41 protein-coding genes (2 of these 41 running past the window's edge) are annotated in these 57,671 nt (G+C 42.9%); 18 read left to right on the forward strand and 23 right to left on the reverse strand.

All coding sequences use genetic code 11. The features are described 5' to 3' along the window. Nucleotides 1–457, reverse strand: partial view of a hypothetical protein gene (locus PGRAT_RS22565; RefSeq protein WP_025705903.1) — the 5' portion only. Its footprint begins 167 nt before the window's first position; the window shows 457 of its 624 coding nt (coding positions 1–457); it begins with the start codon at nucleotides 455–457; its stop codon lies beyond the left edge, outside the window. Nucleotides 458–699: 242 nt separating this feature from the next. On the opposite strand from PGRAT_RS22565, the gene PGRAT_RS22570 reads away from it, so the two are divergent. The 4 genes from PGRAT_RS22570 (at nucleotide 700) to gtfA (ending at nucleotide 5,565) form a co-directional block, all read left to right on the forward strand. Beyond that, a complete protein-coding gene (locus PGRAT_RS22570) occupies nucleotides 700–1,410 on the forward strand; it encodes a LytR/AlgR family response regulator transcription factor (RefSeq protein ID WP_025705904.1) in 711 nt (236 codons plus the stop codon). After that, nucleotides 1,407–2,738, forward strand: coding sequence for an ATP-binding protein (locus PGRAT_RS31805; protein ID WP_025705905.1), 1,332 nt, complete (start codon nucleotides 1,407–1,409; stop codon nucleotides 2,736–2,738). The genes PGRAT_RS22570 and PGRAT_RS31805 overlap by 4 nt, the downstream gene beginning before the upstream one ends. 387 nt (nucleotides 2,739–3,125) lie before the next feature. Continuing rightward, complete coding sequence (locus tag PGRAT_RS22580; RefSeq protein ID WP_025705906.1) at nucleotides 3,126–4,082, forward strand: carbohydrate kinase family protein; 957 nt, start codon at nucleotides 3,126–3,128, stop codon at nucleotides 4,080–4,082. 13 nt (nucleotides 4,083–4,095) lie between these two features. Then, on the forward strand, nucleotides 4,096–5,565 hold the full coding sequence (gene gtfA / locus PGRAT_RS22585; protein WP_025705907.1) for a sucrose phosphorylase: 1,470 nt from the start codon (nucleotides 4,096–4,098) through the stop codon (nucleotides 5,563–5,565). A 113-nt stretch (nucleotides 5,566–5,678) separates the two neighbouring features. Here the strand turns inward: gtfA and PGRAT_RS22590 are convergent, their stop codons facing one another. From PGRAT_RS22590 to PGRAT_RS22605, 4 genes are all read right to left on the reverse strand, one after another. Then, complete coding sequence (locus PGRAT_RS22590) at nucleotides 5,679–7,814, reverse strand: Sip1-related alpha-galactosidase (RefSeq protein WP_025705908.1); 2,136 nt, start codon at nucleotides 7,812–7,814, stop codon at nucleotides 5,679–5,681. A gap of 52 nt (nucleotides 7,815–7,866) precedes the next feature. Continuing rightward, a complete protein-coding gene (locus tag PGRAT_RS22595; protein ID WP_025705909.1) occupies nucleotides 7,867–8,757 on the reverse strand; it encodes a carbohydrate ABC transporter permease in 891 nt (296 codons plus the stop codon). A 10-nt stretch (nucleotides 8,758–8,767) separates the two neighbouring features. Then, entirely contained in the window at nucleotides 8,768–9,652 is an 885-nt protein-coding gene (locus PGRAT_RS22600; protein ID WP_025705910.1) for an ABC transporter permease, read from the reverse strand. A 78-nt stretch (nucleotides 9,653–9,730) separates the two neighbouring features. Then, complete coding sequence (locus PGRAT_RS22605; RefSeq protein WP_155990404.1) at nucleotides 9,731–11,086, reverse strand: extracellular solute-binding protein; 1,356 nt, start codon at nucleotides 11,084–11,086, stop codon at nucleotides 9,731–9,733. On the opposite strand from PGRAT_RS22605, the gene PGRAT_RS22610 reads away from it, so the two are divergent. The 4 genes from PGRAT_RS22610 to PGRAT_RS22625 all read left to right on the forward strand — a co-directional run bounded on the left by PGRAT_RS22610 (nucleotide 11,019) and on the right by PGRAT_RS22625 (nucleotide 16,244). Beyond that, nucleotides 11,019–12,323, forward strand: coding sequence for an ABC transporter substrate-binding protein (locus tag PGRAT_RS22610; RefSeq protein ID WP_036705106.1), 1,305 nt, complete (start codon nucleotides 11,019–11,021; stop codon nucleotides 12,321–12,323). The two genes, PGRAT_RS22605 and PGRAT_RS22610, sit on opposite strands and share 68 nt — an antisense overlap. 77 nt (nucleotides 12,324–12,400) lie before the next feature. Continuing rightward, a complete protein-coding gene (locus PGRAT_RS22615; protein ID WP_025705912.1) occupies nucleotides 12,401–13,285 on the forward strand; it encodes a carbohydrate ABC transporter permease in 885 nt (294 codons plus the stop codon). Beyond that, nucleotides 13,285–14,112: a carbohydrate ABC transporter permease gene (locus PGRAT_RS22620; RefSeq protein ID WP_155990405.1), complete on the forward strand. Its 828-nt coding sequence runs from the start codon at nucleotides 13,285–13,287 to the stop codon at nucleotides 14,110–14,112. Before PGRAT_RS22615 ends, PGRAT_RS22620 begins: the two co-directional genes overlap by 1 nt. Nucleotides 14,113–14,114: 2 nt before the next feature. Next, nucleotides 14,115–16,244: a Sip1-related alpha-galactosidase gene (locus PGRAT_RS22625; protein WP_025705914.1), complete on the forward strand. Its 2,130-nt coding sequence runs from the start codon at nucleotides 14,115–14,117 to the stop codon at nucleotides 16,242–16,244. Nucleotides 16,245–16,321: 77 nt separating this feature from the next. Here the strand turns inward: PGRAT_RS22625 and PGRAT_RS22630 are convergent, their stop codons facing one another. After that, on the reverse strand, nucleotides 16,322–17,185 hold the full coding sequence (locus PGRAT_RS22630) for an AraC family transcriptional regulator (protein WP_025705915.1): 864 nt from the start codon (nucleotides 17,183–17,185) through the stop codon (nucleotides 16,322–16,324). A 174-nt stretch (nucleotides 17,186–17,359) separates the two neighbouring features. Here PGRAT_RS22630 and PGRAT_RS22635 point away from each other — a divergent pair, with 174 nt between their 5' ends. Then, the gene (locus tag PGRAT_RS22635) at nucleotides 17,360–19,555 is read left to right on the forward strand and encodes an alpha-galactosidase (RefSeq protein WP_025705916.1); all 2,196 of its coding nucleotides are present in this window, start codon (nucleotides 17,360–17,362) and stop codon (nucleotides 19,553–19,555) included. Between the two features lie 238 nt (nucleotides 19,556–19,793). Here the strand turns inward: PGRAT_RS22635 and PGRAT_RS31810 are convergent, their stop codons facing one another. After that, complete coding sequence (locus PGRAT_RS31810; RefSeq protein ID WP_025705917.1) at nucleotides 19,794–20,645, reverse strand: SDR family NAD(P)-dependent oxidoreductase; 852 nt, start codon at nucleotides 20,643–20,645, stop codon at nucleotides 19,794–19,796. A gap of 131 nt (nucleotides 20,646–20,776) precedes the next feature. Between PGRAT_RS31810 and PGRAT_RS22645 the strand changes: the two genes are divergently transcribed. Continuing rightward, complete coding sequence (locus PGRAT_RS22645; protein WP_025705918.1) at nucleotides 20,777–22,039, forward strand: helix-turn-helix domain-containing protein; 1,263 nt, start codon at nucleotides 20,777–20,779, stop codon at nucleotides 22,037–22,039. A gap of 778 nt (nucleotides 22,040–22,817) precedes the next feature. Here the strand turns inward: PGRAT_RS22645 and PGRAT_RS22650 are convergent. The 10 genes from PGRAT_RS22650 to PGRAT_RS22690 all read right to left on the reverse strand — a co-directional run bounded on the left by PGRAT_RS22650 (nucleotide 22,818) and on the right by PGRAT_RS22690 (nucleotide 36,929). After that, on the reverse strand, nucleotides 22,818–24,128 hold the full coding sequence (locus PGRAT_RS22650) for a family 43 glycosylhydrolase (protein ID WP_025705919.1): 1,311 nt from the start codon (nucleotides 24,126–24,128) through the stop codon (nucleotides 22,818–22,820). Between the two features lie 297 nt (nucleotides 24,129–24,425). Further along, entirely contained in the window at nucleotides 24,426–24,533 is a 108-nt protein-coding gene (locus tag PGRAT_RS34970; RefSeq protein ID WP_081954763.1) for a hypothetical protein, read from the reverse strand. 268 nt (nucleotides 24,534–24,801) lie between these two features. After that, on the reverse strand, nucleotides 24,802–27,210 hold the full coding sequence (locus tag PGRAT_RS22655) for an alpha-L-rhamnosidase-related protein (RefSeq protein ID WP_162165082.1): 2,409 nt from the start codon (nucleotides 27,208–27,210) through the stop codon (nucleotides 24,802–24,804). Between the two features lie 47 nt (nucleotides 27,211–27,257). Further along, nucleotides 27,258–28,841, reverse strand: coding sequence for a glycoside hydrolase family 43 protein (locus tag PGRAT_RS22660; RefSeq protein WP_025705921.1), 1,584 nt, complete (start codon nucleotides 28,839–28,841; stop codon nucleotides 27,258–27,260). Beyond that, nucleotides 28,834–29,910 (reverse strand): family 43 glycosylhydrolase, encoded by a 1,077-nt coding sequence (locus PGRAT_RS22665; RefSeq protein ID WP_025705922.1) that lies wholly within the window; start codon nucleotides 29,908–29,910, stop codon nucleotides 28,834–28,836. The genes PGRAT_RS22660 and PGRAT_RS22665 overlap by 8 nt, the downstream gene beginning before the upstream one ends. A gap of 54 nt (nucleotides 29,911–29,964) precedes the next feature. Continuing rightward, entirely contained in the window at nucleotides 29,965–30,867 is a 903-nt protein-coding gene (locus tag PGRAT_RS22670; RefSeq protein ID WP_025705923.1) for a carbohydrate ABC transporter permease, read from the reverse strand. 11 nt (nucleotides 30,868–30,878) lie between these two features. Next, a complete protein-coding gene (locus PGRAT_RS22675) occupies nucleotides 30,879–31,829 on the reverse strand; it encodes an ABC transporter permease (RefSeq protein ID WP_025705924.1) in 951 nt (316 codons plus the stop codon). A gap of 54 nt (nucleotides 31,830–31,883) precedes the next feature. Further along, nucleotides 31,884–33,416: an ABC transporter substrate-binding protein gene (locus tag PGRAT_RS22680; RefSeq protein ID WP_025705925.1), complete on the reverse strand. Its 1,533-nt coding sequence runs from the start codon at nucleotides 33,414–33,416 to the stop codon at nucleotides 31,884–31,886. A gap of 204 nt (nucleotides 33,417–33,620) precedes the next feature. Continuing rightward, nucleotides 33,621–35,189 (reverse strand): response regulator transcription factor, encoded by a 1,569-nt coding sequence (locus PGRAT_RS22685; RefSeq protein WP_025705926.1) that lies wholly within the window; start codon nucleotides 35,187–35,189, stop codon nucleotides 33,621–33,623. Nucleotides 35,190–35,210: 21 nt separating this feature from the next. Continuing rightward, nucleotides 35,211–36,929, reverse strand: a complete 1,719-nt coding sequence (locus PGRAT_RS22690; protein ID WP_162165083.1) for a cache domain-containing sensor histidine kinase — start codon at nucleotides 36,927–36,929, stop codon at nucleotides 35,211–35,213. A 566-nt stretch (nucleotides 36,930–37,495) separates the two neighbouring features. Here PGRAT_RS22690 and PGRAT_RS32600 point away from each other — a divergent pair. Beyond that, nucleotides 37,496–40,774, forward strand: a complete 3,279-nt coding sequence (locus tag PGRAT_RS32600) for an S-layer homology domain-containing protein (RefSeq protein WP_025705928.1) — start codon at nucleotides 37,496–37,498, stop codon at nucleotides 40,772–40,774. Nucleotides 40,775–40,935: 161 nt separating this feature from the next. Here the strand turns inward: PGRAT_RS32600 and PGRAT_RS22700 are convergent, their stop codons facing one another. The 5 genes from PGRAT_RS22700 to PGRAT_RS22725 form a co-directional block, all read right to left on the reverse strand. Then, nucleotides 40,936–43,344 carry a glycoside hydrolase family 3 N-terminal domain-containing protein gene (locus tag PGRAT_RS22700; protein WP_025705929.1) on the reverse strand — a complete coding sequence of 803 codons (2,409 nt, stop codon included), beginning with the start codon at nucleotides 43,342–43,344 and terminating at the stop codon, nucleotides 40,936–40,938. A gap of 632 nt (nucleotides 43,345–43,976) precedes the next feature. Beyond that, entirely contained in the window at nucleotides 43,977–45,470 is a 1,494-nt protein-coding gene (gene araA, locus PGRAT_RS22710) for an L-arabinose isomerase (RefSeq protein ID WP_025705931.1), read from the reverse strand. A 304-nt stretch (nucleotides 45,471–45,774) separates the two neighbouring features. Continuing rightward, nucleotides 45,775–46,635 (reverse strand): class II fructose-bisphosphate aldolase, encoded by an 861-nt coding sequence (locus PGRAT_RS22715; protein ID WP_025705932.1) that lies wholly within the window; start codon nucleotides 46,633–46,635, stop codon nucleotides 45,775–45,777. Beyond that, complete coding sequence (locus tag PGRAT_RS22720) at nucleotides 46,629–47,639, reverse strand: aldose 1-epimerase family protein (RefSeq protein WP_025705934.1); 1,011 nt, start codon at nucleotides 47,637–47,639, stop codon at nucleotides 46,629–46,631. The genes PGRAT_RS22715 and PGRAT_RS22720 overlap by 7 nt, the downstream gene beginning before the upstream one ends. 42 nt (nucleotides 47,640–47,681) lie before the next feature. Then, nucleotides 47,682–49,175 carry an FGGY-family carbohydrate kinase gene (locus PGRAT_RS22725; protein ID WP_025705935.1) on the reverse strand — a complete coding sequence of 498 codons (1,494 nt, stop codon included), beginning with the start codon at nucleotides 49,173–49,175 and terminating at the stop codon, nucleotides 47,682–47,684. Between the two features lie 124 nt (nucleotides 49,176–49,299). Here PGRAT_RS22725 and PGRAT_RS22730 point away from each other — a divergent pair, with 124 nt between their 5' ends. Beyond that, entirely contained in the window at nucleotides 49,300–50,142 is an 843-nt protein-coding gene (locus PGRAT_RS22730; protein ID WP_025705937.1) for a PocR ligand-binding domain-containing protein, read from the forward strand. A 133-nt stretch (nucleotides 50,143–50,275) separates the two neighbouring features. Here the strand turns inward: PGRAT_RS22730 and PGRAT_RS22735 are convergent, their stop codons facing one another. After that, nucleotides 50,276–52,942, reverse strand: a complete 2,667-nt coding sequence (locus PGRAT_RS22735; RefSeq protein ID WP_025705938.1) for a family 78 glycoside hydrolase catalytic domain — start codon at nucleotides 52,940–52,942, stop codon at nucleotides 50,276–50,278. Between the two features lie 971 nt (nucleotides 52,943–53,913). Here PGRAT_RS22735 and PGRAT_RS34975 point away from each other — a divergent pair. The 6 genes from PGRAT_RS34975 to PGRAT_RS22760 form a co-directional block, all read left to right on the forward strand. Further along, nucleotides 53,914–54,186 (forward strand): hypothetical protein, encoded by a 273-nt coding sequence (locus PGRAT_RS34975; RefSeq protein WP_081758844.1) that lies wholly within the window; start codon nucleotides 53,914–53,916, stop codon nucleotides 54,184–54,186. 15 nt (nucleotides 54,187–54,201) lie between these two features. Then, nucleotides 54,202–55,077 carry an AraC family transcriptional regulator gene (locus PGRAT_RS22740; protein WP_025705939.1) on the forward strand — a complete coding sequence of 292 codons (876 nt, stop codon included), beginning with the start codon at nucleotides 54,202–54,204 and terminating at the stop codon, nucleotides 55,075–55,077. 745 nt (nucleotides 55,078–55,822) lie between these two features. Next, nucleotides 55,823–56,212: a sigma-70 RNA polymerase sigma factor region 4 domain-containing protein gene (locus PGRAT_RS22745; protein ID WP_025705940.1), complete on the forward strand. Its 390-nt coding sequence runs from the start codon at nucleotides 55,823–55,825 to the stop codon at nucleotides 56,210–56,212. Between the two features lie 86 nt (nucleotides 56,213–56,298). Continuing rightward, nucleotides 56,299–56,508 (forward strand): helix-turn-helix domain-containing protein, encoded by a 210-nt coding sequence (locus PGRAT_RS22750; RefSeq protein ID WP_025705941.1) that lies wholly within the window; start codon nucleotides 56,299–56,301, stop codon nucleotides 56,506–56,508. Between the two features lie 513 nt (nucleotides 56,509–57,021). Next, entirely contained in the window at nucleotides 57,022–57,291 is a 270-nt protein-coding gene (locus tag PGRAT_RS22755) for a helix-turn-helix domain-containing protein (protein WP_042267267.1), read from the forward strand. Between the two features lie 77 nt (nucleotides 57,292–57,368). Beyond that, nucleotides 57,369–57,671 carry the 5' portion of a tyrosine-type recombinase/integrase gene (locus PGRAT_RS22760; RefSeq protein WP_025705943.1) on the forward strand. It continues 909 nt past the right edge of the window, so the window shows 303 of its 1,212 coding nt (coding positions 1–303); its start codon is at nucleotides 57,369–57,371; its stop codon lies off the right edge, out of view.

Raw genomic sequence — 57,671 nt, forward strand, 5'->3', positions numbered from 1 at the left:
CTTTCGTGTTTACGTAACCAATCGGATTCGCACCTGCCGAGTATGAACTATTCATAATGACTGCTGTGGGTTTTGATAATTTAAGTGTAATCAGGCCCTCTTCATCAACTTCAGTCAGGGTTCCGTAGTACTTAGTAATGTTCGCCCCTCTGGGAACAACATCATACTTACCGTTGTCATTAAACTCCAAGGCTCCAGAAAAAAAGGTATCGGTCTTTGTTAAAATATAAGTATTGTCTGCAAATGTCTCAATATTTTGTACGCCGAAAGTAGCCTGTTTAAATGTATGCTCTGGATAAGCACTCATAAATGCAACATTTGATGTGGAAGCATAGTACCCTGTCATCTTACTCGACCCCGCTGCCTTCTCTCCTCCCGACCCACATGCTGTTAAACCAATCAGCAACACCATGGCACAAATTACTACAAATGATTTCTTTACTGTTTTTCTTTTCATGATTATTCCCCTTTGATTGAGTATTTTGAATGCGCTTTCTAATAAGCAGATTCATTGTACGATATGGTCTTTATTCTGTGTGCTTCTCGGCATAATCTCAAAAAAATTCAGGATAATCCAAAAGGGGTTTTTAGTTTAAGCGGTTATTTTTTAGTCTATGATGAGTTGGAGGTACCTTATTGACAAACGGGAAAGCGCTTCATATAGTGAACATTGACCTAACATAAACGGAGAGGTGAACAATGATAACAATTGCCATTGTGGAAGATGATATGAATCAAGCCCGTTTATTAGAGAGTCATCTGACAAGCTATGGTGCAGAGATAGGACTTTCTTTCAACATTGTGCATTTTCCGCAAGCTGTCGCCCTACTGGAGAATTACACAGCAAATTTTGATATTATCTTTATGGATATTCAATTGCCTTATATGAATGGTATGGATGCTGCCCGCAGTATTAGAGCCCTCGATAAAAGTGTTATCCTGATCTTCATAACAAATCTTACCCAGTACGCTATTCATGGTTATGAAGTAGAAGCGCTCGATTATATATTAAAGCCTGTTGAATACTTTGATTTTGCTCTGAAAATGTCCCGTGCCATTCGAAGAATTAGCGAAGAAACACGAAATAACATCCTCATTGCTGCTGACAATGGCATCCGTAAAGTATCGCCTAAAAGTATCCGTTATGTGGAGACTGAAGGGCATCACGTCATTTATCACACGGCAGATGGTGAATTCCGGCAGTATGCCACGATCTCATCCATCGAAAAAAAACTGCAGTCCTATGATTTTTTTAGATGTAATAATTGTTATCTAGTCAATCTTGCGTATGTACAAAGAATTCAGGGATATACAGTTATATTGGATGGTGTCGATTTGAAAATCAGTCAACCCCGGAAAAAGGCTTTTGTGGAAAAATTAATGGAGTATGTAAAAAGGAAAAACCTATGAGCGGAATAATGCATGAACTTTTAGGAGGCTACTACAAGCAGTTTATCATTCGCTCCGCCAGTATGATTGAATTTGTATTTTGTGTGTTTCTTCTGATACGGCCCTTCCATAAAAGAAGTGGCTTTGGCAGGAAATTAGGCATGCTTACTCCGTTAGCACTTCCGCTTGTTCTTATAATGTCGGTAATTAATACGCGGTATCCCCAGCTGTATTCCGGAATGACAAATATTCTGATGTATTTATTTATTTTGGCAGCCTTATACTTGCTATTCCAGGAAACCTTCTCTGAGCTGTTGCTGTGTCTTTGTGGCGCCGTAGCCATTCAGGTGGTTGTAGGGCGACTATACGAAATTTTAATTATAGCTTTAGATAAAAATCCATATGAAACTCTTTCACTATTTAAGGAAATGGTTCCATTGCGGGATTGGGCACTTTACTATTTAATTCATTTTATGCTTTGTTTCTTACTTGCCCTTCTTTTCCGCCGAACTAGAGTGTATGAACATGACAGAGCTAGCAAGAGATTAATCTTTATATTCTCATTCTTATTTATTTTTGTAACTGTGATCCTTACCTCTGTCAGCCGCTCCTTTGAGGGCGAGAACAACATCCTGGATTTCATCATCCGAACTTTTGCAATTCTGTATGCATTACTTACTTTATTGCTGCGTACAAGAATACTCGAGACAAGCAAGCTAAAACAGGATTTGTTAATCATGGATGAATTGCTGTATGCAGAGAAAAAGCAGTTTGACAACATGCGGAGTGAAATTGACATTATCAACATGAAAGCTCATGACCTTCGTCAGCAACTGGCAAATATCAGCTACAAGCTAACCCATCAAGAAGTTGATTCTTTGAAGGCTGCTATTGAGGTTTACGATACGACAATAAAAACGGGAAGCGATATTCTGGATGTGATCCTTTATAAGAAACAGCTTTACTGTGAGAAAAATCAGATTCGTATGAGCTGCATGGCCGATGGTCAGTGTTTATCCTTCATCTCAACTACTCATTTATATTCTCTGTTAAGCAACGCGATAGAAAACTCTTTGGAGGCTGTACAAATGGTCAGTAACGATAGAAAACGAATCATTTCAATTTCTATCGGTAGAGAGAACGGCGTTATTGGAATTCATGTCACAAACTATTTTGAGAGCGATTTCACTATTAGTGACCATGTGCCGCAAACCGTTAAGAAGGATAAGAATCGCCATGGGTTTGGCATAAAAAGCATGCGACATATTGCAGAACAGTATAACGGGACATTATCATTTCACGCAGAGGAAGATATCTTTTATCTGCATATCTATTTTCCGATTTCTTGATCTTGACTAGCAGAAAGATCAAGGTACTTGTCCGTGACAGTACCTTGATCTTATTTTGGCAGTGGCAGATGACTCCCTGAAATACATCACACAGTTTGATAAAATTTCCAGTAACCCGTAAGAATTCTCCAGGTACATCCGATAGATGCTAATATTGATCCTTGAGCCCCTATAAAATGAACCGTCTGCTACATATCTCAGAAAGAGTGGATTGGTACACCAAGAAATCACTCTTATTCATTCTCTCAGTTGTTAATTTCCGTGGTCAATTTCTATGAACAAAATCCGTTGTATATAAAGGAACTTTTGTATGTCAACCGGTTGACATGTCAAACGGTTAGCATATAAAATAGGGAATAATCTTTCAATCAGTTTGGGAGGCAAGCTATGTTTAAATTAGATGAAACAATCAACTTTCATAACAAAAAAAATGATCTGCTGTCAATCGGAGAGATTCTAATCGATCTGATCTCAAACGAGTATGATATGGATTCCTCAAGCAATTGTTATCAGAAGCATTTTGGGGGATCACCCTCTAATATCGCAATGAATGCAAAAAAACTTGGGATTCGTTCGGTAGTAGCTTCAGCAGTCGGACAAGATGGATCAGGGAATTTTCTATTGAAGCAACTCCAAGACGCCGGAATGAATACAGAATGTATTCAAACCGCAGACGAGGCGACAAGCATGGTAATGCTGACGAAAAGCCAGTCGACTCCAATTCCGATTTTCTATAGAGAAGCTGATTACCAGCTGGTATACACCCCAAAACTTGAACATTACCTGAATGAGTCTAAGATATTGCATTTTTCTTGCTGGCCAATTTCCAGGTCCCCTGCCCGTCAGACTATTGAGAAATCAATTGAAGTTGCTAAGGAAAACGGTCTGCTCGTTTGCTTTGATCCAAATTATCACGAACGATTATGGGAAAAAGACATGGATGGAATACGCTACATTCAATCTATTATCGCAAAGTGCGATATTGTAAAACCATCTGAAGATGATGCCGAGCGACTATTTGGCAGAGACTTACCTGAACGTTACATCGAAAAGTTTCTTAAACTAGGAGCTAAACTAGTTATATTAACTATGGGAAAAAAGGGAGCGATGGTATCTAACGGCAGCACAATCGAAACGTTTTCGACATTAGCCACAAATGTAGTAGATACTACAGGAGCAGGTGATGCTTTTTGGTCGGGATTCTATGCAGGGATTGTAAAAGGTTATACCATCCGTAAATCCATTCAGATTGGGTTTGCTACAAGTGCATATAAACTACAATATACGGGAGCCGTCGTAGATTTACCTAAGCTCGAAGTCCTTTGCTCCATATATCAAATTTAGGAGGAATTACAATATGACTATAAAAAACCAGGTACAATTGATTACATACCCGGATTCACTTGGCGGAGATTTAAAAACACTAAAGGAAGTGCTGTACTCACATTTTACCGGGGTATTCAAAGGCGGAGTGCATATTCTCCCTCCATTCCCTTCTTCTGGCGACAGAGGCTTTGCCCCGCTTACCTATCTTGAAATTGACCCCTCATTTGGAACATGGGACGATATTCGTGAAATTGGGGAAGAATTTGATATCCTGGTTGACTTGATGGTCAATCATATTTCACAGAAGTCGGAATATTTCCAAGACTTCCTAAAGTCTGGCCGTAACTCAAAATATTCGGATCTGTTCCTCACCCTGGATAAACTATGGAAAGATGGAACCCCTGTACAAGAAGATATCAACAAAATGTTTTTGCGCAGGCCTCTGCCCTACTCTGCCTTTCAGATTCAAGAAACCGGTACAGAGGAAAGGGTATGGACTACGTTTGGAAAGACGGATCCATCCGAACAAATTGATTTGGATGTAAGTTCAGAGCTGACAAAACAGATCCTAACGTCGTTCTTCCAAAATTTCAAAAAACACAAGGTCAAGATCGTACGCTTGGATGCAGTCGGTTACGTAATTAAGAAGCTGGGAACCAGTTGCTTTTTTGTGGAGCCAGAAATTTATGACTTCCTTGATTGGGTCAAAGAACTTGCCAGATCACTAGAGATTGAATTGCTGCCGGAGGTGCACTCCCATTACTCCATTCAGTATAAATTGGCAGAGCACGGTTGCTGGATTTATGACTTTATTTTGCCCTATCGGATTCTGGATACCATGATTAATCAGTCTAGCGATGCTCTATGCGACTACTTGAAGAACCGCCCCGCCAAGCAGTTCACGATGCTTGACTGCCATGACGGTATACCAGTAAAACCTGATTTGGATGATCTGATTGATACTACAGAGGCCAAAAAACTAGTAGACACCTGCCTAGATAGAGGATCTAATCTCAGTTTAATTCTTTCGGATGAGCATAAGGGAACAGATGGCTTCGATGTGCATCAGATCCGCGGTACCTATTACTCTGTTCTTAACTCCGATGATGATTCTTATCTGGCTGCCAGAGCCATTCAATTTTTTGCCCCCGGAATTCCACAGGTGTATTATGTAGGGCTGCTTGCCGGCGAGAATGACTACGAACGGGTTCAGGAAACCGGTGACGGCCGTGAAATAAATCGTCACAACTACACACTTGAAGAAATCGAGCAATCGCTTCAAAAACAGGTCGTACAACGGCTTTTGAAGCTCATTCAATTCAGAAACGATTATGAGGCATTTAATGGCGTGTTTGAAGTTATGAAATCTTCAAATGAAGAGGTTAGATTGCGCTGGGACAATAATGGAAAATACTGCGAACTATTTATCGACCTTATGACCAAGCGAACCACTATCCAATACATTGATGAGAATAACGACTTGATTGAATATATTGTCTGATTAGCAGCTTGTTCTGTTAAAAAAGCACGCCAATGGCGTGCTTTTTTTGCCGAAACAGGAAGCAGCCAAGACGCAATGAAATTGCGCTTGGCTGCGTTAATGAAATAAAATATCTATGATTTCTCCTTCATCACAATTTGAACACAAAGCGGTCCATGAAGGTCAAGGCAATCGACGGTATAAAGCTGCGAATTATCGGAATGAGATCTCAGCTCTCTCGTTACTCCGTTTACTTCAACGAAATCAGGTCTTTTATCCGCAAAGAAAGTAAATGCTCCCCCTTCGTCAAGAAAAAGCGTGGTCCTGGATTCATTTCGAATGATATGCTTGATCGTTTTGGGGGAAATCATCTTGTTTGTCAATCCAATCGGGGCAATCCCCAAGTCGCAGCTGACCAGAATGAACAGTTTGGCTTCCTTCTCATTCAGGACGATCGGATATTCTTCATCACGCCCAATCACCGAACATGCTTCCGAGAAATATTCGTAGACTGCAAACCGGCTTCCATGCAGCCCCGGAATATCTGCAGGACGAATCCGGCTTTGGATCGGCTGTCCATCCTTGTTGATATGAAATGCAGCAACAATTCCAGCATCCCCGGCACGGCTCCATATCTTTAATGCAGCATTTTCATGTACCGGATCTACAGTCAAGCAATCCAATGTCGGCATTCCGGGCAAATCGCAGCGCAACAGCTTCCCGTCACGTTCAATCAGCGCTCGGATCAAATTGGGGTCGGTTGCTTGAAGAGGATCGCTAAAATATACTGGTCCACCGCTTACCGCTCGAAGAAGGGCATGACGTTCCGCATCGGCATGAACCGTCCAGAACATATCCCAATCTCCCCAGTAGAGATTCCCATGATAGAACGAGTTGTATACATTTTGCATGGCGTGTTCTGCGAAGCAATCCGGGTTCTGGGGAACAAAATCATCACTGTTACGGCTAATGGCGGACATGGGCCTGCTCCATAAGTTTTCCGAGGCCATTCCCATGCAGTTGATCATTTGATAATGGAAATACATGGCGGCAGAAGCCTCTAGTGCCACATGTCCCCCTTTAGCGGCCTTACCTGCAGAAAGATGATGTTTTGTTAAATTGCCTATCGCACTTTGTCCATCTACCTTGATGAGTCGAATTCCCTGAAGGCGTAACTGCTGATGAAACTCTTTCCAAAAGCCAAATCCGTGGTCATCACATGCAGGAATAAGAGCACCCCCGTTGGTGGGCATCAGATGTTCTTTCATCTTCGTAGCCATTTCACTTTCAGGATGAATACCGCCCCAATAGCCTGCGAATGTATGCCATACTCCTACTGAATTGATATCCAGCTCCTTCAACTTGTCTACAACACTTGCAAGTCCGCCCGGAAATTTGCCTGCATCAGCCTTAAAAGATACAAGCTTCCCCTCCTTAATGTCCTGCCATCCGTCGTCAATGATCACCCAGCGTACCGGAAGATTCATGTTCTTAAATTCATTGCACTTCTGTACGATCCCCTCTTCGGACACCTGTTGGTAAAAGGCATCCCAAGTACACCATCCAATGTACTCAAAAATATCCGGATATTGCCGTTCATCCTTATTTGCAACACCAAGTTTGCGTCTCGCCGAGGTTAACGTATGTTCCGCCAGTTCGAACGGATTCTCATGGATCCCCAACATCGCAACAGAGGTATTCATCCGGCTGTACCCGCCTGTGTTGTTAAACACAACCAATTGCAAATTCCCTGTGGTTGTTCCCTGCAAATCTGCCTTACCGTTTTCTTCGCAAAGCGGTATGATTTGAAAGAAGGAGCCTGTTTCACGTTCTATCAGCAGCTGCTGCGTTCGGCTGGGCAACCCATCGAGTGTCCCGGTATATGGTCTTGTCCACCAATCGTTAAACCGGTAATGCCCCAACAGGCCCGTCATTCCAGGGAAGCTTTCCATCGTTAGCACAATCCCTTTGTTACTGTCAAAAAAACGCAAATGATCAAACAGCGGATTATCAATCGAAGCAGAAAGAGATATCGCTGCACAACTTTCCTCTATACTCAAATGAAGATTTACAAAAAGTCCTTCATCTTCATTCCGAAATTCGCAATCGGTTACCGGCAACCCGCTTTCTTCTCCTCCTCTCACCTGTGACAAATATAAAGTGTGGCTGGAACCATCATCCAAGTTCACAACAGCCGAAATTCCTTTTATAACCGTCTCCACGCCGTTAACCAAATCAAGCCTATCTCCTGTTTGCAAGAAATTCAGCATATATTTTGCCCTCCCCAAACCAAAAGTTCAACCTGTTGAAATTACTCCCAAATCAACCTTTCACACTGCCGAGCACGAGACCTTTCGTGAAATATTTCTGCAGGAACGGATATACGATCAGGATCGGGAGCGTTCCAAGGAACAACTGCGCAGCGCGGCCGGTTCGCACGTTCATTTGCGCGAGCAACTCCGAATAGTCGGTGCCGGCTCTCAACATAATTTGGTCGAAGTTGAGCAGCAATGTCTGCAAATAGCTTTGCAGCGGATAATTATCGGGATTGTTCATATAGATGATGCCATCAAACCATGAGTTCCAATGCCCAACGATGCTAAACAGACCGACGGTGGCAAGCGCCGGTTTAAGAAGCGGCAAGAGGATCCGGATCAAGATTTGCATCGGCCCAGCTCCGTCGATCGTTGCTGATTCCTCGATCTCTTCCGGCAGACTCCGAATGAAGTTCATGAGAATGATCATGCTGTAGACGGGCAACGCGCCCGGCAGAATGAGCGACCAAATGGAGTCGATGAGTCCGGCTTTGACGACGATAAGATAGCTCGGGATCAACCCTCCGTTAAATAGCATCGTCAATACAAAAAAACCCATATAGATTCCGCGTCCCATCACTTTGTCTTTCGTCTTGGAAAGCGGATAGGCGGTGAGTACCATCAAGATGAGGTTGACTATGGTCCCCAGCACGACTCGCTGGGTCGCAACCCACAACGATTGTAAAAATTGGCTTCCTTCCAACGCAAACTCATAAGCCTTCGTCGTAAAATCGACTGGCCAAAATACAACATCTCCTGCAGCTACCGCCGCGCTCCCGCTAAAGGAAACAGCAAGTAGATTAACAAACGGCAGAATGCAAATTAGCGAAGCCACGAACAGAATTAAATAATTGGCGAAAATAAATAGCCTGCGCCCTAGGCTTTTGTCTTGAACCATAGTTTCCTCCTTAATAAATCCTATATCCTGCTACTTTCTTCGCTAGTACGAGAGACAAGACAACCAGGATGCTAGTGATGACCGATTTGAAGAGACCGATCGCCGTGCCTATTGAATATTGAGCTTGCACAATGCCAAGCCGATACACATAGGTATCGATGATGTCGCCAGATTCGTAAACAGCGGGGGAGTAGAGGTTGTAGATTTGGTCGAAGCCCGCGTTTAAGACGTTACCGAGTGCCAGGACCGCCATTAGGATGATCGTTGGCGTGAGTAGAGGCAGCGTAATATAGATCGTCTGCTTCCAACGTTTCGCCCCGTCGATCAGTGCCGCCTCATACAGCCCAGGGTCGATGCCGGTCAAAGCGGCCAAGTAAACGATTGTGCCGAATCCGAAGCCTTTCCAGATATCGGTGACGATCATCGTCCACGGAAAAATCGAGGGGTTTCCCAGGAAAGAAACGGGCTTCAAGCCGAAGAGACTGAGAAACGTGTTGATGATTCCATCCGAAGCTAGAATATCGATCATAATGCCGGCCATAATAACCCAGGATAGAAAGTTCGGAAAATAGACAAGCGTTTGGAACGTGCGTTTTAAGTGCTTTATCTCGTTTAGTAATAAGGCGAAGATAACCGGCACGACTAGGCCGCCGACCAATTTGAAAATCGACATGTACAGCGTATTCCAAATCGTGCGCAAGAATTTCTCCTGCTTGAAAACGTGTTCAAAGTTTTCCATTCCGACCCATGGCGAATGGAAGCCAAGTCCCGGATTATAGTCTTGAAACGCGATGACCAATCCGTAGAAGGGGAGATAGCTGAAGATAAAAACGAGTATGATACTCGGAACCAGCATGAGATGGAAAGCCCTTTGTTGTCTTAACTTTCTTAGCATGTCCCGATCCTCCGTTCCTAGAATAATATGCAGGAGGCGAGCGTAACCTCGCCTCTTCGCATGGTTCTCAATCGTTAGTTATTTGTTGCCGTACATTTTGTTTACAGCTTCGGTCGCTTCGTCTCCACCGGCTTCCCGCCAGTCCTGGATGAGCTTATCGAAATAATCGATGCTCTCCTTACCCATGATGATCTTCGTAAAGCCTTCGGTCAGAATATCATCCAGCGTTGAGCCGTATTTGGCAAGTTCCTTGGGTTGTGCTCCCCAAAGCGAGGTCTTGATATACTGAGTGTTGTCGATAAAGGGCTTGGCGAGGCCATATGCGCTCCTCGGCGCGCCTTGCTGCAAGTAGTCGCCAACCGCGGTTGGTGTGCCTTTCGTCTCAAACTCGACACTGTTATTATACTTCTGCCACTGACCGGTCGCTGTGAAATGGCTCGTGTCTTTCGTCTTCATCGCCTCGCTGACCTTCACGAACTGCTCGTAGTCCGTGTTCGGGTTTGTGACCTTAAACGGTTGAGAAGCGTGCTCCAAGCCATCGTTCACGAAAGCGGCCATAGTCTCTGGCGATTCCTTGCTGAATCCTTCGTCCATCATATAGGCGTAGAAGTTAATCAGCTTGATCGCCGCTTCCGGATTCTTAGCTTTCTTGTTTACGACAACGTAGTTCCCGTTTAAGAAGGAAACTGAATGAATCACTTCTTCGCCATTGGCGGACGGTATGTTGTAAGGATAAAATATCGCATTCTTACCCAAGTTCGTGACAACATCCGCGCCCAGACTAAAGCCCCACCACTGGTAGTGAGGTTGTACGCCGACTTTTCCGGCTATGACATTGGTGTTCATTGCTGCCATATCTTTAATCGGAAAGTCCGGATCGATAATACCGAGCTTATACCACTCTGCAAATGTTGCAAGTGCGTCCTTCATCGCGGGCTGAGTCGAACCATGGACGATCTTGCCGTCTTTGCCTGGAACCCATATGTCCGGATGAGCCCCCCATGCGACTGCGAGAGTGTTTAATGTATCGAGCGTCTGATCAACTGCCATTCCATAACCGCCGTGTTTTTCCATAAACTTGAGGGCGATGTTCTTAATGTCGTCTATCGTTTGCGGATCCGGGAGTCCGAGTTCCTCCTTCCAATCGTTGCGGATCCAGACAAAATCCGGCTGATCAATTAAGCCGTAGTGCAATTGCGGGATACCGTATAATTTGCCATCTTTCATGCCAGATTCAAAGCTGGCACGGTCCATTTCCATGTATTTTTTCACCCGATCGGATGCGTACTTGTCAAACACCTCGGTCAGATCCATGACCATGCCAGCTTCCATCAACTTCGGCAGCTGCGAAGCGCTTACACGATAAATGTCAGCTCTTCTTGCTTCCGGCTTAGCTGCTTGCAGCGGATCAGAAAACTCCTCTTCTTCAGCCAATCCAAACGCTGAACCTGCCAAAGCAGGTAGTCCTACAGAGATATCTGTACTTATCGGAAAATCCGAGATCATTAGCCAGTTTGAAGAAATGGTAGAACACTACAACACGTCACAGGATCAAGTCAATGTTTCTATCATTTCACTCGGTAATCAAAATGCTTTCGACAAAATGACAACCCTTTATGCTTCAAACAATGCGCCCACCATCACTATGATGGGTTCAGAATATGAATCTATGCATGACAAACTGTTGGACCTGTCCGATCAGCCCTGGGTTCCGCATGTAATGAAAGGCAGTTTGGATTATGTAACGGATGGCAGCCAAATCAAAGGCATGCCAGTTTCGGTTGAGGCCTTCGGTTTGATGTATAACAAAAAGGTGCTGGACCAAGCAAGTGGCGGGGATTTTGATCCCGCGTCAATAAAAACCCAGGATCAGCTCAAATCGCTGATGGATAATATCACTTCATCCGGTGCAGCTGAAGGAGCGATCCATATTTCTCCCATGGACTGGTCATTGGGTGCCCATTATACCAATATTTTCTTTACAGACCAATCTTCAGACAGAGATCAACGTCATAAATTTCTCGACGACCTTAAAAAAGGTACCGTCAACCTCTCCGAGAATAAAGTCTTCTCCGGTTGGATGAATACTCTTGATCTTATGAAAGCGTACAACATTAACAAAAGCTCTCCTCTTTCCCCTGTCTATGACGATGGTCCCACAGCTTTGGCTACCGGACAAGTCGGGCTATGGTTTATGGGAAACTGGGCATATCCTCAGATTCAAGAACTCGATCCCGAAGGCCAATATGGATTTCTCCCTGTACCAATAAGCAATAACGCCGAAGACTATGGAAATTCCGAGATCTCTGTTGGCGTTCCGTCTTATTGGGTTGTAGATGCAGAGCAATCCACCACCGACCAGCAAAAAGCGGCCAAAGAATTTTTAAATTGGATGATCTCTTCTGAAGATGGCCAGGATTATTATGTGAACAAACTCAATTTCCTTTCTGTCTTCGATAATTTTACTGCGGAACCCGCAGATTCCCTTTCCCAATCCGTTCTTAGTTATATGAAATCAGGAAATACGCTTGAATGGATGAATACTTATTATCCAGCAGACGCTTTCCCTGCGATGGGAACTTCCATGCAAAAATATTTGGCCGATAAAATTAACAAATCTGAATTAGTTAAAGAATTCGAAGCATATTGGATCAAGAAAGGATCTAACTAAGACTTTAAGATGGTGGGATATGCGGACTCGCTTATCCCACTCACATTCTCCAGCACGGAGGGAACGGGGGAGTAACCTTGTATAAAGAAACGACTTTGAAAAAAAAGATAACGGTATTCTCCATCTTTGCTTTGATTCCGCTATTTGTTTTTACAGCAGTGGTGATCGTTCCATTTATCATCGGTTTTATAATGACCTTAACTAATTGGAATGGAACCTCTTCTGTCTTTCAATTTATTGGTTTTAATAATTATAAAGCTGCATTTTCAGACAATCAATTTTGGGTGTCCCTATGGCTCACCATCCGTTACGTATTTTTCACGCTTATTTTAACCAATATTGTTGCTTTCTTCCTTGCTTTACTGGTAACAGCAGGCCGAAAGGGGCAGCATTTTTTTCGCGCGGGCTTTTTCACTCCTAACCTAGTAGGCGGAATCATTCTTGGTTTTGTATGGCAATTCATATTTGCTCGTGTACTCGTTTATTTTGGAAAGACATGGGGCCTAGATATTTTCACTTACTCTTGGTTAGGAGATACAACAAAGGCGTTTTGGGCTCTTGTAATTGTCGGAGTTTGGCAAAATGCAGGATATATGATGCTAATTTATATTGCCGGTTTGATGAGTATTCCTTCGTCTCTTTCCGAGGCCGCCAATTTAGATGGAGCAGGTTCATTCCAACAGCTCTTCCGGATCAAAATCCCGATGATGATTTCCTCCTTTACCATTTGTTTATTTTTGACCCTGCAACGAAGTTTCATGGTGTATGATACAAATCTTTCGTTAACAAAAGGCGGGCCTTATCGATCCACCGAGATCATCGCCATGCATGTATATGACGATGCATTTATTTACCGGAATTTTGGATCGGGCCAGGCGAAAGCCATCATGTTATTTATAATCGTATCGTTAATCGTCACTCTGCAAGTTAGGGTCATGAAGAGATTGGAGGTAGACGCCTGATGCGAAATAAACGCTTAAATATTGCTGCAGGCTGGTATGCAGGTATGTCTATCCTTTTCATTATCTTTATTTTTCCTTTTTTATTGATTCTTCTTAACTCTTTCAAGTCTAGAGTAGAGATTATCCGAAATCCTCTAACTCTTCCTAAAACGCTTGATTTTTCAAACTATACGGAAGCATACAACCGAATGAATTTTTCGTACGGATTATCTAACTCTTTGTTTATTACTTGCGTCTCCGTTCTGGCTATTTTGGTGTTTTCTTCTATGTTAGCTTATTATCTGGTTCGTTGGTCGAATAAAATATCTTCCATTATACTGCTTACGTTAGTTTCGTCGATGCTTATTCCATTTCAGTCCATAATGATTCCATTTGTCACGCTGTATGGAAATCTTCACATGCTTAACAGCAGATGGGCACTTATCTTCTTTTACCTTGGATTCGGTATCAGTCTGGCCACCTTCATGTACCACGGTTTTATAAAAACTGTTCCAAAAGACCTGGAGGAAGCCTCATTAATGGATGGAGCCGGGCGGGTTCAAGTGTTCTGGAAAATTATCTTCCCCATTTTAAAACCGATCTCAACGACGATTGCCATTGTAGACGTTTTGTGGATATGGAATGATTTCTTGTTGCCCTCTTTGGTTTTACTTTCGAAAGAACAACAAACGTTGCCGTTATCGACCTATTATTTCTTTGGCAAATATACATCGAACTATGGAGTTGCCATGGCAGCACTGGTTATGGCAATCATTCCTGTTATTATCTTCTACCTCATTATGCAAAAGCAAATTATTAAAGGTGTCGTCGAAGGAGCTGTTAAATAGGTATGGAAACAATAATTAATTTAGAAGACACTACATTTTTAACGAATTTAAAAGTGTCCGTTTCGACTGATGAAGGCTCCTCTTTACAAAGTTTAGATTTAAAAGAAATGAACCAAACTTCAGAGGTGGACGGACACGGCGCTTTCATTAAAAAGACAAGTATGTATACAGACAAAGACAATTCTATCCTAGTCTACCTTCATCTCATAGATTATGGCTCAACGGTTGTCTGCTTTGTGGAAGCAAGTCTGGCTGCCAAGGAGGTATTCTGGCGTCAGTTATCTTTCAATTCAAGACATTCCATCGTTATTTCGGTTCCACAACCACAAAAAACGGACAAGATTTTGGGTTTTTACCACTTTAACGACTGGTGGACACGTCCCTCATTCACTTCCCGTGTGAGAGATCTGCCAGAGCGTACCCAATCGATTCTCTGGCAGTCTGGCTCCCGCTATGCTTACTGTTTACCTGTTGTAACTTTGACTGAAAAAACAGAGATACGAGGCAGTAATGACGGCTTTGATCTTTGTCTTTCGACAAACGTAGGTGGTCGGGACGACATTTCCGCGCCACTGTTCGTTCTTTCATACGGAGAGAACCCTTATCACTTAATCCAGGAAACGATGAAGTTTACACTTGATTTAATTGGTAACCCTACTTCACTTAGAGAACACAAACGTTATCCCAATACTTTGGAATACTTGGGCTGGTGCTCCTGGGACGCGTTCCGTGACGAGGTTAACGCGACGGGTATAATTGAAAAAATCAAAGAATTAAACGAGAAACAAATTCCTGTGCGTTGGATCATGATTGATGATGGCTGGTTAGATGTGAAAGAAAAGGGCCTGATGTCATTTGATGCGGATCAAACGAAATTCCCCGATGGCCTCACTCCATTAATTGAAGAGTTAAAATCGAACTTTGGGGTCCGCTGGGTCGGTGTATGGCATACCTTCTTTGGTTATTGGGCAGGGATTCATCCAGACAGCCCGATTATTCAGGATCATGGTGAGTTTGTGTATAAAACCGCAAAAGGCCGTTTCATACCTTATCCCCGTGCGGATAAAGGCTTCGGTTTCTGGAATGCTTTCCATCGCAGTCTGCGCCATTCAGGTGTGGATTTTGTGAAGGTCGACAGCCAGGGGTCGATAAACAGTTTTTTGCTCCACCATATTCCCGATGGCCATTCAGCGTATGAGATGCATACCGCTTTAGAAGCATCTACCGGATTGCATTTTGATCAGCAATTGATCAATTGCATGGGAATGGAGTCGGAAAATATATGGTTTCGGCCATCCTCAGCGTTATCCCGGAACAGTGATGATTTTGTCCCTGGCAAAGAAATTAGTTTTAAAGAACATGCGCTCCAAAATGCCTATAACTCATTGTATCATCATGTACTGTACTGGGGAGATTGGGATATGTTCTGGACCAATCATGAAGAGGCAACACAAAACGGGGTACTTCGGGCCGTAAGCGGTGGTCCGGTTTATTTTAGCGACAAGCCTGGAACTACGGAACCGAAAGATCTTCTTCCACTTGTATTTCATGATGGTAAAGTGCTGAGAGCCGATCAACCCGGACTCCCGACCTCCGATATTTTGATGGTTAACCCTCAACAGGATGGGGTACCACTTAAGGTCTGGACTCCTGTCGGAGACTCTATAGCAGTTGGGGTATTCAACATTGACCAGGAAGACCGGATTTTAAGTGGATCTATCAGCCCTTCCCAGATTCCGGTGCTGTGTAATGAAGATCAAGAATTCTATCTCTATGAGCATTTCAGCCGAAAGCTGTTGAAGTGTTCATACCGTCAGAGCATCCCATTTATACTTAAGGAAGACGAAGTGGCATTATACTTGATAATTCCAATTCTGAACCACCGGTTTACACCGATCGGCCTTCTTAATAAGTATCTGTCCTCCGCAGCGGTTACAATTTTATTTACTGATGAAAACTCTGCCTTGCTGCAACTAAGAGAAGGCGGAACATTAGGCTTTGGCGCCAGCCAGGAGCCTGCGTTAATTACGGTCAATGGAGCACCAACTCCATTCCGGCGGGATGGGGATCTTTTTGTCACTGATACTATCCAGTCCAGTGAACCCGTAATTATTAACGTCGTGTTTGCATGACCTTTCTTTCTTTGAACCTGCTACAAAACAGGCTGCCGAAATCTCGGCAGCCTGTTACTCTTTGTAAGACCCCGTTTTTATTGACCACTCCGGATCACCCGCCGAATTAGGTACAAATCGCCCTCCTTACGAAATTCACCTGGAGCCATTCCTGTATACTTCCGGAACACTTTGCCGAAATAATTCGCATTAGCGAAACCAGATTGCTCAGCCACCTGCTCAAGCGTCAGATTTGCGGGCTCCAGCAGCAGAGCAGCCGCTCTTTCCAACCTCATTCGAGTTAAATAGCGACCGGGAGAGAGGCCAAGCTTGTGCTCAAACTCTCGGGTGAGATGGTACTTCGAACAGCCAGAGACCTCGGCCATGTCTTTTAGGCCAATATTCCGATGCAGATTGCTGTCAATAAAGGTTTTACACCGTTCTACAAACGGAGGCAATGGGATACTGCTAGCAAGCGTGACAAGATGACTGGCAAGAGACATTGCTAATGAGTACGCAGCCCTAGAACACTGATACATATCGAGATAACTATCCTCAATTGCCTCCCGATAAGTCATCCACAGGAGGCGCTCCAATTCTGACCCCTGTTCAATCCGGAAAATGTAGCCGTTAATATCAATCCATTCCTGCAGAAGATGCAACGCTAAGTGTGACAGTTCGAAGTATAGCACTTCCCATCTGGGAGAATCAGACGGGAGACGGTAGATATGGTTGCCAGGAACATCAGCAAGAAAGGCATCCCCCGGCCCAAGAGAATGTTTTCTCCCCCCCGTTTCGATCTCACCGCGACCATCCAATGTATACTGAAGTACACAATGGTCTCCGGTACGGTTCCGCCCATCCCAGATATAATCATGTGAAGTAATCATCTCATATCCGGCACCTTTTAATAAAATATATGGCATTGGTGTTATATAGTGAAAAGATACCGAGGACTGCATCCCTTTACTTTCCCCCTCGTGACTCACAGCAATATTTTACCCTCCCACCCTCACAAAGTTACTCTTGTTTCGTTTCTCCTTCACCTATAAGCTAATGAAGAAGGGTTGTTTTCTACAATCAGTTATTTCATAGGCTTACTACATTGTAACATTAAAAGGAGCACGATTTCACTTATGAGCATTCATTTTGACGAGAAAAGCCGTGTATTCCATCTGCAGACCCCTGGTTCCAGTTACTGCATTCAGATTGTCCGTGACGGCTATCTGGGGCATTTATACTGGGGACGGCGAATCGCCTCCTATCGGGATTCTGTACCTTTTGATTTCATTGACCGTGGTTTTTCTCCGAATCCCGACCCTGCCGACCGAAAGTTCTCCTTAGACAACCTTCCGCAGGAGTATCCGGGCTACGGGAACGGTGATTTCGGCATACCCGCCTATCAGGTCGCCCAGTCTACCGGATCCGAAATCTGCGATTTCCGTTACCAGACTCATCGGATATTTGCCGGCAAGCCAAAGCTCCCAGGTCTTCCTGCCACTTACATCGAGGGGGAGCAGGAAGCGGATACGCTGGAGCTTGTGCTCGAAGATGCTCTGACCGGTCTTAGAGCTACCTTGATTTACACTGTCTTCAACAAATATGACGCTATGGCGCGATCGGTTCGCTTCGACCATACCGGCTCCGACAATCTGACCCTTCTCCGCGCATTTAGCGCCAGCATCGATTTCAGAGATGACGAGTATGATATGTTGACCTTCTACGGGGCGCATACCAATGAACGAAATATCGCACGCAGACCCCTGATGCCAGGTATTCAGAGTGCGGAAAGCCGGCGGGGAGCCAGCAGTCCCCAGCAAAATCCGTTTCTAGCTCTGCTTCGTCCTGGCGCTGATGAAGACAATGGTGAGGTGTACGCGCTCAGCCTCGTTTACAGCGGGAATTTCATCGCCCAGGCGGAGGTTCAACAATATGGGACGACCCGGGTTTCGATAGGGATCAATCCGTTTGGCTTCTCCTGGAAGCTGACTCCCGGGGAAAGCTTTCAAACACCCGAGACCATTATGGTGTATTCGGCACAAGGCTTGGGCGGGATGTCCCGTATCTTTAATTCGCTGTATCGCACCCGGCTCAGTCGCGGCAAATTTCGTGACGCCGAACGCCCAATATTAATCAATAACTGGGAAGCCACCTATTTTGACTTCAATGCCGACAAGATCGAAGCGATTGCCCGTGAAGGGAAGGAACTTGGTATGGAGCTCTTTGTCCTAGACGATGGTTGGTTCGGCAAGCGGGATAATGATCTGAGTTCCTTAGGCGACTGGACCGTTGACCACCGCAAGCTTCCGGAGGGGCTGGACAATCTTGCCCGGCGTATAACCGGAATGGGCATGCAGTTCGGTCTGTGGTTCGAACCGGAGATGGTCTCACCGGACAGCGAACTCTACCGACGCCATCCCGACTGGTGTCTTCATGTGGCGGATCGTCCCCGCACAGTGGGGCGGAATCAGCTTGTGCTCGATCTGTCGCGGCAGGATGTATGCGACTATATTGTTGGAGCACTGTCCGATATTCTGTCTTCCGCGCCTATTACCTATGTCAAATGGGATATGAACCGTCACCTGACCGAGATTGGCTCGGCCCTGCTCCCGCCAGAACGCCAGCGCGAAACGGGACACCGTTATATCCTCGGCCTGTACAGTGTACTGGATCAGCTCACTTCCGCCTTCCCGGACGTACTATTCGAGAGCTGTTCGAGCGGAGGAGGGCGCTATGATCCTGGCATGCTCTATTACATGCCGCAAACGTGGGCTAGTGACAATACGGACGCGATCAGCCGACTAAAAATCCAGTACGGTAACAGCATGGTCTATCCAACCGTGTCTATGGGCGCTCATGTTTCAGGTGTGCCGAATCATCAAGTCAACCGGATTACTCCTCTTGACACAAGGGGACATGTCGCGATGTCGGGAAACTTTGGCTACGAGCTGGATCTCACCACGATGTCGCCAGAGGAAAAGCTAACGGTCAAGTCTCAAGTTGCGCTATATAAAGACATTCGCCCCCTTATCCAATTCGGGGAATTTTATCGGATTTCAAGTCCGTTCGAGGGAAATGATGCCGCCTGGTCCTTTGTTTCTGATGACAAAAGCGAAGCAATACTTGCTTTCTTTCGAGTGCTGAGCCAGCCGGGGGAAGGGGTTCCCATTCTGAAATGCAAAGGATTGAATCCGGATTACTTATATCGCCATCACGAAACCGGAAAAGTATATGGAGGTGACGAGCTGATGTTCGCCGGACTGACGCTTCCCAGAATTAATGGCGATTTCATCAGCCTATTCTGGCGGTTCAGCAAGACCGGCGCGCAATGAGCTGTGTTAAAGCCTAAAAATTAGGAAAACCACAGAAAGCGGGGCATGAAATCATAAGATTTCATGCCCCGCTGGCTGCGTCCCAACGCCGTTTTGACGTGATTATCCAGGTTATATCATTATTTCAAATGAACGCGGAGCAACGGGACATCGCCTGTCACTCATGAAACGACGTGTCCGCGAATCTCAAAACGGCGTGTACACGAACAGATCGACTTTTCACACAATTTCTCCAATTTCATTCACTGATATTTATATGGGCTCCACCGTCTACAAGTATACTTGCCCCATACATGAAATCTGCTATTCTTGTGCACAGCATGAAGATAACGCGTGCTACATCGTCTGGAGTTGTACTCATCGGCATTTTAATATACGCCATTTTAGCGCGAGTTTCTTTGTTATCCATGCCTTTATAATTTAGATAATTTGCACCAATGGTGTTCATTGCTCCAGGCAATACCATGTTTACATTGATACCATACTGCTTAACCTCACGGGCAAAGGATCTGGAAAAACCCATGGCACCGGCTTTTGCGGCGGCATAGTGATTGAGAATACCAAGCGGAGGTTCACAATTCACGGCAGCATCAGATCCAATGGGGACAATTTTACCTCCATTGCCAAGTTGCTTCATGACTTTTGCGGCACTGCGACAAGTATTGAACGTGCCTGTTAAAACTGTATCAATGGTGTATTTCCACTCTTCATCTGTTAGCTCAAGGGAGGGGAAGTAACTCCAGTATGCTGCACTATTAACACATATATCAAGTCTGCCAAACTGTTCAACAGCAAAATTCATAACGGCATCCATTTCCTCTGAATTCCTGATATCGGCCTTTATGAATTTAATATTTTCCCTTCCTATGGTAGTGAAAGCTTCCAATGCAAAAGCACCACACTCCTCGTCGATATCTGTCAATACGATTGCGGCACCTGCTTCTGAAAGACGGTTAGCCACCAGAAACCCCAGGCTACCTGCACCACCTGTTACAACAGCGACTTTGCCGGTCAGATCGAGTAAATCAGACATCGGGCCTGCCTCAGTTACATATTTCGAAGTCAAACTTAGAAATACATTATTTTCCATTTGTACACTAACTCCCTTATTTTGATATTATCGGCTATGAAATAGCCCTAATGCCTTTTTAGTATGGCAGAGGTCTTTCAGGAAATATGGTATAATACATATAAAAATCATATAAAATCGAGGGATTTACAATGTTCACAACGAATGATATTCCCGATTTGGCTTATCTGTGTAAACAGCTACATGAAAGTTTGCAGCTTCCGGTTTATTGCACGTCGAATGCAGACTTTGAAGAGGAAATGATTTTAAACTCCAGCCTTTCCCCACATCCCTTCTTTTCAGATTCGGCTGAGCTTTTCCGTTCTGTGATAAGTCAGGGAACAGATTGGCATGGTCCAATTCTCAGCGAAACCAATTTCATGGAGCAATTTATCGTTCTACCGTTAAAACATAACGGCCACGGACAATCCATCATTGTCATCGGCCCGGCCATCCGGCAAAAGCTGAATGACGAGATTTGCGGCAATCTCTTAAACGATTACAGCTTATTTCACACAGAACGGACAAGCTGGAAGGAATATTGGAACCGCCTTCCAGTCATGAACCGGCTACGAATGTTGCATATCGGCGTATTGGCCAACTGGATAATTCACCGGGAAGCATTGGATATTACGGATGTGCTTCAATCCAGCTTGCAATATGAACTTCCAGTTCGCCAGAAGGAGATAGTAGAGCTTGCTCTGGCGGACCGCCGCGAATTCCCCATCTTTTATGAGGAGATTGGAAAGGCAAACCAAATGCTAGCTTTAATCCGCAGCGGGAATAAAAACGAGCTTATGAAGAAGTTAGCCGAAACCACTTACGAAGAAACCGAAGCACTCTCTAAGCGTAGCCATCTTCGCAGCGTAAAGAACCTAGCGATAAGCGGAGTCTCCATAAGCATGCTTGCGGCAATTGAAGGAGGTTTGTATGAGGAATTAGCCTTTACGCTCTGCAATATACATATTCAACATATAGAAGAACTTAACGAGGGCAAAACGGTAGAGGCCGCCGCCATCCAAGCGATGCTGGATTTCGCCGACCGTGTCGCCCAATGCCGCAAGAACAGCGTCTCCAAACCGGTTTATGTTTGCAAGGAATACATTTACCGTCATCTGTTCGAAGAAATTAGTCTGCAACAGCTTTCGGAACTCTCTGGGCTTAACCCCGAATATCTGTCGCAGTTATTCAAGAAGGAAACTGGATTGACATTAATGAACTATATCCAATGGGAACGAATCGAAGAGGCAAAAAAGCTGCTCGCCCATTCCAATGCGCCGATTTTAACCATCGGAGCGCGGCTCACCTTTTATGATCAGTCGCATTTTATTAAAGTCTTCAAAAAACACACAGGAGTAACGCCTAAGCAGTACAGGAACGGGATTCGCGCGGGCAGTGTTCAATTCCCGTGGTAACAACTCGCCAAATTATGTAAGTCTGAAGCCCTATTATTATCGAACCATTATTTTTCTCTCGATCTTCAACTTCTCCCTGATAATCACAACACATCCTTGCAGCCGGATGTGTTGTGAAGTTGCAACAATGAATAGGTCTGTCTCTCCGGCTCCACGACTTGATTCCTCCATAGAAAACCTTCAGGAGAATGATAAAACATTGTTAAAATCTTCCTTCGTAATCAGAGTCGACTCTACTCTCATTTTATAAAATGCTTTTCTAACTATTCCCCATGAAAAAAGCGGCGTGTCCGGGTTGATGCCGGACTGCCGCTGTATTTTGTGCTTAATGGACTACTACACGAACACTCCTCAGGTTTTGAACTTTCGCAAAAGACGAGGCCTTATCACCTTAACGGTCGAAGGTCGCTTGCAACGCCGGGAAATAGGTACCGGGCGTTTTGTAAGTGAATGTTACGATATTACTATCTGACCGGATCTTCCGTAGGGCGATACAGCGAAATCGCGATTACAAGAAAATTCCAATCGACGCCCACAATATTGCTATTTTTGGATAAACTGGACTTCGCAGTAAAAATAACGGTCTGGCCGGTAACAACACCAATTCGGTCGAATCAGTCCACTGTCATTTTGACAACAGGCTGAATTACTGTATATATGAAGTTTTAAAATTTGACTTGCACCAGTCAATGTATGAGATCTCTTGAAATAAGTATATTAAGAGGGACGAATACGTGTATGGTACTCAATTCGGGTTTTGAACTTCCCTTTGTGAATTTTACTTCGTCTCCTCAGTACGCCGGTTGTCCCCGAACCAAAAGCTCTCCAGATTAAACAATCTTCCATTTGGGCGGCCTTTAAAGATCAGAAAAACCGCATGAATGCCTGAAGTAGGTTTAATCATGCATGATACATTCTCCCAGACATGCCAGCCTCCAGTACAGCCGATCTTGCAAGAACCGATCCACGTACCCTCTGGAGAATCGAGCACAATTTCAATTTCACCTCCATAGACGGCGCTGGCCACCAATGCTTCGAATGAGGTTTTACCGAGGCCGAAATCGATATATTTGTATGCCGCCCAATTTTCGTTCTCAATGAAAGCCAGATGCTCGCGATAGCGTTCTTCTCCCGCTTCAAGACCTTTGTCAACAGGCTCCGTGCGAACCTTACCCGACAGCAGACACGCACGCCAGGCTTCCACTCGACTTCCCGCGTCGAGCGGTGCCGACACACCTTGAGTGGTCATCTCGACCTCATTAATGCTGCCGTTATCACTGAAGAAGATCGGCTCTATACAAACGCGGCGGTTGTAACGGCTAGCTTGAGAGGATCGATGATAGAAGACGTACCAATTCCCGTTGAATTCCGCAATCGACCCATGGTTATTCCACGTTTCTGAATCACATCCATCGTTATCGATAATAATGCCTCTCTTCTTGAACGGACCGAGCGGGGTCATACTGGTCGCATATCCGATGCATGTTGCTCTCCCTCGACTAATATCGGTATAGACTAAATAATAAATCTCGTTCCGCTTGCGTAGGGAGGCTCCTTCGTGAAAGCCATGCTCTTCTTCGTTGATCAGGCTTGTATTCAAGGTGGCAGGATCGATTGATTTCATATCAGGCTTCAGCCTTGCGCCGCGGCATTTGAATTGTCCCCAATAGATATATGCTTGCCCATCATCATCGACAAAAACGGCCGGGTCGATTGCATCCCCGTGCGGTCCGTCTACGGGCACCGCATCTCTGAAAGGCCCGTATGGTGTATCGCTGACGGCAACCCCTTCACTATTATCCGCAGAGCAGAAATACAAATAGTAGCGTCCGTCTTTATAGATGCAATCTGGCGCGTAGAGCGGGAGCGGGGTAATCCCTGTGTGCCATGGCACGTCTTCCGATGTGAAACTGACACCATCCTTCTGCCAGTTCACCAAATCTGCCGAAGAAAATACACTGTATTCGTTGCTGCACCAGAATGTATCACCACTGAGGTCATAGGAACCGTAGATATACATTCTCCCATCTTTCCATTGTCGAGCCTCTGCATCCGGAACAAAATACTGCACAGGTAATATTGGATTCAAGGAACAACCTCCTTTTAATTGTATGAATTTGAACGAATATAAAGCTCTTCCGCCATCGTCAAATGACGTTAAGAATGAAAAATTTAAATTTGCTCATCAAGTGACTCCTTCAGTTCCTTCTTAAAGCGAATCATCGCCGGGTGATCTGAATAATTCAATAAAAACGCATAGCTCGTTCCGTTTGAAGAACACATCCTCAATTCCACTTCGGCCGGCGCATCTAACCAGTCGGCAGCGGGAGACACAAGTCCCAGTTCTCCAATGAGCGCATCGTTCGCTGAAGGCGACGCCGAAATATCATACTTGGCCCTTCCCTATTGCGCGTCTCGTTAGCGCCGGAACCGGACGCATGTAACAATGGCTGTGCGGATTCTTGTATCCGGTACGCGCACCGTACAATAACATGCCGCCCTGTGCAACGTATTGCGTTAAGGGGGAGTGCCAAGGATAACCTTAAGTCCATACTCATAAGACGCCCAGCTCAAATTCTCGAACCTAATCGATTTCCTTCATTGTGTTTCTGGCCTCCTATTTTCCAGGTTTCTATGCTTTGTCTCATTAATTACTAGCTAACGGACACTCTTTTGGCAGCACAAGTTTCAATTACAGTAACGTTCCTTGTTATACGTTTTCTTATTTCTAGCTGCCTCACCAGTACCTACTTTAGTGATTTTTATAGCGATGTATCACAATTTACGGACTCATTAAATGAACCGCCATTTGGATAATTAACATCGATCACACCATTCCATCGAACCGTAAGCGCAATTCCATCAGGCACATTACCGGCTATGTAAAAAGCCTTATCGGTCTTTTTCCAATTCACTGATATAATTCCTGCTGGAGTAGAAATCTCTCCCTTCATTTCCGGAAGATTCAGCGTATGCGGCTCAATCAGGACCTCGCACCATCCTGGTTTAAGACTTTTCACGCCAAGGATGCAGTGAGTAAGTTCATACAGGGGCAGCGCGCTCCACGCATGGCAATCACTCCGAGACTCCGTAGGTGTCTCCGGAAGAGTTGTAAGATTAAGCGGCAGCAGTTCAATCCATTGGTTCATAAGTTCAACTGTTCGTTCATACATTCCAGCCTTTTCAAGAGCACGGAACAGGAAAAATGCCATTGAGAAAGAGCACTTCAACACTTCTGGTTTATCAAGCGCATTGTTCATCACGCGCTTCGCCTTCTCGCCTGTGGAAAGTCCGGTAAGTACTGCCCATAGCTGGGCATGCTGGCTGTATTGTTCGAATGCCGGACCTTCGCAGTACATTCCCTGTTGTTCAGACCAACAAAGCCGCTCAATGGATTGAAGAATTCCGCGCGCGCGCAGCTCGTACTCTTCTCCGACCTGACTGCGTCCGGTCACAATACTTAGTTGTGCTGCAACCTGTAAGGCACTTACATAAACCAAATTATGGACCGTGGATGGTCCTTCTTTAGAAGCTGCAGGCTCACCAGCTTCCCATTCTGTGACCCAATCGATATATTCCCAGTAACCAATGCGTTCCACCAAGCCTGTATTGCCTACCTTGCGTTCAAACCAGTCAAGGATGGCATCAACTGTAGGGCGGTAGCGTTTAACAAGCTCTGTATCCCCCGTCTGCTGATAATAATCATGAAGCATGAAAATATAATGTAAAGAAAACGAAGGAATGATCTGAACCATCGTGCTCGGGAAACGGTTCTGTGTAATTCCTTCCGGTAAAAGAGAACAGTGAAAGTCCTCTAATGCTTTTCGGGCAAGACCAATGTCGCCTCCGACGCTATATGTAAATAGTGCCTGGAGCCTCGTATCCATAATAAACTGCATTTGTTCATAATAAGGGCAGTCTTCGTAGGTCTCATGCATACAGAACTGCAAGGTTCTCAAACTGACATTGTAAAGAGGTTCAACCCAGTCTGCAGGTGATGCAACAGAAGATTTAGCCTGCAACGGGTAGGCACTTTCCAAATATCGGGGGCGCCGAAGAAGTATTGGCGACTCCCCCGTCTGCACTTCAATCCGAATAAAACGGAAGGTTCTAAGCCAGAATGGCTCGTAAAGTTCAGCTTGGCCGGACGGATAATAAATATCTTCAAATCCCATAATGACGCCGTTATAAGCATCGTCCCGGACGGTACTGTTCTTCACGTTACCCGGTTCAAAATAACGCTCTGCATAGCGGAAAGTAACCTTGGCTCCTTTTCCTTGATCAATGTAATAAAGGGGGTACCCGGTAACCAGCTCTCCGGCATCCAGTTCTATAACCAGATTGCTGTGAGGCGGAAGATTGACCTCATAGTTGGCATCAACAGAGCTATAAAAGCTAAACGAATCAAGATCATTCTGACGGATAGGCATCTCACGGACAAACTCCCGCTGTCTCTCATACAACAACGGAATTGGACGTGAAACAAGAGGAAGGGTCGGTACGATAAAATGTGGATACGGATCGCCAATACTCAGACAAGGGTCGCTCTTTTCCGCCTGGTACCACCCCCCCTCCGGCTCAGCCTCCTCTTTCCATCTGCGTGGTAGTAGTGCTCCCTTAACACGTTCGGCAATGGCTCCCATATAAATGGTATATTGATTGTCTGAATGAACAGTAATAGCATCATCCACAGCTGCTTGCCAATCGGCAAAGCCGGTTGTCAAATCTGCCAGCACTTCACCTTGAGCGTTTATACAAACTCCTCTTACCGCCAGTCTTGGACCGATCGGTAAAGACGAAATAGAGTATATAGGCTGATTGGCCTTCAGTGGGTCATTAACTAGATACGTATTTAATGACCATACTTGAACAGCGAAGATATTAAGTCCGGGCCGAAGGTAGGAACTTACATCCAGTGTCTCGTAATAATGTCGCCAGCGGTCCCCTTTGCAAGGACCCGATACGACTGGTTCACCGTTAACCCAAAGTCGATAGCGACTGTTGGCACTAATTGAAAGTTCGAGTGAACCAGGGGTGTCAAGATGAACGGTGTAACGGTAATAAACAAAGCGATTTTCTTTTACATCCGGATCAAGTCCTTTTTTTTCATAGGCATTCCAGGGAGGTTTAATCCAATATGCTCCACTGAGCTTGCTGGATGTCTCTGTCATGAACATTTCGCCTCCTATTTCTATTTTAAATTATTGAACTATCAAGATTATTCATATTCCACATACTCAAACCAATCGAAATCGGCATGCTTGCCGCCTCCGCTCATATCTTGGCAGCAAAGACCGACAAAGGCGCCGGTAAAGGTCATTCCATCACAGAATTCATCGGACAATGTGCTTGCATCCATCACCGGACCAATCGGAATCCAATCTTCTTCATTTTTGGCATAATAAAACTGCAATTGATCATAGTCGATTGCTGCCCGGAGGAAGATATGCTTCCATCCGTCAATTCCAATATCCGGAATGGGTAAATTGAACGCCATATTTTGTGCAGAGATGATACCGAGGCATTTTCCCAAATGCTCATCATGGCTTACCCTCAAATAATAGAAATTCTGTCTATTGTAATAACATACAAGACCGGCCATTTGCTGAAAGTTGTCGGGTTCAAATTCCATGAAGGTGGATGCGGTGTAACGAAATGCTTGCTGCCTTCTAGCCACCAGGCTTTGCCTGTGAGTGGATATCAATGATTCTTTTCCTTTTAATCTAAGATATCCCGGCCGCTCTTTTAACGACATCATATCCTCGCCTAAAGGAATTCTTAGCGTAGCAAACTGCATGTCTAACTTCACTGAGGCAAAGTGATCTCTCGTGGCGCTCGGTTCCCATTTATGCTCAGACAGAGCTGGAGCCTGCACTTTTACTTGAGGCTCCCGTCCCCCATGCTCGAGCCTAAACCAGCCTTCTTCAGTCCATATCATTTTTTGAATGGCTGTCTCCCTGCCCAAAATACATCTCCCGGTTGCAGGAATCGGCCTGCCGCAAAGATGAACTATATACCATTCTCCACTCGGAGTATCCACAAGGCTAGCATGCCCTGCTTTCTGAAGAAGTAATGTCGGATCATGCCTGGAAGTCAGTATGGGATTGGCCGGATCCAGTTCATACGGGCCTTCGATATTGATGGAACGTGCCATTGTAACCGCATGATGCAACCCAGTCCCCCCTTCCGCAGTCATCAGATAGTAATAACCATTATGCTTGTAAAGATGAGGCCCTTCCGTTATGCCTAGCTCTGATCCCATAAAAATATTCACCGGATTGCCCACGAGCTTTTTCTCCTTCATGGAATATTCCTGAAGAACAATTCCTGCAAACAGATTCCTCACCGAACGGTAATCCCACAGCATGTTGACGAGCCATTTTCTGCCGTCATCATCGTGAAATAATGAAGGATCAAATCCGCTGCTGTTCAGGTATATAGGCTCAGACCATTTCCCAGTCAAATCCGTGGCCGTCACAAGATAATTGTGCGTATCCTTGAACCCCCAACCATCCACTGATTTTGCATCTGTATAAATTAAGTAAAATACACCCTCGGAGTAACTTAAGCAGGGGGCCCACACCCCTCCGGAACAGGGGTTCCCCCTCATATCGAGGTGAGACACGCTATTTAAAGGGCGGGCGATGAGCTGCCAGTGGATCAGATCCCTGGAATGATGAATCTGTACTCCGGGAAACCATTCAAAGGTTGAAGTTGCAATATAAAAGTCTTCTCCAACCCGAAGAATCGAGGGATCTGGGTTGAATCCCGGCAGTATAGGATTAGTAATGAAATTATTCATAATCCTCCACTTTCCATTCATCTTTCCAATCCAAGTAAGCCATCTCTCCATCAAAGCGTACAGGAAGCCATACATAGTCCGCTTTAGAAGTATTAATATCTATCAAAAGTGAATAGTGAGTCTCTTCCATAACAAAATCGGTATCAGGATCGAAAATCGCCTGGTAAATTTCTGCAGATTTCCGGTATCCCTCTCCGTTCGCATGGTCTTCTCCCGCCAACTCGGGAAGATTCGGCATCCATCTATCTGCTAAAGCAATGTACAGATCCTTCTTAAATGGATGTTTAAATACCGAAGTAATCTGCGAGTTATAAGAAGTTCTGGAGACATCCTCTGGATGGGGGTCCCCTAGTACTTCCCAAGGACCGTGGAACGTTTTGGCCTTTGCCACTTCTGAAGGGTTAGGATGATAGCCTGTTGTTCCAGAAGTAAACAAGTAATGCTGTCCCTTTCTGAAGAAATAGGCCGGGGCTTCACGTACATAAGGCGGTTGTATATTGGGAAAATGCGTAGAATAATATCCTGTCACATTTGTATAATCGTCAGTCAAATCGGCACAGATAAGTTCGCTGTGAACCCGCTCAAAACAATAATATGCTTTGCCATCAGGCGAGACCGTCAGATCAAAATCTCCGGCACTCATATTTAGCGGACGAAGATTGCCTTGAACCATTGTGTAAGGTCCGAGAATATGGTCGGCAGTCAACACTGTGGACTTCTGCGTGCCGTCTTTTTTCATAACTTTAATCCAGCATACAAACTTACCAGTTGCTTGATTAAAAATTATATGCGGTCTGTCCATATATTGAGAAAAGTGCAGAGGAGAACTCTCATCCTTTTCCTCAGGTAAAATTATGACCCCTTTGTCTTCCCAGTTATATAAATCCTGAGATGCATAACATCGTACACCCCAATGCCAAATTCCAGTGCCTGGTTTAGTTTTTTCCTTGTTCTCACCATACCAATAAAATGTGTCTCCAACGGTAATAATTGAACCTCCATGCGCCTGAATTCGTTTACCCTCCGTATCCAGCCATACTTGTCCGGGTCTAACAGAATTGTATTGCATTTTATTCTCTCCTTTATCTATTAAATTCCACATAAGATGTTCACTGCAAAGTAGTTACTCTTTAACTCCACCTAAGGTAATTCCTTTTACAAAATACCTTTGAAAAAATGGATATAACACAAGAATCGGTAATATTCCTAGAGCGGCTATGGCCATTCTAATTGTAGTGGATGGCAATTGGGATGTATTGGCACCGATAGCCTGTGCTTGGGACGCATTTTGCTGCAAAACTTGTATGTTTTCGTTGATATTGTTTAATATAATTTGAATAGTGTTTAAATGAGCCCCGCCCCGACCAGATAAATAGTACAGGCCGTTCTGCCAGTCATTCCAATACGATAAGCCGGTCATCAACCCAATTGTTGCAATAATCGGTAAACTGAGTGGCATAATAATCTTGGCGAAAATTTTGAATTCACTCGCTCCGTCAATGGTTGCAGCTTCTTTCAGAGCACCGGGAATACTATATGAAATATAATTCTTTACCAAAATAACATTAAAGGCGTTCAAAAGTAGACTCGGAATAAGCAGGGCCCATATTGTATCTTTTATACTCAAGTAATGGACATACATGTAATAAGTCGCCACCAATCCACCGTTGAAGAGCATGGTGAAAATAAGCAGGAAATTAACAGTCCTCATACCCGGTATATTAGTTTGTGAAATTCCATAGGCGAAAAGAGTAGTGATAAGCACACTAACTGTAGTACCAATAACAGTTACAATTAGGGTCATGAAATACGCTCTACCAATCATGTCCCACTGTACACCTATATACTTATATGCTTCCAAACTTAATTCTCCAGGAAAAAATGAATATCCGTTTTGGGTCGCCCAAGCTTCATCTGTAATAGAAGATGTGATTAAAAGAATAAATGGTAATATCGCACATAATGCAATAAATCCGCAAAAAAGATGGGCGATAATTTGAGTTACTCGATTCTCGCGCGTTCGCATGTTTCTCCCCCTTAGAACAATGCACTTTCCCGGTTAAATTTCTTGATCAGGAAATTTGCGGCCAAAATAAGTACAAATCCCACAATCGATTGATAGAAGCTGGCTGCACTGGACATTCCATAATCACTGTTTCGCAGCAGCGCCTGATAGACATAAACATCCAAGGTTCTCGTAACAGAATAAAGTGCTCCACTATTTTGTGGAATTTGATAAAAAAGTCCAAAGTCAGAACGGAAAATTTGGCCGATACTGAGTATTAGCAAGGTTAAAAATGTAGGCTTTAAAAGTGGAAGTGTAATATGTCTAATCTGCTTCCATTTGGTTGCTCCGTCGATGGTTGCTGCCTCATAGTAGTCCTGATTGATTCCAACAATACTGGCTAAGTAAATAATCATACTGTAACCAATACTTTTCCAAGTATTTACTATAATTAAAATTAATGGCCAGTAGGTTTTATCCATATACCAATTGATCTTATCTCTTCCTAAGGGTTCCAAAATGGAATTGTTAATGAGTCCGGTTTCCGAAGACAAAAATGCATATGTCAGATAACTCACAACCACCCAACTCATCAGAAACGGGAGTAAGGACAAGCTTTGATACGCCTTGGAAGCTAGTTTACTTCGAATCTCATTAATTAAGACAGCCATTGCTATAGCAACAACGGTACCGATGACAAAAAACGCAATGTTGTACAGAAGTGTATTTCTTGTTATTGTCCAGGCATCTGTAGTCGCAAACAGAAACTTAAAATTATCCATCCCGTTCCATGGACTTCTAAAGATCCCCTCAGAGAAGTTTAGCTTTTTAAATGCAATAATGACTCCAAACATCGGAATATAGTTATTGATTAACAGGTAAAGTAACCCTGGTAAAATCATTACATAAACCGGAATAATCTGTTTCCAGCGTTTTTTCTTTTTCTCTCTACTACCATCCCGTTTATTTGTAATCGCTATCATAAGGCTCTCCTTTCTGAATAGGGCTACTTTGAGGCAGCCCTATTCAAAAGCAACTTACTGCTCTTTATTCCGTAAAAATTCATCCAGTTGCGTCTGATTCTCTTGAATAATTTTGTTAATCCCGGCAGCTTTTAATGCAGATAAGAACTTAGGTAACGCTTCTTCTGGATTCAGAGCTCCGCTATTAAACGCTGGCGTGTATTGTTCTATCACAGTCGATACCGCTGCTATTTCTGAAGATACATTTTTTTGAACAAAGGTATAACCTATAGCCCGTGAGTACCGGGATTCGGGTATGTTATCGTCAGCCTCTTTTAGGATATTGTTCTTGTCAATTGGAGCTGGAGGGAGAACAGGCCATTCCAAACGGTTCCCATAAATACCGTATCCCTGAGAATATGGAAGTTTTGTAGGATCAGCATCCATATATTCGATACGAGTTCCTTTATCCGATTGTTCTACAACTTTATAAGATTGCCCTTCAATCCCAAACTGAATTAACCAGGCTGCCTCTTTATTCTTATAGATATAATTTAATACTTCCATTGCTTTGGCTGGATTCTTTGAGTTCTGAGTGATGTTCCACATAATCCCCTGGCCGCCATTGTTGGCGACATACGGATCAAGCATCGGAATCAAGACAGCATCCATACCGGTGCTGCTCTTGAATTCTTCAGCTGCCAGCGGGCCATCCCAGGTCATCATCCCTAAATATTTCTTTGTCTCAAACAACGAGCCCGGCGATTGTTTGGTGATAGCCGCATCTGAAGAGATGTATCCCTTTTGGGCCCAATCATACATTTTGGCCACATAACTTGCATATTCGTCTGTATCAAAAAGATTGGTTACTGTTGTATCGTCGAAACTTCGGTTTAACATCAATACTCCGCCTGAGAGTGATCCGGTTAATTTGTCATATTCAATATAGGAATTATTTAACGGATCTTGCGTAGTGTTCCATGGAATCGTCATATAAAAGTCTTTACCTTCCCCAGCTTTAACTAATGCAAAGATCTGAGCCAGATCATCCATGGTGTATTTTTTGTCTGGATCAATTTTAATTCCGTATTTATTCAAAATATCTGTTCTGGCAACATAGCCATAGCTGTAACCTTTAACGTATACTGGTGGCACTCCGTAAATCTTAGAATCATAGCTGGAACTATCCAGTAATACCCCGGCTTGTTCTTTGATATCCTTTCCATACTGATTAATCAAATCATTCAACGGAACAATCAATCCGCTTTCTACCGATGGACCCAGACCTGTGAATGCAGTCAGCATAATATCCAGTTGTTCACCGGTAGCCACTGCCAGAGATGCCTTTTTAGTAGATTCCATCAACCCTACCGGTTCAAATTCGACACGTGCCCCCACATCTTTTTCCAGCATGGCATTGAGCGCGTTCTCAACATCTTGAAAACCCGAACCCAGATTCCCCTGTGATGGATATTGCCACACAATGGTCGGAATATCCGCTGCCGTGCTGCCTTCATTTTCTGCATTAGTTTTGCTTTTTGAATTGTTAGAACAAGCGGTTAATGCGGTTAATGCCAAGACTAGTGACAGCGTTATCAACTTTTTCATGATTGTCTTCCCCCTTTGAGTATTTTAATCAGTTCTTTCACTTTTGTAGAAAATGCGCGCGCTTTCATTTCAAATTATATAAGCATAGTGTTAGGACGGGTATCTAGTAAAACTACAAATACTTTAGTTTTTCTTAGCAGGTTGGGTTCAACAAGCTAGATAAAAAAAGAACGTCTTATAGGACGCTCTTTAAAATAATTATTATTATTTTGCTTGTTTCCTTAATATCCCCGGCGAATGCCCCTCGATTTTTTTGAATACCTGTGTAAAATAAATGTAATCAGAGAAACCGACTTGTTCACTTATTTCATAAATAAGATCATTCGTATGGACAATCAGCTCTTTGGCTTTGTCAATTCTCAGCCGATTAATATATTCTTTAAAGGATACACCAAACTCAAGCTTGAAACGATGACTAAAATAATTTGGTGTTTTCCCCACGTAGGCAGAAAGCTTCTCAACGGATAACTCATGTGTAAAGTTTTTGCGAATATACTCATCTGCACGTACCATGACGGGACTAAGTTCCCTGGATAGTCGCTTGCTCACTTTTTCAAATACAGAAACGGCAACTTTCTCAAAATCATTGAATATCCAAAGTTCCGAGCCTTCTTCAATAAGGGCTATATTATTTTGGATGTATTCAATAACATCAGCAGGGAGGTTTCTCACGGTAACCATACAATATTGAAGTAGAGTTTTCGTATAGGTTGCGATGCTCTTCTTGCTGTACCTGCGTTCCAGCTTCAGCCTGTTAAATTCTGTCTTAAGCAGTTCAGGCAATGCTTCCAAGTCTCCTTTTAACAACTTTGCTTTAAATTCATTATTTTCAAGTAATCCAACAATTGATAAGTCTTGCAACGTTATATCCTCGTTAAATACATACACTGTACTGTTGCCTTCATAGAAGCGCATGGACATCGCCTGATTTGCTTCAGAAAAAAACTTCATAAATTCAGATACTTGACCAGGACCGCTGATTCCAGCAGAAAATGTAGAATAACCTTGCACTCTTAAAATATCGTTCCAGTCCCGCAGCAAATTCATTAATTCACATATGGATTGTTGATAATATAGGTAGGAGGGTGTTTCCGTTTTAAGTAAAATCACCAATTTATTATAGCTAGATTTTAGGCAAATCCCCTTTCCCGCCAATTCACTCTCATTAAAGAGCTGGAAGAATATGTCCGTAGCATAACCTGATGTTTCACTCCTATTTTGATCACTATCCATTTGTACAGAAAGATAAATTAGATTTCCGGTCCCATCAAACCCATAATATTGCTGCAGCCCCTCAAGAATAACCAGCCGATCTGTTACATTGCCTGCAATAAGTTCTGATCGGAAACTGGACTTATAAGATTGAAGATATTTTTGAAATTCATGTTCCGTCATTTGCTCACGAATAATGTCTTCCTTAATCTTTCGAATTAATGCAATCAGACTCCGAGCACGAATCGGCTTCATTTCATAATCAACAGCACCTAGTTGGATCGCTCTCTTTAAATATTCAAAATCATTAAAACCACTCAGAATAATGACTCTGGTTTGCGGTCTGACCTTTTTAATTTCTTTAAGAAGTTCCAGTCCATCCATCCCCGGCATCCTGACATCAGTAACAACGATTTCCGGCATCACTTCGTTAAACAACTGCAATGCTTCTATTCCATTAGAAGCGGTTACGACTTGATTAATATCTATAGCCGACCAATCAATAGCCTCCTTCATTCCGGTTCGAATCTGGTTGTCATCGTCTGCAATCAACAACTTCATCTACATCACCTGCAATCTGGGTTATTTAATCATTGGAATGTACACTTTAACTTGGGTACCTACCTGATATGTGCTGGTAAAATGGAGGCCATACTCCGGACCGTAATTAATTTTAATCCGCTCATCTATGTTTTTTAAAGCAAATACATTTTTAGCTTCTTTCTGATCGGTCATCATTTGATGAATTCTGGATTCATCTGTCCCTGTACCATTGTCACTAACCGTAAAGAGAACTCCCTGCGGTACTCTTGTTATACTGACTTCGATATTACCGCCTTCTACAATCGGCTCCAGTCCATGTACGATTGCATTTTCTACTAAGGGCTGTAGCACCAACTTTGGCATCTTGCAGTCCATAAGTACTTGGTCTACGTTGATGTTAAGCTTAATTCTTTTTCCATATTTCCGCTTTTGGATAAACATATAATTTTCCAGAAAAGATATTTCTTGTCGAATAGTGATGAAGGATTCGCCTTTATTCAGAACATGTCTGAATATCTCCGCCAGTGCTTCAATTTGCTCACTTACCTCATAATTTTTCTCTTTTAATGCAAGCCAGTGTATCGAATCCAACGTATTATATAAAAAATGCGGATTTATTTGAGCTTCCAATGCCTTTAATTCCGCTTCCCTTTGTTTAATTTTCCCAATATAAACGTCATCAATAGTTTCTTTTAATTGTGTAACCGTTCTCATGAATCCATTACTGATCTCACCAATCTCATCTTTGGAATCAACTTCAAGTTGGATATTAAAATTCCCGCTTTTCAATTTCATCATTTCCCGCCGCAATTTCTGCAGGGGTCTAAGTAAATATTTGTGTTGTACAAAAGAAAATAGCAGCCCAAAAGAAACACACAACAAAATGGTGATCAACAATATCAAATTAATGGTACGTCTCAGCATCGAAAATGACGTTTCAGGGATAACTTGAATTAATCTCCAGTTTGTTTCGTTTATTGTATAAAAAAATGCCACATTTGCTCTTTCATCAAATAATGTCTTTACAAATCCCTCTTCCTGTGAGAAGCCTTTCTGTATAGGCACTAATTTTTTAAAGTTACTTCCGATTTCACCTCTATCCGTTGAAGACAGAATTATCCCTTTTGAATCCAGTAAATAAATATGTGCATTGTCATATGATTTAACCCCTTTAAAGAATTGATAAATTTTTTCTTCGTCAAGGTTGAAACGTTCAATGCCTATCATTTTTCCATATTTATTCAAATCCATAATTCCCCGGTAATATTCAATCTCTCCAGAGCTTGTTACCCAAAAACCTTTTCCCTTAAGACTCAAAGCACGCTCCATAACTGACGGATCCAGTTCTGACACCTGCATCCCTTTCTCAAAAATAACCTCTTGGGTAGAATATAAGCTTATAGATTTATAATTTTGTCGAGAACCTAATATTTCATCCAACCAGTTATTGATGTCCCAATAAATTTTGTCATAATCCTTTTTTTTGCTGTATTTACCGTTTGCAAAATCCTGAATTAATTGATTAGCCACTATCCGCTTTGATTTGTCATCGGTATCTGTAATAATGGAGTCAAAGTTTTGACGAGTTTGCTTTAAAGTTTCAAGGACAGTATCATATGTTTTCTTTTCATTTAACTCGGCAAATTGATAATTCAGATAAAATCCCATCAATATCAATGGAAGGAGCACGAATAATGCTATACAGAGGTATAATTTTAATTTTAATGATAAGTCTTTAAACTTTATAATACTTATCAACCCCCAATCTATAAGATATGTAAGATTAACTATACTCATCATGCAAATGGAAAACATATAAAAATCTACGATAACTTTAGGTTTAACAATTAGCATTGTAATAATTAAGATAACTCCACAGCTAGAAAACTGGTTCAAATTCTATTATATAAGTTAGAATAAATAAAGCATAATTTAAGCCTAATTGTTTCTCTCTACGGTTGTAAAACCTTATTATTATCAGCTAAATAAAAGGATGAACATTAAAGTAGACCTTCAACCTGGTGCTGGTATCATCTTCTCAGTTGCTTACCAGTTCAACAGAATACTGTAACTAACTGACAGGCTATATTCTAGGCTGTCTTTTTGGATTTAACAATTCTTTGGTATGAGTGAGTCAAAACACAATCAAATCTAAATATATTTTTTGTTTAAATGACTATCCTTATCTTATCTGGTTATTCTTATGATAAATAAATCTAGTAAAATGAATGAAAAACTAAAGTTATTGTTGTTTTTTCTATAGAATAAAAAAGTTAGAAAAATATAATTAAAGCGCATACATCCCAACTAATAGGAGGAGTTAAATGAGAGTCTTCCGCAAATCAGACATCACAGCGGCCTTTGACTTGCGAGCGAAGCTGAAGCTAATCGGGAAATTGACCTTAGCCGTTACTTTGCTAACCACGCTGCTCGCGTCTGGCTTGAGCGCTTCTGCAGAAACATCTTTACCGCCGTCGTGCGAACCAAAAGTGCCCGGCGGTCCGGTGAGGATTACTTCGGAGTGCATTGACCCGCTGTACAACAATCCGGTAATCGACAGCGTGATGGATTTAACTATTCCGGTGCCAGTGCATAAGGTATCGGGCCACTTCGAAGGCACGACGAAGAAATTCAATTTCTATTTTCCGCCGAAGGATCAATGGCAGGGCCGCTTCTTTCATCAAGTATATCCCCTTATTACAGAAGAGGCAGAAGAAAATATTATTAGCTACGGTGCAGATAGTGGGGCTTACACGGTACAAACAAACGGAGGCAGCGGATACCGTGTGGAAGCAGCAGCTGCCAAATTCTCTAAAATTGTTGCCGCACAGTACTATGGTTTGACTTCGTCGGATCGAATCTATGGGTACATTTGGGGAGGTAGCGGTGGTTCTTTCATGACTATCAGCGCAATTGAGAACGCTTCCGGAGTATGGGACGGCGCCGTACCTTTTATCCCAAGTACCCCTACCTCCCTCCCAAACAACTTCTTAATTCGAGGCTTTGCGCGTTTTGTGCTCACTGACAAAGCTTTGCAGATTGCGGATGCAGTGAGCCCGGGCGGTAGCGGCGACCCTTATGCCAGTCTCAATGAAGTCGAGAAGTCTGTTCTGCAAGAGGTGACAAAGCTCGGCGTGCCTCTCCGCGGCTGGATGGACAACAAATATATCCTCGGCCTGAATGATCCTAACGCCTTTCTCGGCTATCAAAACATGGTCAAAGCTTTCGATCCGACCTATGCAGATGATTTCTGGAGTAAACCGGGCTATCTCGGTACAGAACAATCTGGTCTCGGTAACCTGTTCCGCGCAGCTAGAATCAATCAGACAGTTACAATAAACGCGGTGACCCGAAACTCAGAAGATATTCCTACAAGCTTGACAGTGGATCAAGCTCCGGCAAATCTAAAATATCCAAATCCAGAGTTTACACTCTATTCCTCCACCGGCTTGAAAATCGGAGCTTTGAATGGTTCATTGGACCCGCTTACAAAGGTATTCACACTAGCTGACGGCAATCAGGACAGTGTGTTGAACGCCATTTCCAATGCTACTCAGCTGCAAATTGATAATAAATGGTCCTTGGCGCTGCTCTCGTATCATCGTCACCAGGTTCCAAAGCAACAGGACTTTACGGCATGGGATCAATTCCGGGCAGCCGATGGTACGCCTATCTACCCTCAGCGCTCTATAGAAGTTGGTCCAACCATTGCCAGCAGCGTTACCGGCGGTGGCACCTACACCGGCGCAATCAACGGCAAGGTCATCTTGGTTACCAATCTACTGGATGTTGACGCCTACCCATGGGACGGGGACTGGTATAGAAAGCGGGTACAGGCATCCCTGGGCCCGGGCTATATCGATAACTTCCGCATCTGGTACAACGACTACGCGGATCATGTCGGACCGCATAATTCGTTTCTTATAGACTATATGGGTATACTTGAACAGGCACTTCGAGATGTAAGTGCATGGGTAGAGTATGGTGTGACACCTCCAAATTCGACGAACTACGAGGTAGTCGATAATCAAGTTCATATACCGGAGAATGCAGCATTGCGCCAAGGCATACAACCTGTTATTGACCTTACGGTAAATGGCGCTTTGAAGACACAGATTTCCATTGGTCAGCATGTTGACTTCACGGCAAATGTTAATCTCCCCCCAATATCCGGTGAGATTGTTTCTGCTGAATGGGACTTGGAGGGCAATGGCAACTTTACTGCACTACCTGGAGACAGTCCTGCGGTAAATGTTATCTCCTCGACTTACACATACTCAACCACATTCACATATTCTAAGCCTGGAATATACTTTCCAGCATTGAGAGTAACCACACAACGCGAAGGCAATAAAGATACAGTCTTCGCAAGGATTCAGAACCTTGGCAGAGCCCGTGTGGTGGTACAGGATTTGGAAAATAATGAAGGAACGAGTCCTGTGGTAGTAACTCAGCCGCCTCAAAATAACGAGCCAAAAATAACAAAGCTTAACGCCTCAGGGTACGCCACAATGACCGTCGATATTGAGACTTTTAACAAAGCACACATGGCTCCCGATTATGTTTCTATAAATTTCCCAATTGTAGATGAGGCTGGCGGTTATGAGATTACGTTTCCCTCAAACGTCTTGAAGGGAAAGAAGACGTTTGAGATTACGACCGAACTAGGGACGATTAAACTCCCCTCTGCAATGTTCTCTGCAACGGAGCTACAGGGAACTAACAACGTGACTCTGACTCTTAGAAAGGCTACTACCGATGATCTGAATCAATCAGTATTGTCAAGTGTCGGTGATAGGCCAATTTTAGAAGTAACGCTTAAACTTGATGATGTTGCAAAGCCTTGGAACAATCCCAATGCACCAGTAACCTTGTTCATTCCTTATAAGCCTAAGGCCTTTGAGTTAGACGCTTCTGAGCATATAGTTGTATGGTCCATTGACAATAACGGTGCGGCCGTTACAGTTCCGACAGGAAGGTATGATGCAGGACGGGGTGGTATCCAGTTCAAGACAACACACTTCAGCAAGTTCACAATGTCTTTTGTAACAAAGACTTTCAGCGATATCGAAAAGCAAACGTGGGCAAAACAAGCAATTGAAGTTTTGTCTTCCAAAGGCATCATCAGTGGTACTTCAGCTTCCACATTTACCCCGGAAGCAGGGATCAAACGTGCAGATTTCATATTTATGCTTGTGAATGCACTCGGTTTCTCTGCAAAAACAGTTGATAACTTCGCCGATGTGAGTCCTAATGTTTATTACGCAGATTCATTAGCAGTCGCTAAAAAACTGGGAATTGCGCAAGGTTTTGGAGGAAACCGCTTTAACCCGGAAGCTCTTATTGCAAGACAGGATATGATGGTAATAATCGACAAGGCAATGTCGATAGCAGATATGAACATCGCTAAAGGGTCGGCAGCAGATCTGAATACGTTCTCAGATAGGGCATCTATTGCCCCCTACGCGAAGTCAAGCATTGCAACATTATATAAGAACAGTATCATGACTGGTAACAGTGGTAAAGTTAATCCTTCATTACCTGCAACAAGAGCTGAAGCCGCTGTTCTTATTTATCGCGTCTACAACATTAATAGCAACTGATTGAAACTTTTCCAGATCACATTAAGCTGTCGAGTTCTTCTCGATAGCTTTTTTTAGCAGTAAGCAATGTGCGAGCCTCTTTAAATTGTTCCATACGCTTGTGTTAAAAATGAAAATAAAATTGTCCGCCGGTTTTCCGGCGGACTTTCTTCTATTAGATCCTACTTCGCATAGAATTGTCTGTTCTTCCCGTCAATATAAAGATCCGATGTAACTCTAAAGCTATCAGTTAATTTGATATCATTAGATGAACTGCCAATAAGTACATCTATATCGCCAGCCTCAATTTTCCACTGCATATTCCGGTCTAGCAAGGCCGTCAGACTCGGCTCAATTTGGAATGACACTGTTTGTTTTTCGCCGGGCATTAACTCAACACGCTTAAATCCACCTAATTCCATGACAGGTCTGGTCATACTGGCATATCGGTCTTTTAAATAAAGCTGTACAATCTCTGTACCCTGCATTTCACCTATATTTTCAATATCAACAGTAATTGTGACGAATTGATCTGGTTCGATCTCGGTCTTGCTAAGTTTTAAATTGAAATACTTGAAACTGGTATAAGAAAGCCCATGTCCAAAGTAATATCTTGGTGAATGGGGCATATCCACGTAATCCGCAAAGCCTATGCTTCCTCCCTGATGGTAGCTGGAGCCATTCGGATGGTTGTAATAAATCGGAATTTGACCGGAAGTACGCGCTACAGAAACTGGAAGTTTTCCGCTTGGATTATAGTTACCCAGCAGCACATCAGTAATAGCCTCAGCTCCTTTTTCAGCCGGATTCCATGCTTCCAGAATTGCATTCGCATACTTATCCGCTGCATCGCTGGAAATGGGACGGCCATTGAAATGTACGGCCACTACAGGTTTGTTCAACTCTGAAATTTTTTCAATGAATTGTTCCTGACAAAAAGGCAGATTAATATCTGTGCTATCGATGCCTTCTCCCATAGAGGCAATGGAGCTCGTACCATTTTTGCCGCCCAAGGTAAGAATAACCAAATCTGCCTTTCTTGCTATCTCTAAAGCTTCTTCATGGTCGGAACTATCATTTCCTGCAATCGGATAACCATATGCATAAGTAATCCCAACATACGGCAAGCTTTCCTTTAAGTGCTCTAACAGGTTCTTGATACCTGGCTTTTGTTTTTGTAATAATGTTGTAAAAGATGGGTCATCACTTATTTCTATTTGTGTTCCAGGGATTGTTTTCATAACAGTTTTCTTTTCATCGGCTTTTGTTTCAAGACCAGCCATCGTTGAAATAACGGCCAACAGACCTTCGGCCATACTAAAGTGAGTATAGCCTCCGAAGAAAATACGTGCATCAGAAGCGTGGCAGCCAATTACAGCAATACTTTTTATATCTTTTTGAATAGGCAAAATGCCATCATTTTTCAGCAGCACTAAAGACTCTTTTGCAACCTGCAGTGTAACCGCCTTATCTTCGGAACAATGAAAGGCTTTTGTCAATTCCTCACCGCTCAGAGCATAAGGGTCCTCGAAAAGTCCCATTCTAAATTTGGCAGTCAAGATACGTTTTACAGCATTATCCAGTATTTTTATATCTGCTTTTCCTGTTTTAAACCACTCCGCCAATTCGTTGTTAAAACATTTCTGAAAATGCAGCTCCATTTCCAGACCGGCGCTCATTGCCCGCAGCCCTGCTTCTGTATAACTTTCGCTTGTTTTGTGCACTTCATGAATATTCATAATCGCACAATAATCCGATACAGCTACTCCATCAAAACCCATTTCGTCTCGCAACAAGCCCGTCAAAATATCTGGTGATGCAGACACAGGTTCCCCATTAATAGAAGAATAACAAGGCATGATTCCCCGCAGTTCGGCTTCTGAAATAGCAGCCTGGAAGGGCTTTCCATAGATTTCTTGTATCAATCTCGGCGGAACATCGCAATGGGTTCCATGGATCCCTCCATCCGAACCATGGAAGCCCAGAAAGTGCTTAGCAACACATTCGGATTTCAGATTACCCGTTTTGTCTGATTGAATTCCTTGTGTATAAGCAACTCCCATGGCAGATGTCAATGCCGGATCTTCACCATATGTCTCCCCTTGTCTTCCCATACGGGAATCCCTGGAGATATCCAATACCGGCGCAAAGACGTGAGAGATGCCAAGAGCACGTTCTTGTCTGCCCACAATTTTTCCAATCTCTCTCTCCAATTCTGGATCCCATGATGCTCCTCTCCCAATTCCTGAAGGAAAACTTACTGCCCCTTTCACATATGCCCCACAAAGACCTTCCATATGAAAAATCGCCGGAATGTGATGTTTACTCAGTGTCATAACTTTTTCCTGTATTTCACGCTGAAATCTAGCAGCGTCTTCAAGACTGTCCAACGCCCTCATCTCAAGCACGCTGACCTGCCCCACTCCATGATTATAATTATTTTCTAATTCCTCATATTCCGATAATTTCCTTGGAAAGTAGCATATAGTTTGAGCCATTTTTTCATCTATATCCATACGTTTCAGAAGATCATTTGTTCTTTCCTCCACTGATAGTTCAGGATTTTGATAAGGATATTGATATGTTGTCATTTAGTTATCTTCCTTTCACTGAACAACTTAGATTTTCAATTTTCGTGAACTATCACCAGCCCATCGGCTTCCATTACTTCAATTCTGTACGAACAAGGGGCTTCAGTACGTAAAAACAATGTGTTGCCTTCCAGCCACCAGGCTAACCGCTATGATGTACCCTCGGGTGTAGGAACCACACTCCCTCGCAACGTATCGGTCGGATACGGATGGAGCGATGAGCATGATCTACTTGTTCGATGCCCAGCAGATCTTTATACAACCATTGAATTACGTGGGAAGCAAAACCGTGATTCGTTCTAGCACTTGGATCTATGTGCTCCCAACGGGCATACAGGTAAAGCTTTTTAAAATATTCCAACTGAAAATCACAATCTTTCTCTCTAAACCCAAGACGAGCTATTTACGAGAAAATAAAAATACGGACTAAATTTCGGAAGAATATTGCGCTTCACTATAAAAAGTATACAAAGATGTGTCTCATGTATGAATCTAGTAAAACAACAAAAACTTTAGTTTTTCTTTAAAAGCGCAGATATAAATAAAGTCCATGAATATGACATGGACCTAATTATTTACAAGTAGTAAGAATTCTAGAAACCCTTATTTATCATTAAAGCTCAACGTTACACTTAATGCTTCAATTTGTAATAGAGCTCATTCCAGCGGATTTCATTTTCTAATGATGCCATTGAGGTAGAAGAGTTAATAACCAGACATTCAATACCTACCATTCGTGCCCAATCTTGAAGCTGTTCACTCGTGACATGGAATGAAAAGCCAAAATGATGTGCTCCACCCGCTAGTATCCAGGTTTCTGCCGCTGTCGTCAACGAAGGTTCCGGTTGCCACAGTAAGCTGGCTACTGGCAGATGAGGCATCCGTTTTTCGTTCTGTACCGCATTCACTTCATTGACAATAAGACGGAATCGATCACCCATATCTACTACACTAGCATTAACCCCTTTGCCGCTTGCACCATTAAAAATAAGACGGGCAGGGTCACTCTTACCACCTACAAACAGCGGGTGCACTTCAATTCTAGGTCTTTCAGCGGCAAGTGTAGGGCAAATTTCAAGCATATGTGAGCCGAGTACCAATTGATTACCATTTTGCATATGATACGTGTAATCTTCCATAAAGGACGTACCTTTATTTTCAGCCATAACTTTCATCATCCGAACCAAAGCGGCCGTTTTCCAGTCTCCTTCAGCACCAAATCCATAGCCGGCAGCCATCAGACGCTGTGCAGCCAATCCAGGTAATTGTTTTAAGCCATGCAAATCCTGAAAGCTGGTTACAAACGCTGTATACCCACCGTCACTTAAAAACTGTTTCAGGGCAATTTCCATCCTTGCCTGTTCACGAATCGCTTTCCGCTCAGCACTTTCAACACGACCATTTTCAGTAAAATCATATAATTCGGAATACTCATCCATCAATTCCCGTACCTTGACGTCACTTACTTCTTGAACCAGTTCAGCTAAATCACCAGCCGGATAACCGTTAATGGTCCATCCGAATTTGATTTGCCCTTCAACTTTATCTCCTTCAGTAACTGCAACATAGCGCATGTTATCACCAAATCTTGCTATTTTCATGGTTTGGCTCTCTGTGTAACCAGCCGCTGACTTCATCCACGCACCTATTTTTGTGCGGACCTCCACATCTTTCCAATGCCCGGCAATAATCTTTCTTGCAATACCTAAACGGGCACCAATAAAACCAAATTCACGGTCACCATGAGCCGCCTGATTCAAGTTCATAAAATCCATGTCAATACTATCCCAAGGGATTTCAACATTAAACTGGGTATGCAGATGAAGCAATGGCTTACGCAATTGGGATAAACCAGAAATCCACATTTTAGCAGGAGAGAAGGTATGCATCCAGGTAATTATCCCTGCACAATGATCGCTGGAGTTTGCCTCAAGACATACTTGGCGAATCGCTTCCGGGGTAGTAACGACTTCTTTAAATTGTATAGAGTACGGAAGACTAGCTTCGTGGTTCAATTCAGTAACCATTTTTTTGGAGTTACTTTCTACTTGGGACAAAATATCATCTCCGTACAATCCCTGACTTCCTGTCACAAACCAAAATACATAAGGTTTTGTTTTCAACATATTATTATCCTCCATTTATATAGTTAAATTAGATTCAAGTCCATATGAATGATAAATCTGGGTTTTAGCATAGTTCCCGAATTTGCATAATGTTCTTCTGACCTTTCAGCAATTCGAAGATTCTATCCCTAGTAAGATTGCCCTCACCATTCTCCACTGCATTAACCTCAAAATTTCTTTAGATCCCAGTTTATTTCAACAGAAAACCCTTTGAGAAAAATTTAAACCGGGATCAAACCAAGGTCCTTCAAGAGGTTCTTGAAATGCTTGATTGCAAGTATAATTTCGAGTTATCCCTTTATGTCTAGGATATGTCGGCGCTAGTGTTGTAAAAAATCTTCATTGCTTTTTCAATATCAACTTTCATAGCATATGTTGCAGCGACAGATACGTTATGGAAGAAGTTTTCTTGAGTATCTCCGAGTAATTTTTCTACTCCTTGAACGCCTGCTCTAGCCATATAAGAATAATAATTAATCTTACGAATTCCTTTGTCGATTGAAGTAATATAGTCTTCCGGACTTACTCCGGAACCGCCATGCATTACTAGCGGTATGTTTACCAAATTCCGGATTTTCTCAATTCTGTCGAAATCCAGTTTGGGTTTTGCTTTATAAAATCCATGTGCAGTTCCAAAGATCGCAGCCAATGCATCAATCCCGGTTTCCTTCACGAATTTATCTGCCAAGTCCGGATCGGTATAGACGCTATCCATAGACGGAGCAGGCTCACTTCCTCCTGACTCACGGCTTCCTAGAACACCTATCTCCGCTTCAACGCTCGCCCCATGTTTTTTTGCTAATTTAACCGCTTCAACTGTGTTTTTTACGTTCTCTTCGTAGCTTAAGAGTGAACCGTCGTACATTATAGAAGTAAAACCAAGTTCCAACGCTTTTTCTACATACTCCAGAGTTTCACCATGATCCAAGTGAACACATACAGGGATCTTGGCATTCTTCGCAAATTGCAGCATAACGGGACCAATGTAATCAAGCGGCATAATGTTTTCATGTAACTGAGCGTGACTGATAATTACCGGAACGTTTAATTTTTCAGCAGTTTCAATCACAGCTATGATGCTTTCCAAATTAGGCGTATTAAATGCACCGACAGCATAGTTATGCTTATCGGCTAACTCTAAAATTTCTTTCAAGGTAACTAACATTTTATTTCCCCCTTTTTAATTTCCCAAGCTTCGTGTCCTTCGATCATTCCAATTTCAACTTGGTAAGTCATCGTTTCTCCTGGATTTATGAATTTAAGTGTATTGTCTTTTCGCATAACATCTCTTCCGTCGGGGTGACAATTACCCGGTTCTAACCCCAGCACATAGTCTTTATAGCCAAGCATTTTCCACTCTGTAAAGTAATTCAACGTACTAGTATCAAAAGCTATATACAGTCCCTTCTGGATTGACGGATTATATATTGTTGCTAATCCAATGTTATTATCAAACCGGTGATAATAACATTGCTCTTCGAAATTTCGTTGAGGCTCTAAAATTTGGTTCCAACGTTCAATATCATGCTCAGCATTCACGTTTCTTGCTGCTATGTGATCAGAAGGAATAATCAGCTCGGCATGTTCGCTGAGCAACGGATATCCGATGTTCATGTGATACAAAATCATAAGCGGGTCCACGCGGTCCCCCCTATTTTCAATTCGATCTACGATTCTGATAACATTTTCCCGTTTTGAGCAGATGATCGTTCTGTGCATCATCAGTTTTTCCGCAAAAATTCCCATGAGGTTAATTACTGCATGAATTTCAATTTGCTCATCATTCTGAGTATGGTAAACTTGTTCCGCTGGTGTATTGCTAACAGTTCCGTGCAGAGACAGTTTCTGACCATTATCTTCACAAGGGCTTCCCACAGCATTTATCCCGCAGGTCGTCAAAAATCCTGCGGTAAAAGATTTTAAAAAACCTGCTTCTTTATCGTCGTAATATGCTGGTGCAACATATCCACTTGGGGAGATATAGGCAAAATTATCTCCTTTAAAAAACAATCTGGATATATCTGCAGCTCTATCAACTGAAACAGTGAAATGAAGGCCCTGGCCATTCCGCACTTCCAGCAATCGCATTCCATCGCCCTTGCCTCCAACCAGCCGATGCTCCTCGACACCGCTGCACTGGGAGGAATGCCCGATATATTTATTAATCATCTGGACTTTCACCCCTTTATTAGTTCGACACTTCATTTTCTCCTATTCCATTGCTAGTACTTCTTTGGCAGCTTCGTAACATTTTTTATATCTGCGATACCACTTCGCATATTGTCTGTGTTTTTCTAGATCAGGGTAATAAGTCTGTTTAATCTTGATAAATACCTGCTCGGCTTCCTCAATGGATGTATATATTTCGCAAGCCACCCCTGCTAGCATAATGCACCCTAAAGTACCTGATTGGTCCGCTCCCAATGAAAGGACAGGTTTGTTAAGAATATCAGCTTTCATTTGTAGCCATATATCCGAATTGGCCCCGCCACCTGTTGCACGCAATGCTTGAATATGAATACCCGCTTCAGCTAGCCGTTCGATGTTCAGTGCCATTTCAAAGGTTACACCTTCCATAAGGGCTTGGTAGATTTCCCACCGATTTGTTTCTGTGGTCATGCCAAAAATAGCGCCTCTTGATTCAGGATCCATGTAAGGCGTGGCTGCTCCTGAGAAATGTGGCAACACCAGCAGTCCTGATGGTTTAGAAGCATCAAGCTGCCCATTAAAAAAGTTATAAGGGTTTATTCCCAGTTCTTTTGCTGTATCCGCTTCCAAAGGAGCAAGTTTATCACGGTACCATTTGAGCAAAGCTCCGCCGGTAAACGAAAAAGCGTACGTTACATACTGACGGTCTACAAATGGAACTATCGCGTAACTTCCTTTATAAAGCGACTGCCGGCTAATCTCCGCGCCAAAAACGGGAGTGATGCATTCAACAGTTCCTGTACCATCAACTGCCATTCCCGGTTTCCGTACACCTGTCCCTATAGCTGCTGCCACTTGATCATGACACCCTGAAACGATAATAGCTTGATCGAATACCCCTATCTCTTGCGCCAACTCTGTGCGTATTTTACCTGCTTTGCTACCTATTGGTACGGTTTCAGGAAATAAACTCCGATCAATTTCCGCAAACTGCAGGATCGACTCATTCCATTCCAGCGAATTGATATCAAAAGCCATCGTTCTGCTTGCAAGCGAATAATCCATTTGCCGAATGCCGCTAAGCTTATATACGATGTAGTCTCCAAATAGGCAAATCTTCTTGCATTTCTCAAACAGCTCAGGCTGATTTTCTTTATGAAACATAATTTTGGAAATGCTGTACATGGGGCTGGGGTTTAACCCTGTTATCTGAGCTAGTTGTTTTTTGCCAAACTGCTCTAACAATCGTTCACATTGCTCATGGCCTTTATGGTTTGTATATAGCAGGGAAAAGGTTAATGGATCATCATTGCTATCAAGTAGTATAGCAGCCTCTCCAAAAGACGTAACACCTATTGCCATAATGGATTCAATGCCTTGGGCTGCTTCTTGTAATACAATTTTTGTTTGCTGCCAAACGAGTTCTGGATCCAAAGAATGTTCTTCTTTTAAACTGGTATCATATTCACGATAGGCTTCACTGAGAAAATTACCAAATCTATCGTATACAGTACATTTACATCCGGTTGTACCAATATCGATTCCAGCTATTGCCATAGAGGTCACCTCCTCTAAGTAGTATTTTTGATTTTGCTACGCATTGATCTTATCACTTACGAAATGTATGATTATAGTAACTATTGATCAAAAAAATAGTAATTTTGTTCTTCGGAGGTACAGTATGGGATTGCTATTTAATCTAATTGATTTGAAAGAACTGCTGCGCAATTTTTACACACTAACTAACATTCGTACAGTAATCTTCGATGAGTTTTTTCATGAATTAGCCGCCTACCCTACTCGCCATTCATCTTACTGTCATCTCATTCGTAGCGATCCACGTGCTGAATCGACTTGTATCCGGTGTGATCAGGAAGCTTGCATTCAATGCAAAACACAACAAAGTTTATACACCTATCAATGTCATGCCGGGTTAACAGAAACCGTGGTACCGATTAAAGCCGAGGCTCATGTTATCGGCTACATCATGTTCGGCCAAGTTCTACAAACTGAATCACGTGAACAATTGTGGAGTGAGATAAGTAAAGAATTAAGCTCATATAATCTTGATCTAGAAGCCCTTCATCAAGTTTTCATGAAAAAAAGATATATCTCCAAGGAAGTCATTAATGCGTATGCCAAAACGATGGAGATGAGTGCAAGCTACCTTTATTTATCCAGAAAATTAGTACTGAAAAAGGATTCCCTAGCCCAAAAGATTGATAATTATATCTCCACACATATTCGCGATGATCTTTCGGTACCTACTCTTTGCAAGTTTTTGGGTATTAGTAAATCACATCTTTATAAGCTCTCGCAACAAAGTTTCGGCATGGGAATAGCCGAACATATCCGCAGCATACGTATCCATCAGGCTAAACAGCTTTTAGGTGATACAGATGCGCATATTTATGAGATAGCAGAACAAGTGGGTATACCCGATTATAACTACTTTACCAAGACATTTAAGCGAGAAACCGGAGTTCTTCCAACTGCCTATAGGAAGGAAAGTTCTCTCCGGTAGAATAAAATTTCCGAGTAAAAACAGGAGCAAACTTTTGTTTCCCTTCTTTACTCCTGTTTATATTTGGATACTTGAGCAACGATTATAGAACCGGTCTCTTTAATACTCGAACGCATTTTATGGGGAGGGAAATTTAAATTTGATTAATAGAAAACGAAAAAAGATATCTTCCGGACCCTACCAGCAGTTTTTGCCCTTGAGTAATTTGTTCTACACCGTAAAGCCCCGATACCTGATCCGGTTGTACTCCGTTCTCTAAAATCCGCTTTGGCCAGCTGCTCGGAATAATGATTTCTGCCGTTGTATTTGCTGGAATTACAACATCCAATTCCGCCGAACCATCCTGCTGTACCCTCCAAGCTGATCGGATTGTTCCGTACACAGATTCCAATGAAGTCTCTATCCAGGTAAAATGCTTGCCTATTTGCGGCTTAATCTGTATTCTCTTATAACCCGGTTCCAGTAATTCAATTCCACCAGCCACACGGTACAGCCAATCTCCGATGGCACCATAAGCATAATGATTAAAAGAGTTCATACCATCGCTCCAGAAGGAGCCGTCCTGCTTGATCCCATCCCAGTGCTCCCAGATCGTGGTTGCTCCTTGGAGCACTGAGTATAGCCAGGAAGGGTATTCCTTCTGCAGCACCAGCTCGTATGCTAAGTCTGTATAACCGAAACGTGATAGAACAAGACAAAGATAAGGCGTACCTACAAACCCGGTTGTCAGGTGGATTCCATTCTCTTTCACATGATCGGCCAGCATCCCAGCCGTGCGGAGACGGTCCCTCTCCTCCAGAAGATCAAACATGAGTGCTACTGAATATGCCGTTTGTGTTGGCGAGGCGACCCGCCCACCAGGGGTTACGAATTCCTTACGAAAAGCACGGATTATTTCCTGGTGCAGCCGGTGATACTTCTCCGCATCCTCCGCTTTCCCGATCACTGCCGCAGTCTTTGCCAGGAGCTCCGTCGAATATGCATAGTATGCAGTGGCTATCAGATCCTTTGGTGTTGCCCCAATGTAGCTGTTCTCTTTGGCATCCAGCCCCAGCCAATCCCCGAAGTGGAATCCCGTATTCCATAGGAATTCGTCTTCTCCTTGTGAGCGGATATACTCAACCCACGCCCTCATGCTTGGATATTGCGTACGAAGTACCCGTATGTCACCATAGCATTGATACAGCGTCCATGGACAAATAACTGCAGCATCTCCCCAAGCAGATGAACCATATCCTGCTGCAGGAACATCGGGAATGACATGCGGAACTCTTCCGTCAGCTTCCTGATCCGCAGCTAAATCCTTTAACCATTTTTCAAACAAGGGTACTACGTTCATATTGAAAGCAGCCGTGCGGATAAAGACCTGCGCATCCCCCGTCCAGCCCAATCTCTCATCGCGCTGTGGACAGTCTGTCGGAATATCCAAAAAGTTACCCTTCTGCCCCCATACAATATTGTGCTGCAGCTGATTCACCAGTTCATCCGAACAGCTGAAACTGCCTGTCGGCAACAAATCCGTATGAATCACGCAGCCGGTGAAATCCTTCAACAATGGAGTTTTCGGTAAGCCCTCGACTTTTACATAACGGAAGCCTTGGAAAGAGAGATATGGCTCATATCCTTCTTCACCGCCGCCACGGCAAGTATACGTTATGGCTTGCTTAGCAGAACGCAAATTTTCGGAATAGAAATTCCCGTCCTTGTCCAGCACCTCAGCATGTTGCAAAATAACTACTGCTCCAGCTTCAGCTGTCACTTTAAACCGTACCCATCCGACCATATTCTGCCCCATGTCCAGTACAGTTTCGCCTTTTGGCGTATTGATGACGGCGACGGGCTTAATGGTGTCGATGATCCTTGTTGGTTCATTCTCCTGGGCGACCAATGTTGTAGCCGGAGGACTTGTGACCGCCGCCTTGGTCCATTCCTGATCCGCATAACCGTAATGGGACCATCCGTTCAGCTCAAGTCTTGCATCATACGTTTCGCCATGGTACAACTCCGACATCAGCAGCGGGCCAGTTGAGACACGCCAGTTTTCATCTGAAATAATGATTTGTTCAGACCCATCAGACAACGTGAGATGTAATTGTATGAGCAATGCTCGCGTTTTCCCATAAAAATCCTTTTTTCCTTCCCATGCCAAATATCCCTTGTACCACCCGTTTCCTACAATACAGCCAAGCGCGTTTTCTCCGGCAGTTATCAAAGAAGTTACTTCATAGGTCTGATACTGGAGGCGTTTGTCATAGCTGGTCCAGCCGGGGTTGAACAGTGTATCGTCGGCCGGTGAGCCGTTTACATACAACCTGTACAGCCCTAAGGATGTTGCATAGATCCGTGCTGATACTACATCATCTGGAACTGTAAATTCTGTTCGAAAATAATCACATGGCTCATTCTCGTCTTTAAGGATGCCGGAAGATGTCTCAATCCAATGCGCCTGCCAGTCATTTTCCGTTAAGAAGGCCGTTTCCCAGTACGCCGGTTCACTCCACGTTGGTGGATTACCTAGATTGTCCCATACCCGAACTCTAAAATAATAACGGGTACACGACTTCAAGGCAGGACCTTGGTATTCAACATGTACACTGTGATCGGACTCTTCTCTCCCTGAGTCCCATACAACTTGGACTGTAAAATCTGGAGCATATGCCACTTGAACTTGATAGGCGGACTGGATAAAACCCCTGGTTTCAGTGCTGATGAGCCAGCTAAGCCGGGGATGGGGATCGTCGATCCCCACAGGATTGCTTTTATAATTTACTTTAAGATCTACTACGCTAAAGCTAAGCACCGCTATCGCTCCTCTCCGAATACATTTCTTGGCCCTGCCAGTTTAGAAGCCTGAATATGATCTTCTCTGGTATACTACGTCTATTGTAGGGGGAGAATACAATCGTTATGGGGGACAATTCCGACATTTTAATAGGTCGATTTAGACATTTCATCTAGACTTTCAGGGATTGTTCTCGTACTTTTAAATTCAATCTGAATCACTAGCGTTGCATAAACCTTAAATCCAATATCGACTGAAAATTAAACAAAGTGCAGAGGCTGTTACCGTACTGATGAGGATGTTGGAGTTAGTCATACCGAAATCCTGAAAAAATCGCGTATCCCATTTGGATAACGCGATTTTATGTCCAATGATTTTAATCGGACAGGTGTGAAGAACATGAGGAATGTATGCGAGATGCTGCCTCTGCCGGGGCTGCTGGCGGAAACGGCGGGGGTTGTCGTTGACGTTCCCTAGCGCAGCTTGTTGACGAGCGAGAGATCGGAGCAGAAGATGATACTGCCAGCTCTGGGAGTAGATATTCTATCTTTATAGGAACAGCGGCTTGCATCATTGCGAAGGGCTGTCTCACAAGGCTGAATTCCTTGGGGGACAGCTCTTTATCGCTGTTCAACAGAAGTGTAGATGGACGCGTTATAAAATGAAAGCATTTTTATTCTGGTTTATTCAATGTACAATGAAACCTATGTAGCTTCGAGGGAAAGAAATAATGATTGGGCTAAGGGCGGCATCATGTTCGTAACACGTTTGAAAAGCAATGCGCACATTGAACCGCTAGAAGAATATATTGTCCCTATGGGAGTGTGGTCTCCGCCGATTGCGAGTCAGAATCGGCTCGCAACAGAAGAAAATGATGCATCCGCTCCGGATGATCGAGACGCAAAATTCTGAGGGTAATCAGCTCTCCCTGGTTACGAATCGCTTCTATCTGAATAAGTGAAAAATAACGCAGTCGCTGGGCAATTGAAATGTTCTTTAAGTGGATCAAGCAGCACTTGCAGATCAAGCATTTCTATGGCACAAGCGAGCAAACGGTGACCAACCAGATATGTATTGCTCTTATTGCATTTTGCTTGCTAATGTATTTTGTTGACATTTTTACTAATAATCCAAATAGAAAACATCCTTTAAGAGATGTTCACCCTTTTTCATTTTTCACTTCAAAAAGTTGTTTTCTGAAAATTCATTCAGTTCAATTGATGATCTTTTATGTAACGCTAGTGAATTTGAATAGAATATAAGGAAGGGATTTATACATGAAAGTCAGACAGAGCACCTACGTTATGTCAGGAGACAGCTTTTTCGAACCGGATATTCCGATTTTTGTGAACCGGGCTCACGAAACGTTCGATCTACATACGCATTCCCATGAATTTGTTGAGATTACGTATGTCAGCCAAGGCTCGGGGGTTCATTATATTGACGGCGAAGCCGTTTCAGTAGAACATGGTACGTTGTTTTTCATTCCGGTAGGTCATAGTCATGTATTCCGGCCTTGGACCACCAAAAAGGACCACCCCCTTATCGTCTATAACTGTTTGTTTCAGATAGAGTATTTAGCAGAGCTTCGTACCACCTTACATCAGGCTTCGGACATTTGCAGTTTTTTTACTGATGAGCATTTGCCATGGTTCTCTCTGAAAGACACCACAGGTGCATACCATGTCATGTTCCAGGAATTGCACCGTGAATTTTCAGCTAAAGCACCGGGATACTTGGCCGTTCTTACTTCACTTATCGTTCGGATCTTAACTGGTTTATACAGACACCGTTTGCAAATCAGCACACCTGTCGGAGACAGACCGCAATGGAGCACGATTGACGAAGCCATTGCCTTTATTCACTCCAATTATGGCAGTGGAATTAAACTGAGTGAATTGGCAGCAAGGGCAAATCTTAGCGAACGTCAATTCAGCAGGATCTTCCAGCAGCAAACTGGTATGAGCTTTACTGATTACCTGCAGACCATACGCATGGACGCCGCATGCCGTCTGCTGTCCGGAACACGCAGCAGCATAAGTGAAATTTCTGCCGTGTCCGGATATGCGGATTTAAAATTTTTTCACCGGGTGTTTAAAAACAAAATCGGAGTGACTCCCCGGCAATATAGGGAAGCTATGTGGGAGCAATAATAATTTTTGTTAAAGAGCATACTGAAGAGGCCTCTAGAAGCTTTATAACTTTTAGGGGCCCTGCATACTGAATTATTGTTAAGGCTATTATCATATATATCGTTGGTGTTAAAAAGAGCAATTACGAAGCAACATATATTCTGCATTTGAATTTCTTCACTGAAGAATATAAAAAAGGATTAGATATGGAATTGTAATCTCCAAAAACATTCATAAGAAGGTTAAATTAAAATATGTAATAAGGACAGAACGTACGACAATAAATTAGATTTCATAGAAAACTAAATTGCTATATTTGATTCAGTATTTACTATAAGGAGATATTTTACAATGATAAAATAAAGGCAAAGGAGTCATACGAGACCCCTTTTCATTCTTATACTGGCCACGATACTTTATAGAATAGTATTTAGAATTTCTTGATAACCAAGGCGACATTCATTCACCCATTCTGGATGACTGTCGTCTTTTAATTTCAATTAAATTTCAAACAAGCATGAGCATTACACTTCCATACCTGCTATAAAATTTTCCATTTCCCCAAATTAATCGACTCTTTCACTATCACTTCCCATTTAATACATGAAAGGAATTGAAAGATTGGCAAAGAATCTTCCCGCCTTTTTTTATCGTTATATGTAAATATCAATTTATTCCCTTTTGTGAATTTTTTTTGATTTTTCGAGAAAAAGGTAGCCCTTTCCGTCTTCAAATGCCATTTAAAGAATAGAAAGGAGGGGAAATAATGAAAATCCATTCTAAAAACGATCAGGTTGCTTTTGTCGAAAAAGCGTTTAGTAGTTATGTGAAATCGTGCCTTACTTATAAAAGCCGAAATCTATTTAAAGTTCATGATCAAGAGAGCAGCCAAACGCAATCCCTGCAAGAAACAAGTGAATGGATACTAAACAAAGATAATTTAGATTCTAATACTTTTTCGTTTATTGACGATAAGGAAACTTTAGTTGAACTAACCCGCTTATTAAGCGCTTTCGAAAAAAAGCTTCTTTATTTGAAATTCCATGAAGATAAAGCAGACTGGCAAATAGCTGGAATACTTGGAGTAAGTAGACAAGCAGTAAGCAAAGCTAAGAAAAAATCATTGCAGAAACTGAAAAATAATTTAGATCCTTAACAAAGACTCATCTCTTATTGTTTATTCGCCCCCCCCCCCCTTTTTTTGATGGTTACTATAAAAAATATTAAAGGGAGGATGTCATTATGCGTGAAGTGGTAGAACTTATCAATCTGTCTCAAAAAGGTGACAAACAGGCAGAAGCCGAGTTGATTAAAAGGTATGAAGGGTTAATTTATAAGTTGTCCTGGCATAACGGCATATACAGTGAAGATTGCAAACAACAATTAATATTGGAATTTATTCTAGTGGTACGTCGCTTTGATCTAACTCGTTACCTGAAAGTATTAGAATAAATTTCGATTTTTATTGGCAATTCAGTTGCTTTATTTATAAATTTTATCATTTATTAGTTGAAGGATATAATAGTGAATTCTAAGCTTTCCTTCAATATTTGCGATCCTTGAGAAAATCATATTAACTTATCTCAAATACTTTACTCTTGCATCCGTGAAAATGGAAAGCGCACAAGCGGAGACGCCACGATGATCCATCTAGATCCGCAAGATCAGAAATGGGTTTAAGCGAATTATCTCCGGCTTGTATCCATCTTGGTAAGTGGAATCGCAACGATCTGCAAGAGGGATAATGATACTTCTGCCTGGCCAACGTAACGGTATTGGGGGCAGCTCGCTCGGATGAGGGGGAGTCTCTGTATAAGAACAGAGCTATGATGTCGAATCACCAACGACAGTTTGAGATATTTTTCTGTTAACAATATATTGATAATTTATTTTAATGAATTTAGTTTTAATTTAACCATTCAGGTAATTGTACTTCGGTACAACTTATGAAATGGAGGTTAGAACATGTATCAATTCCCACTTGCAGCAATCAATCAACAAGAGGCATACGATCTTGTATTTGAAAGTTTCCCGGATGTAGTAAACATTACCGAAATGTGCGAAATGCTCGGCGGTATAAGCAGCAAAACTGCTTATAAATTACTCCAAGAAAACAAAATCAGTCATTTTAAAATAGGCCGGGTATATAAAATTCCTAAAATAAACATTTTAATATATCTCAACCTGTTTTCGTTCACCTTTAATGGCCAGCACTTCGACGCTTTACCGCATTGAACCGACACTTCTATACGTGTTATAATTAATGCGTCAATGGTAGGATCAATGCGGGCTGCTATGAAGGAGGAATATTCATGGTAGCAGGCCACCTACAAGAAAAAAAAGGGCTTTTTTATATGGTCTTGAATTGCAAGGATGAAGAAGGTAAGAGAAAACCAAAGTGGATTCCTACTGGTCTTACAGTAAAAGGAAACAAAAAAAGAGCTGAAGCATTATTATTAGAAACAAGAGTGAATTTTAGTCGTCTTTTAAATGCTGCTGAGGAAGAAACAATAGTTGAACAAATTATCGAAAAAAAACCAGTTGAGGAGCCTGTCGATCTAGGGCCACTGTTTTCTGAGTTCATGCTTCAATGGCTAGCTATGATGAAACATCAG

The sequence above is a fragment of the Paenibacillus graminis genome (assembly GCF_000758705.1).
GTDB lineage: Bacteria > Bacillota > Bacilli > Paenibacillales > Paenibacillaceae > Paenibacillus_AQ > Paenibacillus_AQ graminis.

What these genes read in the sequence shown, in the direction of transcription:
- PGRAT_RS22715 (WP_025705932.1), bottom strand. Translation starts at nt 46,635, where the DNA reads ATGTTAGTTACCTTGAAAGAAATTTTAGAGTTAGCCGATAAGCATAAC.
- PGRAT_RS22645 (WP_025705918.1), top strand. Translation starts at nt 20,777, where the DNA reads ATGTTCACAACGAATGATATTCCCGATTTGGCTTATCTGTGTAAACAG.
- PGRAT_RS22570 (WP_025705904.1), top strand. Translation starts at nt 700, where the DNA reads ATGATAACAATTGCCATTGTGGAAGATGATATGAATCAAGCCCGTTTA.
- PGRAT_RS34970 (WP_081954763.1), bottom strand. Translation starts at nt 24,533, where the DNA reads ATGTTATTGTACGGTGCGCGTACCGGATACAAGAATCCGCACAGCCAT.
- PGRAT_RS22725 (WP_025705935.1), bottom strand. Translation starts at nt 49,175, where the DNA reads ATGGCAATAGCTGGAATCGATATTGGTACAACCGGATGTAAATGTACT.
- PGRAT_RS22680 (WP_025705925.1), bottom strand. Translation starts at nt 33,416, where the DNA reads ATGAAAAAGTTGATAACGCTGTCACTAGTCTTGGCATTAACCGCATTA.
- PGRAT_RS22720 (WP_025705934.1), bottom strand. Translation starts at nt 47,639, where the DNA reads ATGATTAATAAATATATCGGGCATTCCTCCCAGTGCAGCGGTGTCGAG.
- PGRAT_RS22750 (WP_025705941.1), top strand. Translation starts at nt 56,299, where the DNA reads ATGCGTGAAGTGGTAGAACTTATCAATCTGTCTCAAAAAGGTGACAAA.
- PGRAT_RS22745 (WP_025705940.1), top strand. Translation starts at nt 55,823, where the DNA reads ATGAAAATCCATTCTAAAAACGATCAGGTTGCTTTTGTCGAAAAAGCG.
- PGRAT_RS22730 (WP_025705937.1), top strand. Translation starts at nt 49,300, where the DNA reads ATGGGATTGCTATTTAATCTAATTGATTTGAAAGAACTGCTGCGCAAT.
- PGRAT_RS31805 (WP_025705905.1), top strand. Translation starts at nt 1,407, where the DNA reads ATGAGCGGAATAATGCATGAACTTTTAGGAGGCTACTACAAGCAGTTT.
- PGRAT_RS22665 (WP_025705922.1), bottom strand. Translation starts at nt 29,910, where the DNA reads ATGCAATACAATTCTGTTAGACCCGGACAAGTATGGCTGGATACGGAG.
- PGRAT_RS22600 (WP_025705910.1), bottom strand. Translation starts at nt 9,652, where the DNA reads ATGCTAAGAAAGTTAAGACAACAAAGGGCTTTCCATCTCATGCTGGTT.
- PGRAT_RS22700 (WP_025705929.1), bottom strand. Translation starts at nt 43,344, where the DNA reads ATGACAACATATCAATATCCTTATCAAAATCCTGAACTATCAGTGGAG.
- PGRAT_RS22675 (WP_025705924.1), bottom strand. Translation starts at nt 31,829, where the DNA reads ATGATAGCGATTACAAATAAACGGGATGGTAGTAGAGAGAAAAAGAAA.
- PGRAT_RS22635 (WP_025705916.1), top strand. Translation starts at nt 17,360, where the DNA reads ATGAGCATTCATTTTGACGAGAAAAGCCGTGTATTCCATCTGCAGACC.
- PGRAT_RS22670 (WP_025705923.1), bottom strand. Translation starts at nt 30,867, where the DNA reads ATGCGAACGCGCGAGAATCGAGTAACTCAAATTATCGCCCATCTTTTT.
- PGRAT_RS22595 (WP_025705909.1), bottom strand. Translation starts at nt 8,757, where the DNA reads ATGGTTCAAGACAAAAGCCTAGGGCGCAGGCTATTTATTTTCGCCAAT.
- PGRAT_RS31810 (WP_025705917.1), bottom strand. Translation starts at nt 20,645, where the DNA reads ATGGAAAATAATGTATTTCTAAGTTTGACTTCGAAATATGTAACTGAG.
- PGRAT_RS22580 (WP_025705906.1), top strand. Translation starts at nt 3,126, where the DNA reads ATGTTTAAATTAGATGAAACAATCAACTTTCATAACAAAAAAAATGAT.
- PGRAT_RS22625 (WP_025705914.1), top strand. Translation starts at nt 14,115, where the DNA reads ATGGAAACAATAATTAATTTAGAAGACACTACATTTTTAACGAATTTA.
- PGRAT_RS22610 (WP_036705106.1), top strand. Translation starts at nt 11,019, where the DNA reads ATGTCAGCTCTTCTTGCTTCCGGCTTAGCTGCTTGCAGCGGATCAGAA.
- PGRAT_RS22620 (WP_155990405.1), top strand. Translation starts at nt 13,285, where the DNA reads ATGCGAAATAAACGCTTAAATATTGCTGCAGGCTGGTATGCAGGTATG.
- PGRAT_RS22755 (WP_042267267.1), top strand. Translation starts at nt 57,022, where the DNA reads ATGTATCAATTCCCACTTGCAGCAATCAATCAACAAGAGGCATACGAT.
- PGRAT_RS34975 (WP_081758844.1), top strand. Translation starts at nt 53,914, where the DNA reads ATGTTCTTTAAGTGGATCAAGCAGCACTTGCAGATCAAGCATTTCTAT.
- gtfA (WP_025705907.1), top strand. Translation starts at nt 4,096, where the DNA reads ATGACTATAAAAAACCAGGTACAATTGATTACATACCCGGATTCACTT.
- PGRAT_RS32600 (WP_025705928.1), top strand. Translation starts at nt 37,496, where the DNA reads ATGAGAGTCTTCCGCAAATCAGACATCACAGCGGCCTTTGACTTGCGA.
- PGRAT_RS22630 (WP_025705915.1), bottom strand. Translation starts at nt 17,185, where the DNA reads ATGCAGTCCTCGGTATCTTTTCACTATATAACACCAATGCCATATATT.
- PGRAT_RS22660 (WP_025705921.1), bottom strand. Translation starts at nt 28,841, where the DNA reads ATGAATAATTTCATTACTAATCCTATACTGCCGGGATTCAACCCAGAT.
- araA (WP_025705931.1), bottom strand. Translation starts at nt 45,470, where the DNA reads ATGTTGAAAACAAAACCTTATGTATTTTGGTTTGTGACAGGAAGTCAG.
- PGRAT_RS22590 (WP_025705908.1), bottom strand. Translation starts at nt 7,814, where the DNA reads ATGCTGAATTTCTTGCAAACAGGAGATAGGCTTGATTTGGTTAACGGC.
- PGRAT_RS22685 (WP_025705926.1), bottom strand. Translation starts at nt 35,189, where the DNA reads ATGAAGTTGTTGATTGCAGACGATGACAACCAGATTCGAACCGGAATG.
- PGRAT_RS22740 (WP_025705939.1), top strand. Translation starts at nt 54,202, where the DNA reads ATGAAAGTCAGACAGAGCACCTACGTTATGTCAGGAGACAGCTTTTTC.
- PGRAT_RS22655 (WP_162165082.1), bottom strand. Translation starts at nt 27,210, where the DNA reads ATGACAGAGACATCCAGCAAGCTCAGTGGAGCATATTGGATTAAACCT.